At 42.9% G+C, this 57,671-nt stretch carries 49 protein-coding genes (2 of these 49 running past the window's edge); 21 read left to right on the plus strand and 28 right to left on the minus strand.

Annotation, left to right across the window (positions count from 1 at the left end):
* Positions 1-184: the end of an ion transporter gene (locus M1L62_RS19210; RefSeq protein WP_254561243.1), read on the plus strand. The gene continues 638 nt to the left of window position 1, outside the view; the window shows 184 of its 822 coding nt (coding positions 639-822); its start codon lies beyond the left edge, outside the window; it ends in the stop codon at positions 182-184.
* A gap of 51 nt (positions 185-235) precedes the next feature.
* Positions 236-2,809: a DUF5686 and carboxypeptidase regulatory-like domain-containing protein gene (locus M1L62_RS19215; RefSeq protein ID WP_254561244.1), complete on the plus strand. Its 2,574-nt coding sequence runs from the start codon at positions 236-238 to the stop codon at positions 2,807-2,809.
* A gap of 73 nt (positions 2,810-2,882) precedes the next feature.
* On the opposite strand, the gene M1L62_RS19220 is transcribed toward M1L62_RS19215, so the two are convergent.
* Positions 2,883-4,739 (minus strand): M1 family metallopeptidase, encoded by a 1,857-nt coding sequence (locus M1L62_RS19220; RefSeq protein WP_254561245.1) that lies wholly within the window; start codon positions 4,737-4,739, stop codon positions 2,883-2,885.
* A 319-nt stretch (positions 4,740-5,058) separates the two neighbouring features.
* Here M1L62_RS19220 and M1L62_RS19225 point away from each other — a divergent pair, with 319 nt between their 5' ends.
* Positions 5,059-5,223, plus strand: a complete 165-nt coding sequence (locus tag M1L62_RS19225) for a DUF1328 family protein (protein ID WP_026628251.1) — start codon at positions 5,059-5,061, stop codon at positions 5,221-5,223.
* An 82-nt stretch (positions 5,224-5,305) separates the two neighbouring features.
* Here the strand turns inward: M1L62_RS19225 and guaA are convergent, their stop codons facing one another.
* Complete coding sequence (gene guaA, locus M1L62_RS19230; RefSeq protein WP_254561246.1) at positions 5,306-6,835, minus strand: glutamine-hydrolyzing GMP synthase; 1,530 nt, start codon at positions 6,833-6,835, stop codon at positions 5,306-5,308.
* Positions 6,836-7,025: 190 nt separating this feature from the next.
* On the opposite strand from guaA, the gene M1L62_RS19235 reads away from it, so the two are divergent.
* Positions 7,026-7,217, plus strand: a complete 192-nt coding sequence (locus M1L62_RS19235; RefSeq protein ID WP_194119269.1) for a cold-shock protein — start codon at positions 7,026-7,028, stop codon at positions 7,215-7,217.
* A 75-nt stretch (positions 7,218-7,292) separates the two neighbouring features.
* Here the strand turns inward: M1L62_RS19235 and M1L62_RS19240 are convergent, their stop codons facing one another.
* Positions 7,293-8,777: a glycine--tRNA ligase gene (locus M1L62_RS19240; RefSeq protein WP_254561247.1), complete on the minus strand. Its 1,485-nt coding sequence runs from the start codon at positions 8,775-8,777 to the stop codon at positions 7,293-7,295.
* A gap of 154 nt (positions 8,778-8,931) precedes the next feature.
* Here M1L62_RS19240 and M1L62_RS19245 point away from each other — a divergent pair, with 154 nt between their 5' ends.
* Genes M1L62_RS19245 through M1L62_RS19255 form a run of 3 tightly spaced genes read left to right on the plus strand, consistent with a single transcriptional unit; the run spans position 8,932 to position 10,552 of the window.
* Positions 8,932-9,141: a type II toxin-antitoxin system VapB family antitoxin gene (locus M1L62_RS19245; protein WP_254561248.1), complete on the plus strand. Its 210-nt coding sequence runs from the start codon at positions 8,932-8,934 to the stop codon at positions 9,139-9,141.
* The gene (gene vapC / locus M1L62_RS19250) at positions 9,122-9,526 is read left to right on the plus strand and encodes a type II toxin-antitoxin system VapC family toxin (RefSeq protein ID WP_254561249.1); all 405 of its coding nucleotides are present in this window, start codon (positions 9,122-9,124) and stop codon (positions 9,524-9,526) included. Before M1L62_RS19245 ends, vapC begins: the two co-directional genes overlap by 20 nt.
* 51 nt (positions 9,527-9,577) lie before the next feature.
* Positions 9,578-10,552, plus strand: coding sequence for a ComEA family DNA-binding protein (locus tag M1L62_RS19255; RefSeq protein WP_254561250.1), 975 nt, complete (start codon positions 9,578-9,580; stop codon positions 10,550-10,552).
* A 415-nt stretch (positions 10,553-10,967) separates the two neighbouring features.
* On the opposite strand, the gene M1L62_RS19260 is transcribed toward M1L62_RS19255, so the two are convergent.
* The 5 genes from M1L62_RS19260 to M1L62_RS19280 all read right to left on the minus strand — a co-directional run bounded on the left by M1L62_RS19260 (position 10,968) and on the right by M1L62_RS19280 (position 13,826).
* A complete protein-coding gene (locus M1L62_RS19260; protein WP_254561251.1) occupies positions 10,968-11,687 on the minus strand; it encodes a sterol desaturase family protein in 720 nt (239 codons plus the stop codon).
* Positions 11,688-11,699: 12 nt separating this feature from the next.
* Positions 11,700-11,999 (minus strand): hypothetical protein, encoded by a 300-nt coding sequence (locus M1L62_RS19265; protein ID WP_254561252.1) that lies wholly within the window; start codon positions 11,997-11,999, stop codon positions 11,700-11,702.
* Positions 12,000-12,110: 111 nt separating this feature from the next.
* Positions 12,111-12,401 (minus strand): hypothetical protein, encoded by a 291-nt coding sequence (locus M1L62_RS19270; protein WP_254561253.1) that lies wholly within the window; start codon positions 12,399-12,401, stop codon positions 12,111-12,113.
* An 85-nt stretch (positions 12,402-12,486) separates the two neighbouring features.
* Positions 12,487-13,056, minus strand: a complete 570-nt coding sequence (locus M1L62_RS19275) for a Crp/Fnr family transcriptional regulator (RefSeq protein ID WP_254561254.1) — start codon at positions 13,054-13,056, stop codon at positions 12,487-12,489.
* On the minus strand, positions 13,056-13,826 hold the full coding sequence (locus M1L62_RS19280; RefSeq protein WP_254561255.1) for an LOG family protein: 771 nt from the start codon (positions 13,824-13,826) through the stop codon (positions 13,056-13,058). The genes M1L62_RS19275 and M1L62_RS19280 overlap by 1 nt, the downstream gene beginning before the upstream one ends.
* Before the next feature lie 127 nt (positions 13,827-13,953).
* On the opposite strand from M1L62_RS19280, the gene rpiB reads away from it, so the two are divergent.
* A complete protein-coding gene (rpiB, locus tag M1L62_RS19285; RefSeq protein ID WP_254561256.1) occupies positions 13,954-14,385 on the plus strand; it encodes a ribose 5-phosphate isomerase B in 432 nt (143 codons plus the stop codon).
* A gap of 102 nt (positions 14,386-14,487) precedes the next feature.
* Here the strand turns inward: rpiB and M1L62_RS19290 are convergent, their stop codons facing one another.
* The gene (locus tag M1L62_RS19290; protein WP_254561257.1) at positions 14,488-15,897 is read right to left on the minus strand and encodes a hypothetical protein; all 1,410 of its coding nucleotides are present in this window, start codon (positions 15,895-15,897) and stop codon (positions 14,488-14,490) included.
* Between the two features lie 260 nt (positions 15,898-16,157).
* Between M1L62_RS19290 and rbfA the strand changes: the two genes are divergently transcribed.
* From rbfA to M1L62_RS19305, 3 genes are all read left to right on the plus strand, one after another.
* On the plus strand, positions 16,158-16,544 hold the full coding sequence (rbfA, locus tag M1L62_RS19295) for a 30S ribosome-binding factor RbfA (protein ID WP_254561258.1): 387 nt from the start codon (positions 16,158-16,160) through the stop codon (positions 16,542-16,544).
* A gap of 18 nt (positions 16,545-16,562) precedes the next feature.
* Positions 16,563-17,792: an ABC transporter permease gene (locus M1L62_RS19300; RefSeq protein ID WP_254561259.1), complete on the plus strand. Its 1,230-nt coding sequence runs from the start codon at positions 16,563-16,565 to the stop codon at positions 17,790-17,792.
* Between the two features lie 61 nt (positions 17,793-17,853).
* The gene (locus M1L62_RS19305) at positions 17,854-20,475 is read left to right on the plus strand and encodes a M1 family metallopeptidase (RefSeq protein ID WP_254561260.1); all 2,622 of its coding nucleotides are present in this window, start codon (positions 17,854-17,856) and stop codon (positions 20,473-20,475) included.
* Positions 20,476-20,546: 71 nt separating this feature from the next.
* On the opposite strand, the gene M1L62_RS19310 is transcribed toward M1L62_RS19305, so the two are convergent.
* The 6 genes from M1L62_RS19310 to rplU all read right to left on the minus strand — a co-directional run bounded on the left by M1L62_RS19310 (position 20,547) and on the right by rplU (position 25,857).
* Positions 20,547-21,614 (minus strand): substrate-binding domain-containing protein, encoded by a 1,068-nt coding sequence (locus M1L62_RS19310; protein WP_254561261.1) that lies wholly within the window; start codon positions 21,612-21,614, stop codon positions 20,547-20,549.
* A 479-nt stretch (positions 21,615-22,093) separates the two neighbouring features.
* Positions 22,094-23,149 carry a ferredoxin--NADP reductase gene (locus M1L62_RS19315; RefSeq protein ID WP_254561262.1) on the minus strand — a complete coding sequence of 352 codons (1,056 nt, stop codon included), beginning with the start codon at positions 23,147-23,149 and terminating at the stop codon, positions 22,094-22,096.
* Positions 23,137-24,210 carry a hypothetical protein gene (locus M1L62_RS19320; RefSeq protein ID WP_254561263.1) on the minus strand — a complete coding sequence of 358 codons (1,074 nt, stop codon included), beginning with the start codon at positions 24,208-24,210 and terminating at the stop codon, positions 23,137-23,139. Before M1L62_RS19320 ends, M1L62_RS19315 begins: the two co-directional genes overlap by 13 nt.
* A gap of 210 nt (positions 24,211-24,420) precedes the next feature.
* Positions 24,421-25,017 (minus strand): NifU family protein, encoded by a 597-nt coding sequence (locus tag M1L62_RS19325; RefSeq protein ID WP_254561264.1) that lies wholly within the window; start codon positions 25,015-25,017, stop codon positions 24,421-24,423.
* 158 nt (positions 25,018-25,175) lie between these two features.
* Positions 25,176-25,460 carry a 50S ribosomal protein L27 gene (gene rpmA / locus M1L62_RS19330; protein ID WP_090335299.1) on the minus strand — a complete coding sequence of 95 codons (285 nt, stop codon included), beginning with the start codon at positions 25,458-25,460 and terminating at the stop codon, positions 25,176-25,178.
* An 85-nt stretch (positions 25,461-25,545) separates the two neighbouring features.
* Positions 25,546-25,857, minus strand: coding sequence for a 50S ribosomal protein L21 (gene rplU, locus M1L62_RS19335; RefSeq protein WP_090335300.1), 312 nt, complete (start codon positions 25,855-25,857; stop codon positions 25,546-25,548).
* Positions 25,858-26,182: 325 nt separating this feature from the next.
* Here rplU and M1L62_RS19340 point away from each other — a divergent pair, with 325 nt between their 5' ends.
* The 6 genes from M1L62_RS19340 (at position 26,183) to M1L62_RS19365 (ending at position 30,444) form a co-directional block, all read left to right on the plus strand.
* Positions 26,183-26,833 (plus strand): thioredoxin family protein, encoded by a 651-nt coding sequence (locus M1L62_RS19340; RefSeq protein ID WP_254561265.1) that lies wholly within the window; start codon positions 26,183-26,185, stop codon positions 26,831-26,833.
* A 44-nt stretch (positions 26,834-26,877) separates the two neighbouring features.
* A complete protein-coding gene (locus M1L62_RS19345; RefSeq protein WP_254561266.1) occupies positions 26,878-27,777 on the plus strand; it encodes an SMP-30/gluconolactonase/LRE family protein in 900 nt (299 codons plus the stop codon).
* 152 nt (positions 27,778-27,929) lie between these two features.
* Positions 27,930-28,616 carry a DUF1361 domain-containing protein gene (locus M1L62_RS19350; RefSeq protein WP_254561267.1) on the plus strand — a complete coding sequence of 229 codons (687 nt, stop codon included), beginning with the start codon at positions 27,930-27,932 and terminating at the stop codon, positions 28,614-28,616.
* Entirely contained in the window at positions 28,591-28,968 is a 378-nt protein-coding gene (locus M1L62_RS19355; RefSeq protein ID WP_256527733.1) for a diacylglycerol kinase family protein, read from the plus strand. Before M1L62_RS19350 ends, M1L62_RS19355 begins: the two co-directional genes overlap by 26 nt.
* Before the next feature lie 26 nt (positions 28,969-28,994).
* Positions 28,995-30,116: a hypothetical protein gene (locus M1L62_RS29610; RefSeq protein WP_310589989.1), complete on the plus strand. Its 1,122-nt coding sequence runs from the start codon at positions 28,995-28,997 to the stop codon at positions 30,114-30,116.
* A gap of 31 nt (positions 30,117-30,147) precedes the next feature.
* The gene (locus M1L62_RS19365; RefSeq protein WP_254561268.1) at positions 30,148-30,444 is read left to right on the plus strand and encodes a winged helix-turn-helix domain-containing protein; all 297 of its coding nucleotides are present in this window, start codon (positions 30,148-30,150) and stop codon (positions 30,442-30,444) included.
* Positions 30,445-30,519: 75 nt separating this feature from the next.
* Here the strand turns inward: M1L62_RS19365 and M1L62_RS19370 are convergent, their stop codons facing one another.
* Positions 30,520-31,020, minus strand: a complete 501-nt coding sequence (locus M1L62_RS19370) for a DUF2911 domain-containing protein (protein ID WP_254561269.1) — start codon at positions 31,018-31,020, stop codon at positions 30,520-30,522.
* A gap of 99 nt (positions 31,021-31,119) precedes the next feature.
* Here M1L62_RS19370 and recG point away from each other — a divergent pair, with 99 nt between their 5' ends.
* On the plus strand, positions 31,120-33,240 hold the full coding sequence (recG, locus tag M1L62_RS19375) for an ATP-dependent DNA helicase RecG (RefSeq protein WP_254561270.1): 2,121 nt from the start codon (positions 31,120-31,122) through the stop codon (positions 33,238-33,240).
* 73 nt (positions 33,241-33,313) lie between these two features.
* Here recG and M1L62_RS19380 read toward each other — a convergent pair whose 3' ends face one another.
* The 7 genes from M1L62_RS19380 to M1L62_RS19410 form a co-directional block, all read right to left on the minus strand.
* Positions 33,314-34,657, minus strand: a complete 1,344-nt coding sequence (locus tag M1L62_RS19380) for an FGGY-family carbohydrate kinase (protein WP_254561271.1) — start codon at positions 34,655-34,657, stop codon at positions 33,314-33,316.
* Positions 34,658-34,803: 146 nt separating this feature from the next.
* A complete protein-coding gene (locus tag M1L62_RS19385) occupies positions 34,804-35,499 on the minus strand; it encodes a GDSL-type esterase/lipase family protein (protein ID WP_254561272.1) in 696 nt (231 codons plus the stop codon).
* Between the two features lie 77 nt (positions 35,500-35,576).
* The gene (locus M1L62_RS19390) at positions 35,577-36,269 is read right to left on the minus strand and encodes a putative outer membrane beta-barrel protein (RefSeq protein WP_254561273.1); all 693 of its coding nucleotides are present in this window, start codon (positions 36,267-36,269) and stop codon (positions 35,577-35,579) included.
* A 3-nt stretch (positions 36,270-36,272) separates the two neighbouring features.
* A complete protein-coding gene (locus M1L62_RS19395; RefSeq protein ID WP_254561274.1) occupies positions 36,273-36,956 on the minus strand; it encodes a hypothetical protein in 684 nt (227 codons plus the stop codon).
* A 209-nt stretch (positions 36,957-37,165) separates the two neighbouring features.
* Positions 37,166-38,476 carry a TolC family protein gene (locus M1L62_RS19400; protein ID WP_254561275.1) on the minus strand — a complete coding sequence of 437 codons (1,311 nt, stop codon included), beginning with the start codon at positions 38,474-38,476 and terminating at the stop codon, positions 37,166-37,168.
* Positions 38,477-38,509: 33 nt separating this feature from the next.
* Positions 38,510-39,172 (minus strand): ABC transporter ATP-binding protein, encoded by a 663-nt coding sequence (locus tag M1L62_RS19405; RefSeq protein ID WP_254561276.1) that lies wholly within the window; start codon positions 39,170-39,172, stop codon positions 38,510-38,512.
* Positions 39,173-39,382: 210 nt separating this feature from the next.
* Positions 39,383-40,801: an alkaline phosphatase gene (locus M1L62_RS19410; protein WP_254561277.1), complete on the minus strand. Its 1,419-nt coding sequence runs from the start codon at positions 40,799-40,801 to the stop codon at positions 39,383-39,385.
* A 245-nt stretch (positions 40,802-41,046) separates the two neighbouring features.
* Here M1L62_RS19410 and M1L62_RS19415 point away from each other — a divergent pair, with 245 nt between their 5' ends.
* Complete coding sequence (locus M1L62_RS19415) at positions 41,047-43,158, plus strand: outer membrane protein assembly factor BamB family protein (protein WP_254561278.1); 2,112 nt, start codon at positions 41,047-41,049, stop codon at positions 43,156-43,158.
* Between the two features lie 879 nt (positions 43,159-44,037).
* Here the strand turns inward: M1L62_RS19415 and M1L62_RS19420 are convergent.
* Complete coding sequence (locus M1L62_RS19420) at positions 44,038-44,805, minus strand: DeoR/GlpR family DNA-binding transcription regulator (protein ID WP_256527734.1); 768 nt, start codon at positions 44,803-44,805, stop codon at positions 44,038-44,040.
* A 211-nt stretch (positions 44,806-45,016) separates the two neighbouring features.
* On the opposite strand from M1L62_RS19420, the gene M1L62_RS19425 reads away from it, so the two are divergent.
* Together M1L62_RS19425 and M1L62_RS19430 are read left to right on the plus strand one after the other, a co-directional pair.
* The gene (locus M1L62_RS19425) at positions 45,017-48,193 is read left to right on the plus strand and encodes a SusC/RagA family TonB-linked outer membrane protein (RefSeq protein WP_254561280.1); all 3,177 of its coding nucleotides are present in this window, start codon (positions 45,017-45,019) and stop codon (positions 48,191-48,193) included.
* Positions 48,194-48,219: 26 nt separating this feature from the next.
* Positions 48,220-49,497 carry a RagB/SusD family nutrient uptake outer membrane protein gene (locus tag M1L62_RS19430; RefSeq protein WP_254561281.1) on the plus strand — a complete coding sequence of 426 codons (1,278 nt, stop codon included), beginning with the start codon at positions 48,220-48,222 and terminating at the stop codon, positions 49,495-49,497.
* Positions 49,498-49,988: 491 nt separating this feature from the next.
* On the opposite strand, the gene M1L62_RS19435 is transcribed toward M1L62_RS19430, so the two are convergent.
* The 4 genes from M1L62_RS19435 to M1L62_RS19450 form a co-directional block, all read right to left on the minus strand.
* Entirely contained in the window at positions 49,989-52,364 is a 2,376-nt protein-coding gene (locus tag M1L62_RS19435; RefSeq protein WP_254561282.1) for an ABC transporter permease, read from the minus strand.
* An 84-nt stretch (positions 52,365-52,448) separates the two neighbouring features.
* Entirely contained in the window at positions 52,449-53,123 is a 675-nt protein-coding gene (locus tag M1L62_RS19440; protein ID WP_254561283.1) for a 3-keto-alpha-glucoside-1,2-lyase-like domain-containing protein, read from the minus strand.
* 8 nt (positions 53,124-53,131) lie between these two features.
* Positions 53,132-55,558, minus strand: coding sequence for an ABC transporter permease (locus tag M1L62_RS19445; RefSeq protein ID WP_254561284.1), 2,427 nt, complete (start codon positions 55,556-55,558; stop codon positions 53,132-53,134).
* 26 nt (positions 55,559-55,584) lie between these two features.
* Positions 55,585-57,671, minus strand: partial view of an ABC transporter permease gene (locus M1L62_RS19450; protein ID WP_254561285.1) — the 3' portion only. The gene runs 367 nt beyond the window's last position; 2,087 of the gene's 2,454 nt are visible here — the last part of the coding sequence; its start codon lies beyond the right edge, outside the window — the gene reads right to left on this strand; its stop codon occupies positions 55,585-55,587.

Genomic DNA, 57,671 nt, shown 5'->3' on the forward strand with positions numbered 1-57,671 from the left:
TTCACTTGTGATGATTATGGGTTATGCAATTATTGCCGTACCCACAGGGATTGTAACGGTTGAAATGTCAAGATCTCAGCCGGTTCCCAAGAAAAGTGATCTGACGGAATGTTTGTCTTGTGGAAAAAGAATGCCGTTAAACGCAAATTTTTGCAGCAATTGCGGCCATTCTCTTAAGGAATAAAGTTTCATTTGCGTACCTGATCAAAAAATCTGAACATCCCGAACTTAATTTATGCGCTTTTTCCTTTTTTCGTTTCTGTTTTGTTTCATCGTTTCGTTAGCACAGGCGGGAGGCATAAAAGGTCGTATTGCCAATAAAAAAGGTGAGGCGTTGCCTTATGCAGGAATCGTTATCAAGGGTACGAGCGAAGGGACCATCGCTAATGACGAAGGTTTGTATGAATTCAGTTTGCCGGCTGGCTCTTATGAAGTTGTTTTTCAATATCTCGGCTTCAAAACCCTGACCCAAAATGTGGTCATAGGAAATGACTTTAAGGAATTGAACATCACCCTTGAAGAACAGGCTCTTAACCTGGACGAAGTAAAAGTTGACAACAAACGGGAAGATCCTGCCTACACGATCATGCGGAAAGCCATTTCCAAAGCGCGTTTTCACCAATTACAAGTCCGGTCGTACACGGCGAAAGTCTATTCCAGAAGTACCGCGCTGCCTACAAAAATTCCCTATCTTGTAGAAAGACGGTTGAAAAAAGAAGGTGTTCAGGAAGGAAAAGCCATTATCAATGAAAGTGTTGCCGAAATTCAGTACCGTCGGCCCAATAATTTCAAACAGCATATTATTTCTACCCGCAATAGCCTGGACAATAGTATTCCTTCGCCTAATGAATACATTTTAGCCAGTTTATATAGTCCCGAAATTGCCGGAACAATCTCCCCACTCTCACCCAAAGCTTTCTCTTATTACAGGTTTGAGTACGAGGGTTATTTCGAAGATCGCGGGCAGATCATCAACAAAATCAAAGTTATTCCGAAAGCCTATGGGGAGGGGATTTTCCGCGGCAGTTTGTACATCATTGATGAACGCTGGGCCATTCACAGCTACGACCTGGAAACAACAACGAGCGGACTTGATATTTCTGCCAAGCAGATTTTCAACCCTGTGCAAAATATCTGGCTCCCGGTTAACCAGCAGTTCAGGATCAAGGGAAGTTATCTGGGGTTTGCAGGCGAATTCAAGTATCTGGTTTCACTGACTTATCAAAAGATGGATATCGATCCGGGGTTAAAGGAAGAAATCGTAGTGCATGACCCGAAAGTGGATGCGGAAGCCGCGGAAAAAGTCCGAAAGAAAAATCTGGAAAAGATGATTCGCGACCAAAAAGAATTCTCGACTAAAAACCTGAAAAAATTCACCAAAGAATATGAAAAGGAATTAAAAAAGGAGAACAAAAAGAAAGGCGAGGACACCAGGATCGTCCGCGAAGATTCCATTGTTATCGATTCAATGGCGAACAAAAGGGACACCGTTTATTGGGAAAATCTCCGTCCGATCCCGCTGACCAATTCAGAGGTACAAAGTTATGCCATGCAGGACAGCATCAAGATTATCAAAGATGCTGCGAAAGAAAATAGCCGGCCCGACTCTACCTATTTCAAAGGACATCATATTTTAGTTGGCAATACCTACAATTTCAAAAATCAGCATTCCTTGCACATTGAAAGTCCGCTTCTTGCTTTTTACTATAACACAGTGGAAGGATATGCGCTTAATCTGGCTGCGGAATATCAGAAAAAGTGGAGTAAATCAAGTTATTTTAATATCCGGCCTTATGCCCGGTACACTTTCGGGCGCGACCGTTTTAATGGAAATTTACAGGCAAACATTGGCAACAAACGATCCAATTTATTGCTGACCGGGGGTGAAATGGTAAATCAGATTAACCGGGATAACCCGATAACACCTTTTGGCAATACCATATCGACGCTGATTTTTGAACGAAACCGGGCCAAATTGTATCAGTCGAAATTTCTGAAAGCAGAATATTCCTTCCGAAATATTTTGGATGTGCTGAGCATTAATACCAGTTTGGAATACGAAAAAAGGCAGGAGTTGTTTGACATGGAAAACCTGCAATCTTATATCAACTGGTCGAACAGAACCTTTATCCCGAACCGCCCGCTTAATGATGAACTTGAAAACACCGGCTTCCCGAATCATGATGCTTTGATTTTTCAGTTCAGTGCTGACATCCGTCCATGGAGAAGGTATCTGGTCAGAAATGGTGAAAAACGCTATTTACAAAGTAAAAAACCGGCATTCAGTGTTCTTTACAAAAGTGGGTTGCCCTTTGCAGGTGATGTGGATTACAAGTTTCTTCAGGGAGGCATACGTCAATCGATTGACTTGGGGCCAAGAAACACGATACGGTATTCGATTAAAGGAGGAGGATTTTTGAGCAAAAAAGAACTCTACTTCCCCGACTTCCGGCATTTCCTTGGCAATGAATCTTTTTTCAGAATGGGAGACCCGCTCGCACAATTCCGCAGCCTGCCTTATTACGCGCACAGCACCAGATCCTGGTTTATTGAAGGTCACGCGCTATGGTCCATGCAGCGCTTTTTGGTGACGCAATTACCCGTTTTTCGTTTGTCAGGACTAAAAGAAACGGTACAGGTTCATTATCTATTCTCCCCAACTTCACGTCATTATTCAGAAATTGTGTACGGGCTGGACCATATTCTGCGCTTCTTCCGCGTGGAGACGGTTGCTCAGTTTGACGGTTCAAAATTACATAAGGTCGAGTTTCGCGTCGGTACAACTTTCAGATTATCTGATTTGCGCTGATTTCTGGCAAAAAAAATCGGATAACCCTCATGAACTGAAAGTTATCCGATTTTTTCGAGATAATACTATTTCATTACTTAGCCCGCTCGCCTTTCAGTCTTGGCAAGATTTTAGGCAGCGACGGATAGGTGTTGTTTTCTAGATTGATATCCGCCATACGCTGGCTCGGGTCAATCACAATTCTGTCGATATCCGTAGAAGGGCGGTCAATTTTGAAAGTGTATTCAGGATAAGTCCATCCCCAATCTAGCAACAATGTTGTTTTGGCATACAACTTTTCACTTTTCTCTCCGCGCATGATTTCAAGCGGGATGTAAAAATTTTCCTGAGTTCCGTCTTTGTAACTTACAACGACATCCAGCGGCATAGGTATCTGTCCAATTCGCTCCAACACGATATCCGTTTTCCCGGCATTTGGGACCACTTCTTTAATACCATAATCGATCGTTTTGGTCGTTCCTATAAAATCCTCCCAGTACCAGTCCAGTTCCAGACCAGACTCCTTTTCCATGATACGTTTCAGATCCGTCGGATTTGGGTGTTTGTATTTCCACTCATTGAAATAACGCTTCATCCCCGTTTCAAGCTTATCCTTTCCGATAATGTAACCAAGCTGGTTCAAAAACACAGAGCCTTTGGAATAACTCGCGATACTGTAAGCACGGTTGGTATTGTAATGGTCGGCATGGGTAGTCAACGGCTCTTCCAGTCCCGATTTTACCAGACTGCGATAACTGTTGGTCGTGCTCCGCTGGGGATCCAGTTTAGATTGAAACAATTCTGCCAAAACGATGTTCTGCGCATAAGTCGTAAACCCTTCATCCATCCAGGAATATTTGGACTCATTCGTTCCAAGGATCATCTGAAACCAGCTATGAATGGATTCGTGCACCGCTACGCTGATCAAACCTGACAAATTCTGACGGCCGGTAATAAGTGTCGCCATTGGATATTCCATACCACCGTCACCACCCTGAATAATCGAATATTGTTTGTAAGGATAACGGCCAAATTTCTGGTTCATGATCTTGAACGCCTCTACCGCCAAAGGTTCCATTTCTTTCCAGACATTGGCAAGCGTATCGGTCTGGTAGAAAAAATGCAGGTCAAGATTGTCATCTACCTTCACAACATCGTGTTTGTAATCACGATCTGCGGCCCACATAAAATCGTGAACTTCCGGTGCTATGAAATGCCAGGTCAGTTTCTCTCCCGCCTTATGTTTTACATCTTTACTGCTGTAACCATATCCGATCTTTTCAGGATTTTGCAGATAACCTGTGCCCGCAACCACGTAAGAAGCATCCAGCGTGATTTTCACATCGAAATCACCCCAAACACCATAAAATTCGCGGCCGATATAGGGATTCGCATGCCATCCTTCGTAATCATATTCACATAATTTTGGATACCACTGCGCCATGGAGTAATCAATTCCTTCGCTGTTATCACGACCGGTACGACGAATCTGTACCGGAATCTGCGCTTCAAATTCCATATCGAAAGTATGCTGCGTTTTAGGCAGAATTTTCTCAGCCAGCGTAACTTCCAGAATTGTCCCTACCACCTCATACTTTAACGGTTTACCATTCTGTTTTAAAGAAATAATTTTCTCATATCCTATTTCACTGGGCGAAAGCTTCGAAATACGATCCTTCACACGCGGATCCGGATCACTGATTGTTCTGGAACGAACATCCATTTGGCTACCCGGCTGAAATGCATTTAAATAGAGATGATAAAAAACTTTGGTCAGCGTGTCCGGGGAATTATTACTGTAAACAAGCTTCTGTACGCCCTTGTACTGATTTGTAGTAACATCAAAATCTACATTCATCTGATACCTGGCACGTTGCTGCCATCGGTCCGGCTGAGCAAATGCGGCTGTACAACTCAAACCAGCCAATAAAACAAAAAGCAATCTATTCATTCGTAGAAACTAAAATTTCATTTAAAACATCTTGCAAATTAAGCCAAAACAGCCAGTTGACCGAATAATCGCTAGAATTCACCCTTAAACTCCAAACCGAACTTAAAATATTTCAATAAAATAGTTTTTCATCTAATTACTTGTAACTGTTATGGTGAAATCGGATAAATTTGGGTAGCAATCTCCACAGAAAATACAGCGATTACCTCATAAATAAGCTTTTTAAGACCTAAAATAACCTGGTTTCCACGCCATGCAGTTTGGCACATAATTAGTAAAAACCTGATTATACTTTTAATCAACTAACTATTTGTCAATTATGCTTAGATGGACTGTAATATTTCTGATCGTAGCCATCATTGCCGGAGTACTTGGATTTGGTGGAATTGCAGCGGGTGCTGCCGGAATTGCTAAAATACTTTTCTTTGTCTTTTTAGTATTATTCGTTTTAAGTTTGATCAGCCGCGGAGTCGGGCGATCCTGACGGACTTATACATAGATCATCCAACAAAAGAAAAGCGGACTGAACAGCCCGCTTTCTCTTTATATCTACAAATTAAATGCTATTATTCCCACTCGATTGTTGCTGGTGGTTTTGAAGAAATGTCATAAACGACGCGGTTAACGCCTTTTACTCTGTTAATAATATCATTTGAAACTTCTGCAAGGAAATCATATGGCAAATGAGCCCAGTCGGCAGTCATACCATCAATTGACGTAACAGCTCTCAATGCTACTACACTTTCGTAAGTACGCTCATCACCCATTACACCAACGCTTTTAACGGGCAATAACATAACACCAGCCTGCCAAACTTCATGGTACAAGTTCCATTTTTTCAGTCCGCCGATAAAGATTGCATCAACTTCCTGTAAAATAGCTACTTTTTCGGCTGTGATATCACCCAAAATACGGATCGCCAAACCTGGTCCCGGGAACGGGTGACGACCTAAAATATTAGGATCAATACCCAAAGTTTTACCCACTGCACGTACTTCGTCTTTAAACAAAGTATTCAGCGGCTCAACGACTTTAAGTTTCATAAAGTCAGGCAAACCACCTACGTTGTGGTGAGATTTAATCGTTGCAGACGGGCCTTTTACGGAAACCGACTCAATCACATCAGGGTAAATTGTTCCCTGACCAAGCCATTTAACGTCTTCAATTAAATGTGATTCCTGATCAAAAACATCGATAAATGCTTTACCAATCGCTTTTCTTTTCGCTTCCGGATCGGTTAGTCCTTCCAGCGCGCCATAGAAAAGGTCTTTTGCATCAACACCTTTTATATTAAGACCCATATCACGGTACGAATGAAGTACCTGATCGTATTCGTCTTTTCTTAACAATCCGTTATCTACAAAAATACAGAACAGATTTTCTCCGATTGCCTGATGAACCAATGTCGCAGCCACGGTAGAATCTACACCACCAGAAAGCGCCATTACCACACGGTCATCACCAAGTTTGGCACGAAGGTTATGGATGGTTTGTTCAACGAATGATTCGGAAGTCCAATCCTGTTTGCAGCCGCAAATCTTAGCTACAAAGTTATACATCAACTGCTTACCTTCGGTAGAGTGCGTAACTTCCGGGTGAAACTGGATACCGTAAGTAAGCTCGTCCTCAATTTTGAAGGCGGCCACTTTTACCGATTCAGTAGAAGCAATGATACGGAAATTTTCGGGTATGCTGACAATCGTATCTCCATGTGACATCCAAACCTGCGAAGTGGTTGAAAGTCCGGCTAGCAATGAAGAATCTTCATCGTCTATTTCCAAACGAGCTCTTCCGTACTCACGGTGCTGCGATGCTTTCACGTCGCCGCCAAGCAATTGCGCCATCAGCTGAGCTCCGTAGCAAACGCCTAAAACAGGAACAACCTTCCTGAATTTTTCGAGATCAACATAAGGAGCATTTTCATCCCTTACGGAACAGGGGCTACCTGAAAGAATGACACCTTTGATATTCGGAGTAATCTCCGGGAAGTTATTGTATGGATGGATTTCACAATAAACATTGAGTTCTCGAACCCGACGCGCAATTAATTGCGTGTACTGTGAGCCAAAATCTAGAATAAGAATCTGTTCAGTCATAGAAAATGCGATATAAACCGCAAAGGTACAGTTTTACTATGAGAGAAAGAAAAATTTCAAAAAAACAAATGAAATATTCCTGAACACTATGGCTTAGCGAAGAAAATACTTCATTATTTTATTATTAAGTATTGTAATTAAGTAACCCTTATCGTTATATTTGTTTCAAAAAATTCAATTTAATATTTTTATGAATCAAGGAACAATTAAATTCTTTAATGACGCAAAAGGTTACGGGTTTGTTAAAGACGCAGAAACAGGACAAGATTATTTCGTACATATCTCAGGTCTTGTAGACGAAGTTCGCGAAAACGACGAAGTTACTTTTGATCTTCAGGAAGGTCGTAAAGGACTAAACGCCGTTAATGTTAAGCTTGCGTAATCAGGACTTAATATAAAGTAAAAGAGGGTTTCCGATGCCGGAAACCCTCTTTTACTTTATAAAACTATATGTTTATCAGATCGCTTCAAGAATTCTCTCGATAGAAACCTCATATCCGATTTTCTCTTTCAATTCACTGATCGCAACACGCTCCTGCTCCATAGAGTCACGGTGACGGATCGTAACAGTATCGTCTTCCATGGTCTGGTAATCAACTACGACACAGAAAGGAGTGCCGATTAAATCCTGACGGGTATAACGTTTTCCAATCGCAGCACCATCGTCATAAGTTGTACGGAACGCTGATTTCAATGAATTTGTAATTGCCTGCGCTTTTTCAGCCAAACCGTCTTTCTTCACCAAAGGCAAAACCGCAACCTTAAACGGAGCCAAAGCCGGGTGTAATTTCAAATAAGTACGCTCCTTTTCCGAATCTCCTTCACCTACTGTTTCTTTGGTATAGGCATTACAGAAAGTTGCCAGGAAAAGGCGATCCGCTCCAACCGAGGTTTCAACCACGTAAGGAATATAATTTCCATAAGGTTTGCCATTTTCGTCAAGGTCCGCGTCAAAATACTGAAGCTTTTTCTTTGACAATTCCTGATGGTTACGAAGGTCAAAATCAGTACGTGAGTGAATTCCTTCCATTTCACGGAAACCAAAAGGAAATTTGTATTCGATATCGACCGCAGCATTGGCATAATGCGCCAGCTTTTCGTGATCATGGAATTTAAGACTATCAGCTGGTAACCCGATGGCTTTATGGAATTTCATGCGGGATTCTTTCCATGCCGCATACCAGGTCATTTCAGTGCCGGGGCGAACGAAAAATTGCATTTCCATTTGTTCAAATTCACGCATACGGAAAGTGAACTGGCGTGCAACGATCTCGTTACGGAACGCTTTTCCAATTTGGGCAATACCAAAAGGAACCTTCATACGTCCGCTTTTCTGCACGTTCAGGAAGTTTACAAAAATCCCCTGAGCCGTTTCAGGACGCAGATAAATAAGGCTTGAATCTTCCGCAACCGAACCCACTTGTGTGCTGAACATCAGGTTAAACTGACGAACCTCTGTCCAGTTGGCAGTGCCAGAAACTGCACATTTTATATTTTCAGCAATAATTAACTCACGAACTGCTTCAAGGTTTTCCGCACTTAACAGACGCCCCATTTCAGCAAGCAAAGCCTGCGCTTTTTCAGACTGGCCTTCTGCTTCGTATTGTTCCGCTTTTGCTTCCAGAAGCTGATCAGCACGATAACGTTTTTTAGAATCCTTATTATCAATCATCGGATCACTGAATCCGTCAACGTGTCCCGAAGCTTTCCAGGTAAGCGGATGCATGAAAATAGAAGCATCAATACCAACGATATTATCGTTAAGCTGCGTCATGGCCTTCCACCATACTGCTTTCAGGTTATTTTTCAATTCCACACCATTCTGACCGTAGTCATAAACGGCTTGTAATCCATCATATATTTCAGAAGAAGGGAACACAAATCCGTATTCTTTGGCATGCCCTACAATGTCTTGTAAAGAGGTAGCAGGTGATTGGCTCATTATTGGTTCAGACAATTGATTAATAAACGTAAGGTTTTGAGACCGCAAATTTTACATGTTTTGCAATCGGTTCGCAAAATTAGGGAATTTGACGGCAAAGCATAACCATGTGTATAAATTTTGTATATTTGTGTGTATTCAAAATCCAGATATTATGAGAACGAATGTGGAAATTGATGAGAGTAAAATCGAAAAAATAAGAGATTTCAATCAAGATCTTAAAACAAAAAAAGAAATAATCGATTTTGCATTATCTGAACTAATTAATCAGATGCGTCGGCAACGACTGATTGAATCAAGAGGTAAAGGTGGATGGGACGATGATCTGGAAAAAATGAGAACTTATGAAGTACCGTCTTTTTGATACCTCTGTGTGGGTCGATTTCAGGAATGGGGTTAAAACTGCGCAAGCCGACCTTTTAACTGAATCACTCAGAGCGAATAAAGTTTGTTACTGTCCAATAATTTTGCAGGAATTTTTACAAGGAATACGTATTGATAGAGATTTTAATCAGTACGAGGAAGATTTTAAAGGGTTACACCCGCTCATACTTGATCCTTTCTACGCATCAACCTCTGCTGCCCAAATCTATCGCTCACTTCGAAAAAAAGGGATTACCATACGCAAAGCAAACGATTGCCTGATTGCCTATTACGCAATTCATTTCGACTTAGAACTTTGTCACAGTGATGTTGATTTTGAGCATATCGCAGAAAATACTTCTTTAAAAATCTGGAAACCAAATTAACTTTTTGACGTCAAAAGGCAGACTGCTATTTATGCCTTAAACTTTTGACTTATGATCCGGCGGATACTCGATCAGCTTGAAGACTATTTCGGTATTTCCAGGAAACAGGCACGTGCCGCTTTCGTCCTGATGGCGTTTTCATTCATGCTGATCTGGACACCTTTTATTTTCCGGCGTTGGATCCTACCCTATTTCCCGGCACCTTCCGAGCCTGTTAATACACAAAAATTTGACAGTATCGCGGCGCAACTAGAAAAAGACGCATCAACCGTACCAGTTGAAAGGGAAAATAATTATCCAAAAAAGGAATATAAAAATACCCCAGACCACCCCGTCCGTTTTTTTACGTTTGACCCCAACACGGCCACAGTTGACCAATTACAAGAACTGGGCATTCCTCCATTCATAGCCAAACGAATTGACAAGTACAGATCCAAAGGCGGAAAATTCCGAAAAAAGGAGGATTTACTGCACATATACGATTTCCCGACCAACGTTTATCAAAAGCTCGAATCATACATTTCATTACCGGAAGTCAGCACAAAAAAGTATACATCAGATTTCGTTCAAAAATCGGTTCCCAACAATACGCTGCCGAAAGAAATTAAGGCCTATAATAAACCTGTTGTTGTGCCTTTCGATATCAACAGTACCGATACAACCGAACTGATTAAATTGAAAGGTATCGGCAGCAAATTATCCCTGCGCATTTTAAAATTCAGAGACGCGTTGGGCGGCTTTCACTCCGCCAGTCAGTATTCTGAAATCTTCGGACTGGACTCACTGGCTTTGTCCGAATTGAATAAATATGCAAAAATTCAAAGTCCGGTCAGAAAAGTTAATATCAACACAGCCACCGCAGAAGAAATGGCCCAACATCCCTACCTCCGAAACAAAAAGATCAATGCCGTCATCGTCAATTACAGAACACAGCACGGTCCTTATCAATCTGTGGAGGATTTGAAAAAAGTACGGGTTATGGATGACAACACGATTGAGAAGATTGGGCCTTACTTAGTATTTTGAATGCTCTGCAAAGACCATAACCTGTAATATTCCCGCCCGATAAAAACACAACAAAGCACAAAAATATGACTCGGTATCATAGGCGACGACAACAGAACTTTTATACCCCTTGCAAACATGGCCTCGTACCCTAAAATAATAACCTGGGCCAGCAGAACAGCCTGGCAAAAGCCTAAGAATAGAGATTTGGCCCTATTGCTAAAAATGACGAACCACAAACAGGCCCAGATTGCCAAGAAAACGAAGCCTAACATTTGGTTTTCAAAATGAGGCTCTAACAGGCAAACCGGCAATAAAAAAAAGTTGGGGAGTGTTAGCTTAACACCGATACTTGAAACAAATGGGAAAGACAGGTTGCTGATCAGCAAACAGGTTCGTATACGATTATTCATTTTTCTGAATTAAGCGTGTGCATTTATTCTTTATGTACGTCCTTAAATTTCAACATATCCCCGAGACGCTGCTCTTTGTCATTATCGAATCCACAGGAAGTTTTAAATTCCTTCGGGTTTTCGTATGTACCAAAAAGCATATCCCACCAAACAATATCGCCATAATTATTGGTATGTTTTTCATACTCATGATGAATTCTATGCATTTCAGGCCTCTGAAAAATATATCCTATCCATTGCGGTGTCTTAACATTGGTATGGTAAAAAAACTCACCAAGCGCAGTGCAAAGTGTATAAATCCCTCCTGCTTCCATATTCAGCCCCAACAAAGTATATACCAGCAAACTTCCAATGATTGAATTTACAGTCATTTCCAGCGGATGTTTGTAAAAAGAGGTAACCACTTCCAGCCGCTGCGGACTATGGTGTATCTGATGAAAATGTGTCCATAAAAAATCAACTTTATGACGCCATCTATGCCACCAGTAGAAAATAAAAGTGGCGATAAAATAAGCGATGATTCCACCAGCGGCATTATTTACGTGATTTGACAAATGGAAAACACTTACCGACGAAAACCATTTTTCCCATGTAAAACCTGCCAGCGTTACCACACCGAGCTGTACGAAATTTATCGCCAAAACTCTGATTGTCCAGGTAGGTACTTCAGGTAGTTTCCAACCGGGGACCAGTCGTTCCAGAATAAAACATAGACCAAAAACTATAAAAATGATAGTCAGCATACAAGGAATAGTTTAAAGTTGAATGAATAATCCGGATACCGATAACAACCTGAACCACAGATAAGGTATAAGTACACTGATCGCGAGGTTTGTCAGAATTAGTCTGACTGTCAGTAACTCTCCTCTCACAAATTGAATGGTTGTTATGCTGAAAAAGACGGTGTAGGTAAATCCCCAAAAAATTCTTTTTAGCGGGATAAACTGATAATCAGGAGACAGTATATCAGACACATACATGGTTGCCAAAAAAACAGCCAAGCTCCCGATAAAAAGGCCCGCCAGGGAAAAGACTTTACGATTTAAAACGCTCATATGAAGTAATTTAAATAATTTTCATCGACACTCAAATCTCCGTTATCCCAGCTCGGAATCCTTTGATAATTATCAAAATCGATCGAAAACGAAGAAATCATTATAAACGGCTCACTTCCAAAATCGGGCGAGAAGCCAGCATAAAAATGTGTAGAGCGAAAGGACCTGAACCATAAAATAAGCCAGTGCGTACCATCCAATGGTAAAGGATTTACCATTTTCATTTCTGATAAATCCAAGAAGCTCCCAAATGGTACCCGCAACAAAAAATGCCGTTACTATGAATGCGGCGATTCGGATGCCATTATGTTTTGTAGGACGCAAGATCCTCCTCCATGAGCTTCGAATCATGTAAATGAGAAAGAGTGAATAGATCAGTAATATGATTAAAAGAGTTTCCATGTCTGTTTTTGCTTCATGACAAATTACCAACCCAGGAAAATTGATTCCTTTGATAATTATCAAAATCGATCAAAAACAATTAAAACTACTTTTTATACCCAGCCCGAATCCGGCTTAAATGTTCCTGCGAGATACCAAGATATGACGCGATCTGGCCTAATTTAACTCTTTGGAGAATGTCTGGAATTTGAAGAAGCAAACGCTCATATCTTTCCTCGGCCGTGCAGAAAGCAAATAGTTTCATACGTTCGTCAAGAAGCAGATAATTTTGCGTGATTAAAAGCCGTCCCAATCTTTCAACAATCGGATGTTTTTCAAAAACCGGCTCAATTTTATGATATTGAAGACTCCAAACGCTGGTTTCTTCCAAAATTTCTATGTTGTATAACGAAGGCTTACCGGTAAATAAACTGTCAATAGCACTTACAATCTGATTTGCACTCGCGAACCAGGCCGTGACTTCCTTTCCGTCTTTATAATAAAAAACGCGTGCAAGTCCTTTTTCCAGGAAATGAAATTCCTTACATACATCGCCGTTTTGAAGCAGCGATGTATGTTTAGGAAGTGATCGGTATATTGTGATCTCATCGATTGCCGCCGCACTTTCTTCGGTCAAGGCAACAATCTGATCAAGATAATTGATGAAATAATTCATCAGAAGTTCGGTTTCAGCAAATACTTGGAATAGAATTCATCTATCACATGTACCGCCTCATCCGGGGTGTCTACAATGCTCATGAGTTTTAAATCCTCCGGATTGATGTTCCCCTCAGTTAGCATAGTACTCTTTATCCAGTCCATCAAACCCGACCAATATTTACTCCCAACCAAGACAATCGGGAAGCGGCCTATCTTTTTTGTCTGGATTAAGGTCATCGCTTCAAACAATTCATCAAGCGTTCCAAACCCACCAGGCATAACGATAAATCCCTGGGAGTACTTGACAAACATTACTTTCCGGACAAAGAAAAAGTCAAAATTGATATTTTTATCGTGATCAATATACGGGTTGCTGTGTTGTTCGAAAGGCAGTTTGATATTCAAACCAACTGATTTTCCGCCTTGTTCATGCGCCCCTTTATTACCCGCTTCCATGATACCTGGCCCACCACCGGTGATCACACCATAACCATGACGGACCAGTTTCGCGGCGATATCTTCCGTGATTTTATAGTATGGATTTTCAGGTTTTGTTCTTGCCGAACCAAAAATCGTAACACAGGGACCGATTTTCGCCAGTTTATCGAAACCTTCGACGAACTCGGCCATTACCTTAAATATAACCCAGGAATCTGCACTTTTTATTTCACTCCAGTTGCGGTCTTCAAACGCAGCTTTTATTTGTTTTTCATCTTCCGGTACCGCCGGATTAAGTAGCGATACGTCAACTAATTTCGAATTTTCATTCTTTAATTCGTCATTCATATTTTGAAAATAATTTTAGTTCATTGATTTGCTGTTACCTTTGTTTTCCAGTCTAAATAATTCTGGAAAATTTAACAAAACCTCAGACGGAATTGTTATTCACCAAGACACAATTAACAAAAAAGTAATGAAAAAAATTGCTATCGGTTCCGACCATGCTGGTTTTCCATACAAGGAACCAATCACCACCTGGCTTACCAATAACGGTTATGAAGTAAAAGATTTTGGAACGTATAGCGCCGATTCGGCAGATTATGCCGATTTCGCGCATCCGGTAGCCAGCGGCGTTGAAAACAAAGAATTTGACAAAGGCATCCTGCTTTGTGGAAGTGGTCAGGGCGTATGTATCACCGCCAACAAACATCAGGGAATTCGTGCTGCTTTGGTGTGGGATCTGCCTTTGGCGGCCCTTGCGCGTCAGCACAACGATGCCAACGTCATTTGTATCCCTGTGCGTTTTATTACATTGGAAACAGCGATAGCAAGCGTAGAAGCATTTCTAAATACAGAATTCGAAGGTGGAAGACACCAGTTGCGCGTTGATAAAATTGCGTGCTGATTTAGTTGAGGGTTGAGAGTGGAGAGTGGAAAATTAATGAAATGACCTGGTGAGCTCGTTACTTTCAACCGCCCGCCGGACCGCTCTCAACTATCAACTAAATTAATTCTTCTTGTAAATCCCCTTCCACTGGCTCAGTTTGTATTGACTTTGCAGCGCAGGAACGCGCTCTAAAAGCTTGGGCATGATGTTGACTTTGTCGATAACATAATCCGGTGGATCCTTCCGGAAATTATCATAGACATGGATGACACTGTCAAAGTTGTCAAGATTTTTCAAGTCATAACTGGAAAGATCCCAGTTGAGATACGGCGTGGCCGTAAAATTTTCCATATACTCTCCGGCATGCTGCCCAAGTACCAAAATCCTTTTATTCTTAATTTCAGCTGGTAACGAAGCCGACTTGGAACGCAGATTTTCAAGTTTTCCCATGGAGATTCCCGGTAATATCCCCCTCGTTCCCTGATACTGAATGAACACAATCACCGCAGTCATCAGCATAAACTGAAATTCATCCCCAAAACTTTTCCGCTTGAAGCTCTGAAAATAATGTGTAGCAAAAAATGCGGCTGGCGGGATAAAAATCACAAACTGCATCGGCGCCAGATATTGCATCAACGGTATTGTAAAGACAGAAACAATAAACCACAAGGCCATCACTTGCTGGATCCTTGTCTGGTAGTTGACAAAACGTAACGTCGTAAAAATCCGTGTAAAACCTAAAATTCCAAATCCCAATGGTAACAGCAAAGACGCCAGAAGGGAAGAGAAATCGGTAAGGTTATATTGCTTGACCTGAAAAACAGAAGTCAGCAAATTTCGGTTAAGGCTTTCAATACCATCATTCATATAAAAGAACAGAAGCACCATCAGCAGCGGAAACAGCGAACCGAAAAACCCCAATAAATGGTGACGAATTGTAGCTCCGGTATAAAATAACAATGCTAAAAAGCCCCAGACCATAAACAAAGAAGCCGGCAGGTAAAACAAAGTCGCGATACCGATGTACAGCCCCATTTCAAAAACCTGGTTGGTCGCTTCACGTCGCACAAGAATTTTAACGATAAGACCAAAGGCAAAAAGCAAAAACGTATTTGCCATCAGCATCGGGGAAAGCGTGCCGAGGTCGAAAGAAATATTGAGAAAGATTGCGTACAAAGCGCCCGGAATATAAGTCCGCTCCGGAAAAACTTCTCTCGAATAAATTACATAATTAAAATAAAGGATCTGGATAATTCCGAGCGCGGCAGCAGCCAGCTGATAAGCCCATTGTGCCCTGCCGAAGAGCGAATCGATCAGCCAGTAAGTGAGTCCGGAAAAAGGACTGACGTTATCCCAGACATCCCGGTAAAGCATAAAACCATGGTTCATTTGCTCTCCGACAAGCATCCAGCTCAGTTCTGGTATCAATAAGGGGATTCCACCAAAAAAGAATGGCAGCCTCAGCAGCAGAAAAAATACCACCAGGCTGATCATTTGATAAGCCGCATTTACCCGAAAAAAACTAAGCAAGAAACTGGATGGTTAGATAGGATGACATGAATACTTTCACGAAATTACAACCTAGGGGTCTACAAAAACAAAATAAGTATGGATATTTGTGTTAAATATAGTAGCTAAGAGGAGTTAAAGCCGTGAAATTTTAGTTATTATGTAAGTTGGTCCGTCAACAAAGGAAAAGAGCTTAAATAGAAAAAAGAAGGTAAGAGGAATTGAGAAAGGAATGTGGTATAAACCCGGCATCCCGGATCAAAGTCCGCAATCAGAACAAGATGGAATCGAAGAGACAACAAAAGGTAGGGAGACAAATCCAGAAGGATTTGGGTGAAATTTTTCAACAGGATGCAAAACATTTGGTAAGCGGCTCGTTTGTGACGATCACAGCGGTGCGCGTTTCGCCTGATTTGGGTATAGCGCGTGCTTATCTGAGCTTTTTGCCAGATAAGAATAAGGGCTTTTTACTGGAAACGATTAAAGAAAACACCAAGTTTATAAGGCAAAAACTGGCTGAACGCGTTCGTCATCAGCTACGTATCGTGCCTCATCTGCAATTTTATATTGATGATACTGCCGAGTATGCCGCGAAGATGGATCTTCTGTTTGCAGATTTGGTTATTCCTCCGGCTCAACCAGACGAAGACGAAGAAGAAACGAATTGATCCTTAGCGTAACTGACAATGAATCTTTCGTACAGAATTGCCATTCGCTATTTCTTTTCCCGTAATAAACGTAGTTTCATTAGCGTAATAGCACGCATTGCTATGGCTGGCGTAGCGGTCGGAACCATGGCGATGATCGTGGTTCTTTCCGTGTTTAATGGCATGGAGGATCTCAACCGGAAAATGTTTAAAACTTTCGATGCAGATGTCACCATCACGCCGTCGGCAGGAAAACGTTTTCCGGTTTCCGACTCTGTCCTGAAAGCGATAAAATCCGTGGACGGCGTTAAGCTGATCACGCAGGTTATTGAAGACAATGCACTGGCCCGCTACGGAAACCAGCAGACCATTGTCCGGCTAAAAGGTGTTGACAGCACTTTTTCGCAACGCGGACAGCTTGACACTGCCTTGATTGAAGGATCACTGAAACTGTATGGAGGCAATGGAACGCCTTTCGCGGTGATTTCCGAGGGGGTCCGCAATGCGCTGTCCATTTCACTGGAAGATATTCTGACACCCTTGGAATTGTGGTATCCGCGAACGGGAACAAAAACGGTCAATCTTACATCTACGGAAGCCTTTAACCAGACGGTCATCCGGCCGGGTGGCGTGTTTTTTATCGAAAACCGTTATGACGATTATGTCATTGCACCTTTGCCGATCGTTGAATCACTGCTGCAATATAACGGGCAACGTTCTTCGCTGGAAGTGAAAATAGCGTCGTCCGGATTTACCGAAAAGCAGGTGGGAGAAGATATTGCCAAAAAACTTGGCAAGGATTTTACCGTGCGCGACCGGGATGCTATGAATGCAGATCTGCTCCGTGCGATAAGAGTTGAAAAATTGTTTGTTGCTGTTACATTATCCTTTATTATTTTAGTGGCTGCAATCAACATATTCTTCTCTCTCAGTATGTTAGCGATCGAAAAGAAAAAAGACGTATCCATGTTATACGCGCTTGGCGCCACGCCTTCACTGATCAGAAAAATATTTCTTGCAGAAGGCGCCATCGTGGCGCTGTCCGGCGCTATTGTAGGTACTATTTTCGGCGTGCTGATTTGCTGGCTCCAAACAACCTACGGACTGGTATCAATGGGTATGACAACCGCCCTTGTTGACGCCTATCCCGTTAAATTAATCTGGCAGGATATATTCTTTACCGGTATCATTATCGTTATCATAACCTTGGCTGTGTCTTATATCCCGGCACGCAGGGCTGCTTTATCCGGTCAGACACTAATCGTCTGACAAATAAACCGGTTAATAAATAATCCGACTTAATACCAAAACACTTGACTAAATTTAAATTATGTCCAAACCACAAGCAGAAATGACCGAAAAGAAAAATGACGTATTGATGCGTAACGGTTTCTGCAAATTTTTTGGAATAGCACTGTTATTTGTTGCTTTCAGCGTAAATGCACGAGATCATTTTGCTGAAAGAGACACCGTTTACAGAAGAAATCCGGGTGTACTTTCCAAGCAGGGACCTTACCGTCCATCCCGGACTTTAAAACATGATCTTATCCATACCCGTCTGGACGTAGAATTTGACTGGCTCCGTCAGCAAGTCCATGGCTCCGCTGTTATTCAGTTTAAACCGCACTTTTACGCACAGAATACCATTGAGCTGGACGCAAAGGGATTTGATATCAAAGGAATCTCACAGCTTGATACGCTTCATAACTTCGGAGCCGTTTCTACAAAAGAGCTGACTAAAAGAACACTTAAAAAACTGGACTATACTTACGACAAACGTAAGATCACCATCAAACTTGGCCGCGAGTACAGCGTAAAGGACACGATTTATGTAAAAATAGATTACGTTGCCAAACCGAATGAAATTCCGAGGGACCAGGCAGGCGATAATCCCAACGACAAAGGTTTGTATTTTATCAATGCGGATGGACTCGAAGAAGGAAAACCCAAGCAAATCTGGACGCAGGGAGAGACAGACGGCAGCTCATGCTGGTTCCCAACGGTTGACGCCCCGAATGTAAAGTTTACGCAGGACATCTACATCACGGTCGACAGCACTTATAAAACGTTGTCAAACGGTTTGTTAATTTCGCAGGAGCCTGATCAAAGCGGACAGCGTACGGATCACTGGAAACAGTCAATTCCTCACGCACCTTACCTGACCATGCTTGCCGTGGGTGATTTTGCCATTGCAAAAGATATGATGCCCAATGGCATGGAATTAAGCTATTACGTGGAACCGCAATATGGCGTTGATGCACACGCCATTTTCGGACGCACACCTGAAATGATGGCTTTCTTTTCCAATATTTTCGGCGTAGAATATCCGTGGGAGAAATATGCTCAGATTGCGGTAAGAGATTTCGTGGCCGGTGCGATGGAAAATACAACGGCGACGGTTCATGAAGAAGGTGTTCAAACAGACTCGCGTTCTATTCTGGATGGAAATTCAGACGCCGTTATCGCGCACGAACTGGCTCATCACTGGTTTGGGGATTATGTAACAGCGGAAGAATGGGGGCAATTACCCCTTAATGAGTCTTTTGCCAATTACTCAGAGTACTTATGGAGCGAATATTACATCGGCAAAAATGAAGCAGACTGGCAGAACTTACAGGAGCTGAAACAATATCTGACAGAAGCGGAAACCAAGCAGGTGCCGATGATCCGTTATTTCTACAAGGATGCTGAAAACATGTTTGACAGCCATTCTTACGCGAAAGGCGGACGGATTCTGCATATGCTGAGAAAATATGTTGGTGACGACGCATTTTTCAAGTCGCTGCAATATTATCTGAAAACCCATGCCTTGGGTACCGCCGAAATCAATGATTTACGGATGTCTTTTGAAAAGGTGACAGGCGAAGATCTGAACTGGTTTTTTGATCAGTGGTTTTTACGCCCCGGACACCCTCTTTTGAAAATCAAACAGGAGTATTCTACGGCAACCAACAAGATACAGCTGAAAATAACGCAGGCACAGGATACACTGGCAACGACAGTTTATAGATTACCACTTAAAGTAGATGTGTGGGCAGGTGGCAAGAAAAGCCGGTACGATGTTATTGTAGATAAGGTAAACCAAACGCTTGAATTTCCATCGGCAAAAAAACCAGATCTGGTGATTTTTGATGCAGAGTCACAGCTTTTGGCCAGTATCGAGCAGGATAAAGACCGTCCTGAACTGGTTTACCAGTACAACCATGCCGAACAGTTCCTGCCAAAATATGAAGCATTGGCGGCTTTGGAAGGAAAATTACAGGACTCGACCGTCAGGAATGTGCTCATCAAAGCCATGACTGATCCATTCTGGAAACTACGTCAGATGGCGATATCAAACTTTGCTGAATATGACGGTGAAGGTTTTGCTGAAATCGAAAAGATCATTCAAAGCCGCGCCCGCACCGACCGTCATCCGCAGGTAAGAGCAGAGGCCATCATAACCCTCGCGTCTTTTGGTGACAATAACAACGATCCGGTTTTCCGTGAAGCTTTGAGCGATAGCTCTTATCAGGTCGTTTCTGTTGCATTGGATAAATATCTGGTAGGGCAGCCAGCTGATGCCGGCGATGTTGCGTCCCAATTTGAAAACTCACCAAACGACGCCATCGTTACGTCCGTTGGTAATTATTATGCAGGATTGGCCCAGCCAGACCGTTACGATTGGTTCCTGGAAAAAATGAAGCGTATGAAACCGAATGAGAAATATAATTTCTTACAGGTTTTTGGAAAATATCTGATTAAATCGAAGCAGGATGTACAGCGTAAAAGTATTCCGGTACTGGAAGGCATTGCCCGTAACAATCCATCTTATTTTGTTCGTTTCGGAGCTTATCAGGCATTGGGGCTGCTGACGGACATACAAGGCGTTGCGGCGATCAGAAAGGATATTCGTGCCAAAGAAACAGAGCCGAAATTAAAAGAAATGTACACGCAATTTGGCGAGTTTTAGAAACCCGCCGGAATGTGATCACAAAAAACGGGAATCAGTCTGACTGATTCCCGTTTTTTGTGATGTGTGAATTACTGCTCCGGATCGAGATAGTATTCCAGATTTTCCTGGGTAATAATATCCAGCGGCAGAAACTTAATCGGCGGAATTTCTTTTTTGAAAACCAAATGATTGGCCAGCTGATAAATCCCCCAGTACCCCTGCCCTAACGGATTTTGATTGATCAGAAAATCAACAAAACCAAGATTGAGGTAATGCAGATTCTGCGGAATTAAATCGTATCCGACAAGTTTGATATGGCTCAGCTTATTTTTTTCAAGATACTGGGCAATAGCAAACGCCTTGGAGTTAGTCACGTAAATAGCCCTAAGCTGCTTTTCCCCTGCCAAAAGCTGATCAAGGTTATGATCAAATGAATCCCCTTCCGAAAAATTCAGTTCAGCTTCGAGCACCTTATATTTATCTGTCAGATTTTTTCTGATAAAATAATCCTTAAAACCCTCTTCTTTGGTAATCAAATGCGCCGAGTTCGGCAGATCTTCATCAATATGCAAAACGAGCATGGAACAAGGATCCGGCAGACCGAAACTTAAAATTTTGGCCGCCAGAAACCCGCTTTGATAAGAATCCTGGCCGATGTAACAAAGTGGATTTACGTTAGAAATCTGCGTATTGAATAATACATAAGGGATTTTTAACGCTTCCCATTCCTTGAAAAACGGTAATACTTCTTTATAAAAAAGAGGCGCTATTAACAGTCCGTCCGGATGTTCGCGGGTGGCATCCTTCGCTTTTTCGATAAAGGAATCAACATCATGCGGATCGAAAATAAATCGGGTGATTGAAATCCCGTACTGCCTGAGGTCCTTTTCTGCCTTTGCTATACCATGTTCCGGAGATTCCCAATACGGGTCCGTTTTAGGATCAGGAACCAATGCTATAAAACTGTAAGTCCTTTGCGTTTTCAAAGACTGAGCCAAAAAATTCGGCTCATAATTCATTTCTTTAATAATTTTCAATACTCTTTCACGTACATCTTCCGCCACCCTGCCACGGTTATGCAAAACCCTGTCAACAGTTCCTTTGGACGTTTCAGCACGCTCAGCAATATCTTTTATTCGAACAATCTTCTTTTTCACTGTGTCAACAATAACGAACGGGAATATACCCGGATTTCATTTGTATAAAAATAGTACAATTACTATCATCAACCCTGAAAACTTATTTTATGGCCTCCATTTTAGCCAAAACAATAAAATTTCAACACATTATTTAATATTTCTTAGAAATTAGGAAAATGTGCATTAGATTTACAAATCTAACCAGTAAATGACAAAAATATCATGTGTTCGTACACATTACAAAAAAATTGCTGCGTGCTCGAACACTTTTCTTTAAAATTACTTGCTTCGTAACAGATTACAAGTAATTTTGCATTAAATAAAAATGTGAAAAGAAAATTCGTTGAATTAAAACAATGACCGTTGTTTCAATTACGCACATTCCAATCGCATTATATTATTCCTAAACCCTTATAAGATTACCTACTAGTTCTAAACTCTTAGACCTGACGTGCAGAATCAAACTCTGCACGTTTTTTTGGCTAAATACCAACCTGTTATTTAATTTCGATCGTCACCTGATCATCCTCCGGATAAGCGGTGCAGGTTAGTATCCAACCCTGTGCCAGATCTCCGTCTGTAAGTACATCGTTAATTGTCATATATACACTTCCGGTCGTACAAATACCGGCGCAAGTAGCACAGCTTCCGCCCTTGCAGCTATAAGGTAAATGAATACCCGCGTCGAGTGCCGCCTGAAGAATTGTTTTATCTTCAGGCACATACAAGTTGTAATTTTTATTTTTAAAAATCAGGCTGATGTAATGCGGCAGCTCAACCCGGGTTATGGGCGGCGGATTACAGATGACAAAGTTTTCCCGGCGTATCTTATCTTTTCCAAAACCCATGTAATGGAGCGTGATTTCGGCAGAGCGCATCAGTTCAAAAGGCCCGCAAATGAAAAACCGTGCATTTTCAGGTCCATAGGAAAGCGACCTGCTGATCATCTGTTCCAGCCGTGTATTATTGATCCGGCCCCGTATGCCATTCCAGTGATCGGATGGTTGGCTGTGAATGTGAATTACCCGAAGCCTTTCCGGAAAAAGTTTTTCCCAGATCGCGATCTGCTCCATAAAAAGTGTGCTGCTCTCATTTCTGTTAGCATACAGCAGCGTGACTTTATCGTCAGGCTCAGACGAAAGCACGTGTTTCAAAATCGAGAACAACGGTGTTATGCCGCTCCCCGCTCCTATCAGCACAATATCCCTGGGCTCTCCCGATGATTTTTCCAGCGTAAAACGACCGGCAGGAGGCAACGCAGTGAAAATATCTCCCTCATGCACAAAGTCGATCCAGAAGCGGGATATCTCTCCGTTAGGGATACGCTTGACAGTTATGGAAGGATACGCATCAACATCCGGCGCAGAACTCATCGAATAGGAACGTCGCACTTCATGCCCGTGCATATCAATCAGAAAAGTAAGAAACTGACCCGCCTGGTAATCGAGTTTTCCGCCATCGGTTTTCTCGAAAACAAAAGTCCTGATATCGTAGCTTTCAACAATGATGTGCCGCACACGAAGCAATATGGTGGCATCTGTTATTGGTTCCATAAAGTTTCATATTCCGCCAGTAAAGTCCAGTTATGCGCCTCACAAAGCCAGTGCATATGAAAAATCGGGCTGCTGGAAATCTTGTAAAGTAATTTGTTTTCATAGGCCGTCATCAGGCCTGCTATGAAAAAGTAAAAATTTTTAAAGTCTTTTTCTGTAAAGCTTTCAACCGGAATACGCTCCGGCCGCAAACCAAACCGCATCAGAGAAGTTGACAGGATAACCCTGTCCATCGGACTTTCCGTTTTCTCTAACAACATTGTGGTATCCTCAATAAGTTTTTGTTTGACAGGCTGCAACTGCGAAGGGTCGAACGCAGCTATAAGCCGGCTTACATGATAAATAATCAGCGGTGTCCGCGGATATTGGTGCGCGCACCGGAACGGAACCGTAAGATAGCGATCAGTTTCAATCACGGATATGATATAAGCCAGACTATCTTCATCATGCTTATTTAAGGGCAAATTGTTTTTAAAGACAAAATAAAGCAGGTTACTCAGCACACAAACATCAAATTCGATATACATATTCTTCCCAAACCAGGTAGAATAAGCACTGAGCCGCTGATATTCCGGATAGGTATTTCGAATCCACTGTTTTGTTCCGTTGGCGTGTAAAGCAAGTTTCTCTTTAAGCCATAACACCTGTTCTTTTTCCGGATTTGTCGTGAGATATGCGAAAGCAGTATCATCCACATCATCCGGAATACGAAAATGCTCAAAATGCCGAAAAATATGCCCGTTTGGAAAATGTTTTGAAGGTTTCGTTTTCCAGAAATTATAGGTTTTTAAACCATCCTTATTCTGAAAATCCGGATAATTTTGGACAACGCGGGACACAATTCCCTTGATTTTCTGCTGAGAAACTGTATCAGTCTGCTCAAAAATAGATTGTAAAGTAAAGCTGATAATAGCTGAAAAGAACATTGTTGTATCCGGCCGGTTATAACCGATCAGGCCATTATCCCGATAAGCCGGGAAAATTCCTTCCGGAAAATACCGGTCTCCTCTTGACTGAAGATTTTCAATTTTAGCAATAAAATGCTGTAAAGTGTCTTTCATGAACCGGAAAGCTAGCAAATTGTCGTAAAAAAAGAAAACCCCGCCTGTTGAGGCAAGGGTTTCTTTGGGGCTTTCGGCCGTCAGCCAAAAACTATATCATTGGTATTCATGGCTGAAGCCGACTGCTGACCATCGACAATTAAAGATCATCGATATCTCCCGCCGAAAGGCGACTACCGAAAGCCGACTGCTGACAGCCGAAAGCCAAAATTAAACTCCTTCGGCAACTACTTCTTTTACGTCAGGGACCATCCGGGTCAATAAGTTTTCGATCCCGGCTTTCAATGTCAGCGTAGATGACGGGCATCCGCTGCATGAGCCCTGAAGCAATACCTTAACCGTTCCTGTATCTTCATTAAACGAGTGGAAATTAATAGCTCCACCATCCGATTCAACTGCCGGACGCACGTACTGATCAAGTGCTGCTTTTATTTTTTGAACCGTATCCGAATCTCTCGAATCAACGATCAGCGTATTTTTCTCAATTGTTTTTTCAAAAAATACGGGTTGACTTTCCTCAAAATAGATTTTAATGAACTGCTTGGTATCTCGCAAAACTTCTTCCCAGGCAATATCATCATCTTTTGAAATGGTTATGAAATTGCTGGCTATAAAAACTCTTTTCACATGAGGAAACTGAAAGAGATCTCCCGCCAGAGGAGAGCCGCTTCCTTCTTCCAAAGCCGATTCCAGAGAAGGATAATCAAATGAAAGTCCTTCCGGAACCAATTCGAAATTCAAGACGAATTTCATCGAATTCGGATTTGGACTTAATTCTGTATATACAAATACGGGACGTTTTAACATGGTATTCAATAATATCTGGTATAGGACAATTCTTACGATCCTTGCTTAGAACACTCGTTTTTCTATTTTGGTTTAAACCAATCCAAATAAAAACGAAAACCCGCTGAATAAATCCAGCGGGTTTCTAAAATCTTACGGATTAACCGAAAATCTTTGGACTATGCCTCAGCAGCAACTTCAACTGCAGCAGCGATAGGTTCGATGTGAACGAAAGATTTGTTAAGACGTGTTTTACGGAAAACAACGTGTCCTTCAACCAAAGCAAACAAAGTATGGTCACGACCAATACCTACGTTATTGCCTGGGTTGTGTTTCGTTCCGCGCTGACGAACAAGAATATTTCCTGCTTTCGCGTGCTGACCGCCGAACAATTTAACACCAAGACGCTTGCTTTCTGATTCACGTCCGTTCCTAGAGCTACCTACACCTTTCTTATGTGCCATGATATCTTACTTTTTTGTTTTTTCGATGATTGTGAATAAGCCGAAGTTCATTAAAACCACAGCCGCAGCGGAATACCGCCTTTAATTAAGCTACGATTTCGTCAATGCTGATCTTCGTCAAATACTGACGGTGACCATTCTTAACTTTGTAACCCTTACGTCTCTTCTTTTTGAAGACGATCACTTTTTCACCTTTAAGGTGTTCAAGCACCGTAACTTTTACAGAAGCGCCTGCTACTGTAGGAACACCTACTTGTACTGTGCCTTCGTTATCAACGAGTAGGACTTTGTCAAACACAAGAGCAGCGTTCACGTCACCTTCAAGCCTATGCGTGAAGATTTCGCGACCCTTTTCAACTTTAAATTGCTGACCTGCGATTTCTACGATTGCGTACATGATAATAATTTATGATAAACTGATATTCAAAAACGAGGTGCAAAGATAAACAGATATCAACAGAATCACAACGGTTTATATTAAAAAATACCGAGGACCCGTTAAAAATAATTTACCGCTGCCACGCATTTCGGATATCTGCGTATTGTAAACCCGAATAAATAGCTAATTTCGTACGTTTTAGATATGCCAGAATCCAAAACGAAAACGGGTAAGTATATGATCCGGTATACTTTTACCGTCATTAACAAAGCTTAACATTTCATTCGGTTACTTTTATATAAACTAACGTCATGAGCATTGAATGAATACTAAATTAAACAAGATGAAACTCTTTCTGTGGATTTCACTTATTGCCCTCTCTGGCGTTGCGTCCGCGGCTGCAAACGACGATAATGATATCAATAAAAATACAACGGAAATATTGCAGTCGGCTGGCTACCAGGTGGGCGATGCGGTTGCCAATTTTAAACTGAAAAATGTTGACGGAAGAATCATTTCGCTTGCCGATTTTTCTTCTTCCAAAGGCGTTATTGTGATATTTACGAGCAACCACTGCCCTTTCGCGAAAGCTTATGAGGACCGGGTTATCGCCCTGAACAACAAATATGCTTCTCAGGGATTTCCGGTGATCGCCATCAACCCGAGCGATCCGGGAACACATGTTGACGATTCTTTTGAAAAAATGAAGGAACGGGCATCTTCAAAAGGTTATAACTACCCATATCTTGTTGATGAAATGCAAACAACTGCCAAGGCTTTCGGCGCTGCCCGCACACCGCAGGTATATGTTATTTCGAGAAGCAATGGCCGCTTTATTGTCCAGTATATCGGTATGATCGACGATAATCCGCAGGACCCTGCCGGAGCCACTAAATTTTATGTGGAAGAAGCTGTCAGCAACCTGATTGGCGGTAAGCCGGTAGTAACCATGTCGACCAAGCCGATTGGATGCGCCATTAAGTGGAGAAATTAATTCCATAACGTTTTAGTATAGTACCCTCTTATTTTATTTAGCTCATGAGAACTTCAGCGTTTGCCCTGCTTGTTGCATTATTGATTTCAAATAATTTCAGTTTCGGTCAGTCAAAAAAATTCTCGGCAGAAGGTGAGTTTACCGCCAACTGCGAAGGCCCGGCCGTGGATTCGGAAGGAAATATCTATGCCGTCAATTTTGCCAGAGACGGCACCATCGCCCAGATGAACCGTCGTGGAAAATCAGGCTTTTTTGTTACTCTTCCCAAAGGGAGTACCGGAAATGGTATCCGTTTCGGAGATAAAAACACATTTTATGTAGCGGACTTTACAGGACATAATGTGCTGAAAGTAGATATGATCACCAAAAATGTGACTGTGTTTGCAAACGAACCTAAAATGAACCAGCCTAACGACCTGGCGATCACTAAAAGCGGCCATATTTTTTGCTCAGACCCTAACTGGAAAGAAGGAACAGGCCAGATATGGCATGTTTCTCCTCAGGGAAAAACCCGGCTGGTGGCTGAGAAAATGGGTACGACCAATGGTATTGATATCAGTCCCGACGAAAAAACCTTGTATGTCAACGAAAGCGTGCAGCGCAACGTATGGGCATTTGATCTCGCATCGGACGGAACATTATCGAACAAGCGCCTGATCCACACGTTCGCCGACGGCGGCATGGATGGTATGCGCTGCGATATCCAAGGCAACCTGTACATCGCCCGTCACGGTAAAGGTGAAGTAGCCGTACTTTCGCCAGCCGGAAAAGTGATCCAAACCATACCAACGATCGGAAAAAAAGTTTCCAACATCTGTTTTGGCGGAAAAAATGGCAAGACCTGTTACATCACGCTTCAGGACCGTGGCTGCCTTGAAACCTTCAAAGCAAAAACTGCCGGCCGGGAATGGCAGATGATGGAGGAGTTTACCGCTAAAAAATGAGCGCGGGAACTTAACTGATCATACCCCATTTCGCCAATCTGTTTAGAAAAGCATAAAAACGCACATTCATTCACAAAAATAATCCGGCAGAGATTGTCTAAATAAAGTTTTATGTATTTACTTTGTAAAACAAAGTACTTTAAATAAAAATCATGACACTAAATACACTGCTCCGCTATTTAAAGGGAAATCACAAAGTGGCGTTGTTGGCCCTGGTTTCTGCTTCTTCTTTATCACTTTTATTTTTTAGAATTCTTATCACGCAAAATCTCGGCTTTATATTTCTTCCCTGGAATTTATTTCTTGCCTGGGTACCGCTTTTTTATATTAAATGGGTTTGGCAAAAAGAGCTTTCAGCGACAATCCCGGTCTGGCTGCTGCTAATCCATTTATGCGTATGGCTCCTATTTTTTCCAAATGCGCCTTACATCATCACCGATCTGCTTCATCTCAGAGCCACCTCGGAGGATATGATCTGGTTTGATGCTCTGATGATATTCACTTTCGCAGTCGCCGGATTTCTGACCGGACTATATTCGATAAGAATTGTCCACCGGTTACTGACACATCGCTGGAATGAGCAAATTGCCTGGCTGGCCATCTCCGGTTCCATGTTTCTCAGCGGATTTGGTGTATTTCTAGGGAGATACGGACGCTGGAACAGTTGGGATATTATCGCACAGCCTATGTCACTGGCGCGTGGCATTTTACACAGCATGCGTGACCCTTTTGCCATAAAACACACCTTCACGTTTTCGTTCGTGCTGATGTTGTTGTACTTTGCGTTCCATATTTTCGCAGAACTTAAAAGAAATGAGTCAACCCATAAATATTCGTAAAGCGCTTAAAAGTTTCCGTTATGCCGGTGTTGGCATATACGATTTGTTCCGGCACGAAAACAATGCGAAGATCCATTTGCTCGCTGCCATCCTGATTGTTGCAGCCGGAATCGGTTTTAAAATTTCGGTGACAGAATGGTGCATTATCACGATCCAGATAGCTTTGGTATGGTCTGCGGAAGCCTTTAACACTGCGATCGAAAAACTGGCTGATACGGTCACTACGGATTATCACCCATCCATTAAAATCGTAAAAGATGTAGCGGCAGCCGGTGTGTTAATCCTTGCAATTTCGGCCGTCATTGTTGCCGGATTTATCTTTTTGCCTAAACTATGGGAATGCCTGAACTAAACTCTTATCTACGAATCTGATTTTATATGTCCTCAAACCAAGACTCACTACACACCTTAAATGAGATCCGCGACCTGATGGAACGGTCGAACAAATTTCTTTCACTAAGCGGATTAAGCGGTGTTTTTGCAGGAATTTTTGCACTGATCGGTGCAGCCGTGGCGTATGTCCGTTTAAAAACAGATTGGTTCACCGAAAGTTTTTCTTCCTATGACACGTCCGGCGCCATTACTCAGAAGGAAGCTGTGAACTTTTTGCTTCTGGACGGCGTACTGGTTCTCTTCTTTTCTCTTGCCATTGGTATCCTGCTCACGGTGAGAAAAGCGCAGAAAAAAGGATTTCAGGTTTGGAATAAAAACTCCCGCCGACTGGTCCTGAGCATGTTCATTCCGCTTGCATCCGGTGGAATATTTTGCCTCGCAATGCTTTCTTATGGTTATATCTGGCTGGTATTGCCCGCAACTTTGATTTTTTACGGCTTAGCCTTGTTCAACGCAAGCCGTTATACCTGGCCAGAAGTCTCTTACATGGGCATTCTGGAAATTATCATCGGCTCTCTTGCGCTGTTTTTTACGGGGCTTTCGCTTTTTTTCTGGGCTCTCGGATTCGGGGTATTACACATTGTGTACGGCTTTGCGATGTATAACAAATATGATCGTGAAGAAAGTAGTTCTGCTAACACACCAAATAAAGGTGGATTTGCTGCATTACTATTTATCCTGATTTCTGCGGGTTTTTGTCAGGCTCAGATACCGTCCGCACTGCCCACAGACACTACTGCCAGAAAATGGTACGATAAGGAAACAATTTACCTTCAGGGAGCAAATAGTTTTATAAAAAACAATGTCGTTTATACCGGTCAAAAAGCGATCAGGAAAGAATTTATGATTTCCGAAGGTGGTATGCAGCTGTATCTCGGATCGAGACGAAAGCGGAATCTTGCCCTGGTGATCTCCATTGCCGGCTCTGCCGGCTCTATTGTTTCACTGATAACGGGAAACCGGGATGCGTTGAAAAAATTCTTTTGGGTTTCGTTGGGCACTGGTTTCGCATCGACCTTAATTACGGCGCAAGCCAACAATCAGCGTGATCAGGCGGTGTGGCTCCGCAACCGGGACGCACTACTTTTTATGGAAGTCAATAAATAGTTCTCAAATGACTTCATAACTTGCGGGCAGAATGGAATGGTTAGAAAAATTTAATAAAGTATTTGAAAGTAAAATCCGCCTTGGACTGATGTCAGTTCTGGTGGTGAATGATGCCGTAAGTTTTAACGAGCTGAAAGAGCTTCTGCAACTTACAGACGGTAATCTCGCATCACACCTGAAAGCGCTGGAAGAAACGGAATATATTCTGGTTCAGAAGCAGTTTGTAGGCAGAAAACCCAATACGACTTACAAAGTCACCGAAGCCGGCCAGAAAGCCTTCACGGACCACCTCCAGGTCCTGGAAAATATGATCCGGCAGAATATGTAAACCAGAAACTGCCAAAAGAAAAGCGCTGAGCACGAAATTTCATGCTCAGCGCTTTTCTTTTAAAAATGGCAATAATTAGAATTTTAAAGGAACAGAGAAACCTGCTTTGTCCCACTGGAATTGTAACTCAGTATCTTTAACTGTGAAAGTCAGTTTTTCCTCAGAAGCTGAATAAGTTTTCGCAGGAACCGTAATTTTCAACACGTCCTTCGCCTTATTCTTTTCATAGTCATAAGCACCTGACTGGCCCAAAACGCTGTTCAGGATAACGCTCCATTCTTTTTCTCCCGGGATTGTAAACAAGCTATAAGTACCTGCCTTAACAGCCTTACCACCAAACTGGCCATCTTTTTTGAATGTGATTTCAGTAGAAGCGTTGGCACCGGTACGCCAAACTTTTCCATATTTTTCAAGGCTTTCGCTTCCTTCTTTACCAAAAAGCAAACGTCCTTTTTTCGATGGCTGACCATAGGCCACACTTACATTTTTGCCGTCAGCAGTAACTCTCGGGCTTTGTGCACATGACCAGGTAAATGCAACAAATGTCAATAATAAAGAGAAAAGCGTTTTTTTCATAAATTTGTTTAGTGATGGTTGTTATTGAAACAGTAACGAAATACGCAATTCAAAAGTTGTTAGTCAAGTCATTTACTTCAAATTTCGTACTTTTGAAAAATGACTTCCGGAGAGCAAACACAAGTACGCAACAATTTTTTCGATACTAAAATCGAATTCCTTAAAGGTGTCGGCCCACAACGGGCTGCTCTGCTTAATCAGGAATTGGGCATCTTCAATTATAGTGACCTGTTACAGCATTATCCGTTCAGGCACGAAGACCGAACTATCTTTCACAGGATAAGCCAATTAACCGAGTTACTTCCGGCGGCACAAATCAAGGGTAGGTTAAGAGAATGGACTATTGTCGGCGAAGGAGGCAAAAAACGCCTTGTCGGACAGTTTACAGATGGTACCGGAACAATTGATCTGGTATGGTTTCAAAGCATAAATTATTTCGAAAAATACCTGCGCCCGAATGGCGAATATATTGTTTACGGGAAGCCCGTGGCTTTCGGTTCTAAATGGAGTATCACGCATCCGGAAATTGAATTGTTAACGCAGGAAAATGAAAAAGGTGGTTATTGGCAGCCTGTTTACCCGCTGACTGAAAAACTCCGCAGGAAATTTATCGACAGCAAGGCGATCGGTAAAATGATCCGCGGACTCCTCGAAATAGCCCGACCGCACATCCGCGAAACCTTACCTGAAAATCTGGTTCAAAAATACCGGATGGTGACCAAGACGGATGCGCTCTGGAATCTGCACAATCCGCAAAGTCAGGCCTGGCTTCACCAGTCCCAACGACGGTTAAAATTTGAGGAGCTTTTTTACAACCAGTTCAGGTTGATCAAAAACAAGCTTTTACATAAAACTGAATTTCCCGGTCTCGTCTTCAATAAAACGGCACTGCTTCGTGAATTTTACGAAAACCATCTTCCTTTTGAACTGACCGGCGCCCAGGTTCGCGTGCTTCATGAAATCCGCGAAGACCTGAAAACGGGAAAACAAATGAACAGGCTTTTGCAGGGTGATGTAGGTTCCGGCAAGACGATCGTTGCGTTTATTACCATGCTTTTGGCACTGGACAACGACGCGCAGGCTTGTCTGATGGCTCCAACGGAAATTCTGACGGACCAGCATTATCAGGGATTGAAAAAGTTTGCTGATTTACTGGGCGTCAATATTGGTAAACTGACAGGTTCAACAAAGAAAAAAGAGCGGGAACTGATCCACGAGCAATTGTTGGACGGCTCGATGCAAATCATTGTCGGGACGCATGCGCTGATTGAGGATATCGTTCAGTTTAAGAATCTTGGGCTGTGTGTAATTGATGAACAACACCGCTTTGGCGTTGCGCAACGTAGTAAGTTATGGGCCAAAAACCAGTTTACGAACCCGCATATGCTGGTTATGACCGCAACACCCATTCCCCGAACGCTGGCCATGACCCTTTACGGAGATCTGGATATATCAGCAATCAACGAACTACCGGCGGGAAGAAAACCGATTAAAACCGTACACCGATACGACGCACACCGACTTTCCGTTTTTGGCTTCCTGCGAGATGAAATCGCCAAGGGAAGACAGATTTATATGGTTTATCCCTTGATTGAAGAATCAGAAAAACTGGATTTAAAGGACCTGATGGATGGCTATGAGAGCATAGCCAGAGCATTTCCGGACGTTCCGCTCAGTATCCTTCACGGGAAAATGAAACCCAAAGACAAGGATTTTGAAATGGCCCGTTTTGTGAGAGCCGAAACCAAAATCATGGTTGCCACCACTGTCATTGAAGTTGGAGTTAATGTTCCGAACGCGTCTGTAATGGTTGTCGAAAATGCCGAACGATTTGGATTATCACAGCTTCACCAGTTGCGCGGACGGGTTGGACGCGGAGCCGAACAATCTTATTGTATCCTGATCACCGATTATAAAATCAGCAAGGAAACCAAGCTAAGGCTGGAAACCATGTGCAGAACAAATGACGGCTTTGAAATTGCCGAGGTAGATTTGCAATTACGTGGCCCCGGTGATATTTCCGGTACACAGCAGAGCGGACTTATGGACCTGTTGATCGCCAATCTGGCGCAAGACGGGGAAATTTTGAAAGCGGCGAGAATTTCAGCAGAAGCCATTTTAAATACTGACCCTGATTTAATCCAGCCGGAAAACGCCCCGATCCGGAATCATATTAACAACATGCGGAAGGAGGAGACAAACTGGAGTCGGATCAGTTAAAGCTAAAAGAGTTACGAATTTCCCCTTTCTGGTTAGTTCGCAACTCTTAATTGTATAATAAGTCGTTCCTATTTTAAGCAACAACTTCCCTTATCTCACTTTTAAATTCAAAAGATTGAGGTCTGGTTACGTGCAGGGCTGCACCCAGCGATGTTGCGTATGGCAAATCTGTCGCATACACTTTATGGTCAGGGAAATAACCTGCGATCAGCCGTGTAAATATTTCATTTTTTGCAAATCCACCGTCAATGTAGATCGCATGAACATCATTGACACCGATCAAATGAAGTGAAACTTTGAGCATTTCCGTCAGCCCTTTGATCAAATGGTGATAAGCTGCCTCTGGTGATGCAAAAGCGCTGATCTGCCATTCCTTCGTGTTTACTTCCGGGAACGGCCCGTTTCCGGCCATGCAAGCTGCATAAAACGGAGGAGTATCCGCTTTTAAAATCGTTTCATTATAGGCCACTTTTTTATAGAAATCAGCCTCAACTTTGAAATATTCAGCAATTCGTTTTACCTGGAAATCATGCTCACGACCCATAAACAGACGCGATGTGGTGACTCCGCTGCCTTCCGGCGTCAGGTAGTTCATGCAATCGCGATCCAGCTGATGCGAGGTAAGCGGTTTTGAATAAAACGGATTGAAGTTGATACACCAGGTACCGGTCGACAACAACACAAAAGGCTTCTTAACCGCCATTCGATAAGGTACCAGTGCCGATGAACTATCGTGAAGGCCGAATCCTGACTGGATCGTTTTTTCAGCATCACGGTAAATAAAGGACGAAGACGCCAGGACAGGCGGAAGCTTTTTCTGAATCCCCTCCTGTTTTACCCATTCATGATAATCCCACATTTCAAAACTCCATAGCCCGGTGTGACACCCGATGGAGGTATAATCACTCGCTTTCCGTCCTGTCAGCAAAAACAAAATATACTGCGGCAAGTGAAGCGAGGAAACAATTTTCTTATAAATATCAGGTTTGGTATGTTTAAGCCAGTACAGCTGCATACCCGAGTTTAACATACCCATTGCAGGCGAACCTGTCTGAAGGGCAAGCCTCGTCGGATCACCGTGGGTACTGTAAAACTGGTTTAAAAGTGCTTCCGGAAGCGGTTTTAAATAAGAATATAACGGTGTCACCGGCTTGTTGCTTGCATCCAGATGAACCAGACTCGCGCCATAAGCCGCAGCGTTCACTGCCTGAATATGATATTTTGGATTATTCTTTAAATCAGCCCAGCGTTCTTCAACCCACTGCGTCAACAATTCAATATTTTCCGTTGGAAATCCATCCTCATCCGTTGTCTCAGGAAGCGATTCGGTAACTTCTTCTATAATCTGATACTTTTCATCAAAAAGTACATACTTTTTATTGGTTCTGCCAATATCAAAAACCGCCGTTACTTTCATTATTTTGTATGCGCTATCACTTTTAATATACGGAAATCTATTTTTCGGTTAATATAGTGACTTTACTTTAAAAGCTATACCCTTAGTCCGACTTTTTAAAATCTTACTTATTCACCGAATAGCATTAAAGTAAGCTTGCCAATTTTCTACTCAGATTTTTCTAAAATTGGTTTCAAAACTGTCACCCAGCGTCTATAACCTTCCTCGTTCATATGCAGGCTGTCTTTGAGGAATATGCTTCCATCGGGCCGGCCATTTTTCATCATCACCGGCCATATGTCGATGTACTGATGCTTGCGGTCACGTTTGATAAAATCACTGATCAGTTTGTTCGCCTTTTCCACATCCGTCTTTTTGGCCCAGCGCGAGGGCGAAGGTTTCAGCGACACACCATAAATCCGGGCATCAGGTTCTTTTTCATGAATTAACTTCGTTAGCGTAACATAAGCATCCCTCACCTGCTCAGGTGTTTTTCGCTTTTCTCCAAACATGTCATTTTCACAGTAGATAACAACGGTCCTGGGATGGTATTTAAATATCGTGCGGTCTGCATAATGGATCACTTCCGGCAAAGTTGAGCCGCCGAAACCACGGTTAATAATCGGCAAAGGTGCCAGATCCTTATCAGCATTTGTCCATTTGGTAAACGTCGAACTCCCGGCCAGCACAATACCGCCAGCCGCCGGCATTTTTTCAGCATCCTTTTTTTCAAAAGCAACTATGGAACTTTCCGACCGGTTAACCGCATAATCTGGCTCCCAGGGCCGGTCAATAGTATTATAATTCGGTTTCTGACATGAAACAATCGCCAAAAAGCCGAGTGCGACTAAATATTTTTTCATCTTAAATAAACAGTGGATATACCAAAGAAGGCATATCCACCGGATTTTTAATGTGTATTGGTTGATTATATTCTTATCTATCTCCTGGCAAAAAAATAACGGAAACCTAAGCCGATACTACCGGTTTGAAAAGAAGGTGAAAACTGGTAATCAAATAACGTTTTTTTCGTTTTCAAGTTTTCACCGCCAGCGCTTACCCGGGTATAACTTTCTATCTCACCAAATCCCGTTGAGATATTTATTGGATTAGCAAAGGCAAAACTTCCGTACAGTGCCCATTTGGGCGTAACTCTCCAGACAATACCTGCCCCAAGACTTGCCCCAACAGTTACTTTGTTAAGCCTGGTTTCGTCGGTCAATTTATCATTGATCAGACTATATTCATTTGTTAAATTATATGTTAAACTTAAGCTTGGTCTGACATATACCGAAAACTTTGAGCTCAGCGGCTTGTAAAATTCCCAAAAACGTTCTCCGCCAATTCCAAAATTTCGCAAACGTCTCGGATCAACATTAAATTCTTTCAGTTTTTGTAAACTCAAAGTATGGTTGATCCCCCAGCCAACTGCCTTATTGTCTTTCACAAATGTCCCCCAGGCAACGTTGATGTTATGACCATAGGTGGTTGCAGAGGAATTTAAATTCTGAGATTTAAAGTTGCTAAATGTGTTATAAAAGCCGCCTCCTATAAAGGTGTCGCCTGTTTCAAATTGTGCTTTTGCCGTCGTACAAAACAGAAAAGCAAAAATCATTATAAAGATCTTTTTCATAGCTTATTTGTTTGGTGACGTTAGATACTTGGCAACACGAATTGAAAAATACGTGGGAAAGTCGGTTGATATGCCAGAAGAAAACATAAAGTTTTTCGCTTCACCCAGCCCTTCCTTACTAACAAGATAACTGGCATTTAAAGATAGTACATCGGCGTACCCTTCAATTACCCAACCTTTTTTGGGAAAAAGGTAACTGAGCCCAGGTTTTATACTAACCGTATGCCTCCAATAGTCAATTTTACTTTCATAGGCATAATCGCCGGTAACTTTGGTTTTACTCCAATTATAAGATGGGCCAATTTCTGCATGAAAGAATACTGCCCAGTGATCACCCAGAGTTTTGTATTTTCTGATGAAAGGTAAAAGTTGAACAGAGTGTGAATTTCCTCTATTTTTCTGACCCGGTAAATCATATTGAGAACGGCTCCATTGAAAACTGTATCGCGCCCCAAGACCTATCATTGTCGAACTATTTAAAAAATAGCCCCATTGCATTTCAGGTGAAATGGTATGCCCGCTACCACTTCGCGTATCAGATTTTGTGTCCTTTTCATCATAATTATAGGTTTGCCCATTTAAACCGATCGTACCACCAAGGTACTTCGTTCCTTTTTCCAGCTGAGCTTTGACGGGTGTGATGAACCAAAGCAAGCTTAAAAAGCCGATAAGAAGAGTTTTTTTCATGACATGAGTAGTTGGTTTAAAGGCAAGATAACCAAGTTTATGTAACCGATATAACTATTTTGTTTTTTTAACAAAAAATATAAAAAAAGAGGCAACTGCGGGTCGCCTCTAAATATTACCTGTACCAAAATTCACCTAACTATCTTGCTAAGTCATTAGCGGTCAATCGGCTTTGACTTTCTTTTAATTTCATGGCTTTTCTTCTGTAATTAATAAATACCAGTCCAGTTACCCTGGCGATAATATTGAAGTAATCTTTGCTTCATCATGTATTCGTACTTCGCCTGGATCGCATTGGCTTGTGCTTTTCCAAGATTGGCCTTTGCCAGCGCATATTCAAAAATATTGGCAGTTCCTGCGTTCAGCTTACTTTCAACAACGGCAAAACTGGCTGTCAGTGACTCGGACTGGCCTTGCGCCGCCGCATACCGGTCGGCAGTACTGGCAACTTCCAAAACCGCGGTTTCCACCGATTGGCGCAATAATTGCTTGGCGACATCAAACTGGTTCTGTGCCTGACGCTCCTGAACTTTTGCAACCTCCACACGTGGCCGGGTTATCCATCGGCCCATGATCGGGATATTTAAACCCAGACTTAAAGAACCATTTCTGGTCGCATTCAGCTGATTAAAATAATCGAGATTCCGGTTGGTTGAAGCATAAAACGCATCGATATTTGCCCGCAGCGTCAGTGACGGAAAGTTGTTGGCCTTAATCGATTTCACCAGATAAGTATAACTTTTCCGGCTCAGCTCCGCGCTTTTGATTTCGGGAAACTGTTTCAGTGCATCTTCATAAACTGCGGCGGCATCCTTGGAATCTGCCGGAAGGACAAATTCCGAAAGCGGTTCAAACTCAACGGCATCATCCGGCTCAATATTCATTCTTTGAAAGAGTGCCAGACGCGCCGTTCTATAACTATTCAAAGCCGTCACCATATCAAACTTATCGTTAGCCAGCTGTGCTTTGATCTCGTATAAAGTGCTTTGCGCCGCAACACCTGCGTTCAGCTGTTTCTCAACACGATCCACCTGCTGCTTGGAAGATTCCACCTGCTGAACATAAGATTCGTACAAAGACTTTGTTGCCAGAACATTTACATACCCCTGCATAAGCAGAATTGTCTGGGTATTCAAAACGGCTACCCGGTTTTCCATCGCAGACTCCTTCAAAAGCTGGTTCTGGCGAATCTGGTTCTGGATTTTGAAGCCCTGAAAAATGGGCATCTGAAACCCTGCGCCGATGGAATTGTAATTGTAAAGCTGATCAATATACGCGTTGGTGTACTGATCAATACTCCGTCCCAGATTTACACTGTGATTGGCTCCAATAGAAATCTGCGGAAGTATCTGAGATTTTGTCTGCCGGAGTTGCGCCTGCGCTGCCTCAGCCTGGAGATTTCCAGCCTGATAAGTCAGGTTATTTTTGCCAAGCAGTTCCACACAGTCTGCGAAGTCCAATTTCTTTTGCGCCTGGGTTACATATGGAAGCAGACAAAGGAGTAATAATATTCGTTTCATGACTAATAGACAAATGATAGAGAATATGCAATTTTAAGCCAGCCAGCCATCTTTCAACCTTACTACACGATTTCCGTATGTAGCATTGGCCTCCGAATGGGTTACCTGTACTATGGTTACCTTATCCTCCTGATTAAGTTTTTGAAATAACTCCATAATTTCGACCGCCTGTTCAGAGTGCAGATTTCCGGTAGGTTCATCTGCAAAAATCACCTTGGGACTATGAACGATCGCGCGTGCCACACCAACCAGCTGCTGCTGCCCGCCCGAGAGCTGATGCGGGAAAAGGTCTTTTTTGGCAACCATATTAAACCGGTCAAGCAATTCGGCAACGCGGCTTTTCCGCTCTGAACCCGAAACGCCTTTATACAAAAGCGGTGTTTCAATGTTTTCATACACCGTAAGTTCGTCGATCAGGTGATAAGCCTGGAACACAAATCCAATATGATGACGGTGTAATTCCGTACGTTTTTTCTCAGTTAATTTCTGAACCGGGTCATCCAGAAACAAATATTCTCCCTCAGACGGCTCTTCCAACAATCCCAGAATATGCAGCAAAGTGGACTTCCCGGATCCTGACGGACCCATGATGGAGACAAACTCTCCTTCTTTAATATTCAAATCAATGTGGCGGAGTACATAAGTCTTGCCAAAACCAGCCGGATAGTGCTTAGATATTTTTTCTAATTTGATCATTATTAATTAGGATTTGAGATTTGATCCACAAGAAAAGATATTTGCCCGTGTTTCTAAATTCTCTTTTGTTTATTTAGTTTTGAAAAAGGCTTGCCAGAAATTTTTATTATTGTAAATCAACAACTTAGACCATACCAATAAAATAAAACCGTCCGAAACCGTACACTTTTGTACGATTTCGGACGGTGACAAATTTCCTATATCTTTCTTTTAGCTTCGGCTGCGCACGTCAGTCACATCCAGCATAAAATTGTGCAGATCTGTATTTCTCACAAAAGGTTTCAGCATTTCGCTGCCCGGACCAAACATTGCCAGCTCCACATAGTCGCCGGAATGGTCCATCCCCGCCCAGCCAATGGAAGTATAGGCCGTTTGAATTTGCCCCAGTTCTTTGAACGGAAGTTTTTTTGGATTGTACAGTCCTTCTTCATTCAAAGTGGTGTAATGTTTTAAGATACTTTCCGCCTCCGCTTTCTTGATTGCATATCCCTGCGCTTCTTCGAGGCGCTCGATGACCTGCGAAACGGTCGAATTTCTGTTGATACCATTCAAAACCCAGTCGTTACTGTGTTTGAAGTTATGCATGTACTCAAAATTCTTTTCTGTCATCGAGCCTGAAAACAGCCCTGGATTGGCATTACCATGATCGGTTGTAATAATTACCAGTGTTTCCTTATCCTGTTCGGCAAAATCGATGGCCACTTTTATGGCATCATCAAAAGCAATCTGGTCATACAGCAGCCCGGCAGAATCGTTGGAATGTGCAGCCCAGTCGACTTTTCCACCTTCAACCTGCATCACAAAACCTTTTTTGTTTTTCTTTAATTTATCAATGGCAGCCTTCGTCATTTCAGCCAGGGTTGGCACCTGCTCGCGCAACGTCGCATCGCTCTGGTGGTCCACGGTGAATGGCAAAGCATTATCAGCAAATACGCCCAGCAAAGGTTTTGTTTCCGAGGCAGGAAGATTGAAAAGTTCTTTTTTCGTTTTAACCGTCACATAACCGGCTTCGTCAAACTTTTTATACACATCACCCTTATCTTTCCTTTTGGCAGGATCAAAATAATCCTGGCCTCCACCCATCATCACATCAAATTTCAAAGGCAAATATTGAAGTGCGATATCGTTCTGGTCGCCTCTCGACTTATTATTGATACAAAAACCTGCGGGTGTTGCATGTGTAATAGGCACGGACGTAACGCAACCCACCGACTTACCGGCTTCCTTAAATTTCTGCAAAATGGGTTTGTTATAACTTCCGTCCGGATTGGCATTCAAAGAGCCATTATTAACCCTGACTCCCCCGCCCCATGCCGAACTTGAAGCAGCAGAATCGGTCACAAAAGAATTGGCAGAAGCCGTATCCATCAAAGCACGTTTAGCCTTGTTATCAAGATAAAGCTGCATCCAGTGACTTTGGCGCCCTTCCCTACGCTGCAACAACAAACTTGCCATGTTGAGCGTGCCGGTGCTCATTCCGTCACTTACCAGAAAAATAATATTTTTGGCTGTGGTTCCGCCTTTCAAAACCTGTGGTTCCGTATTGCCTGCGAATACTCCGAAAGGTGATATTAATGAACCTGCTACAACCGTTAGGGAGGAATTTCTAAAAAAATCTCTTCTTTTCATTTCAATGATCTGTCTGTTACAAACCGGATTTTTCGGTTTTCTCTAACTGACAAAATACAGTTTCAGATATTAACAGATGATTATTCTGATGAGGTCTTTTTGTTAAATTTTCGATCAGCCGGTCAGTTATTTTGCCAAACCGACTATTGCCGGCAAGCACTTCTCACCCAATTATTTATTCGAATTTTACTATAATTCAGACAAATCGCTTAACTTCACTTTCAATAAATCACCTGAACCCATTGATGAAAAAAATACTGATTCCGGGCTTACTTTTACTAACAGTCTCACTGATCTCCGCGAAACTCACATTAAGTGACAAGAAAAAATCTTCCGATGTTGAATGGCCTGAATACCTCGGCGGCTCCGACCGGAACCACTATTCTACCTTAACGCAGATAAACACGACGAACGTTGCCAGTTTAACCAAAGCCTGGGAATACCATTCACTGGATTCCGGGCAGGTGCAATGCAATCCGATCATTGTCAACGGAACGTTATATGGCGTGACGGCTACCAATCAGGTTTTTGCCCTGGACGCCGCAACCGGAAAAGAAAAATGGAAATTCAGGGCCGGCAAAGGCGGCGGATTTAATACCAATCGTGGCGTAACCTATTGGAGCAGTGGCAATGAATCAAGAATTATGTATGCTTTTGATTCCTGGCTTTATGCACTGGACGCGGTTTCCGGACAACCCATCAAATCTTTCGGGGAGGATGGACGCGTGAGCCTCAAGAAAGGCCTCGGAGCGACAGCACAGGACAAATTTGTAATATCCAATACTCCTGGTACGCTGTACGGCGACCTGATTTATATGCCATTAAGGCTCTCCGAAGGTCCTGACGCGGCACCCGGAAATATTCAGGCTTTCAACGTACGTACGGGAGAACTGGCCTGGGCATTCCATACCATCCCACATCCGGGAGAATTCGGGTACAATACATGGCCAAAAGATGTATATAAAAATACGGAAGTAGGTGCGGCCAATAACTGGGCAGGCATGGCCGTCGATAAAAAACGCGGCATTCTTTATGTGCCAACGGGTTCAGCCGGATTTGACTTTTATGGCGGTAACCGGGCTGGGCAAAATCTTTTTGCCAACAGCCTCGTTGCACTTAATGCAAAAACCGGCAAGCGAATCTGGCACTTCCAATTCGTTCACCACGACCTTTGGGACCGTGACATTCCGGCACCACCGAACCTTGTCACCATTAAAAAAGATAACAAACTGATAGACGTGGTCGCGCAGGTGACCAAACTGGGTTATGTTTACGTTTTTGACCGCGTGACCGGTACGCCTATTTTCCCGATCAAAGAAGTCCCGGTCCGGAAAAGTGATGTGGCCGGAGAAAAATCCTGGCCTACACAACCGGTCCCGACTTTGCCTCTGCCATACGCAAGACAAACAGTCACGGAAGCCGATATCAACCCCCATGCGGAAAATCGCGATTCGCTGCTGGCCATTTACCGGAAAGTAAAAAAAGGTCTTTACCAGCCCTTCGGAGAAATCCCGACCCTTTTGCTTCCAGGTTTCGATGGTGGGGCAGAATGGGGCGGCGCAGCGGTGGATCCCGAGGGAATCATGTATGTTAATGCCAATGAAATGCCCTGGATCGCCAGCCTGAGCCCGACACCAAAGGAAGATGAACTTTCTCATTTAAGTCCCGGCCAGCGTGTTTATACTTTGAACTGCATCGTTTGCCACGGACCGGAACGAAAAGGAAATCCGAAAAGCGGGTATCCCTCGCTTCTGGATATTGGCCAGCGAAGGGACCGGGAGTTTGTTTCCAAACTTATTACGAGTGGAAAAGGGATGATGCCGGGCTTCACAAGTATTAGCGCGGAAGAAAAACAGGCGCTTGTCAGTTTTCTTTTTGGCGATGAAAAAGTGGAAATAGCGACGACTAGTAAAGGAAAAAAAGCACCGGTAATGCCTTACAAGTTCAACGGCTATAATAAATTCCTTGACAACAAAGGCTATCCGGCAATCAGCCCGCCGTGGGGAACCCTGACAGCTATCGACCTGAATACAGGCAAACATCTCTGGCAAAATACGTTGGGCGAGTTTAAAGAACTCACAGCCAAAGGAATCGCTCCAACGGGTACAGAAAATTACGGCGGCCCTGTTATTACGGCGGGAGGTATCCTATTTATCGCAGCCACCAAGGATGGGATGTTCCGTGCTTTTGATAAGAAAACCGGTAAACTCCTATGGCAAACAGAATTGCCGGCTGCCGGGTTTGCAACGCCGAGCACGTACGAAGTTAACGGAAAACAATATGTGGTGGTGGCGTGCGGCGGAACAAAATTAGGAACGAAAAAGGGCGATAGTTATGTGGCGTTTGCATTGCCGTAATCATTTAGCTCCGTTGTAATTTGGGTTAATCAGGTAGATAGGCAACCCTTTCAGGGTTAATGCCCGGCTACCCGGACAAGTTTTCTACAATAATGCCATCCCTTCGGGATTTTGAGCAATTCAATTTCCCAAATTCGAGAAATTGAATTGCGGATATCGGAATTCAAAAATATAACCGAATCTTCAAAATTTCGACTAGGCAAAATCCCGAAGAGATGAAAGTATTATAGAAAAATAGAGGCCATGTACCGGAGCAGAACCCCGCCGGGGTGGCAGATTGGAAGTGGATGTCGCGAAATGTTTTTTTCCCTAAAATAAATATGTCACCCTTTCAGGGTCGGTATCTGGGTTTTTATAAATCCTTTCTACAATAATGCCATCCCTTCGGGATTGTTATTGGCTTGTTGAAATTTCAGAATTAAAAGAATCTTTTCGAGGTTGTCATATGGCAGAACAACGCAATAATTTATAGCCGCAAAATCCCGAAGGGATGAAAGTATTATAGAAAAATAGATGCCATTTGCCAGAGCAGAACCCCGTCGGGGTGGCAGATTTACAGCGCTAGTCGGCGAAATGCAATTGAATTCCTGAAATGATTATGTCACCCTTTCAGGGTTGGGATACTAATCTTGACATGCCCTTTCTACAATAATGCCATCCCTTTGGGATTTTGAGCAAATCAAATTCCCGAATTTGTGGAATTGAATTTCGGAAATTTGGATTCGGAAATATACCCGAATCCTTAAAATCTCAACCAAGCAAAATCCCGAAGGGATGAAATTATTGTAGAAAAACAAATGTCACTTGTCGAGCCGAAACCCCGTAGGGGTGGCCGATTGACATCTTTTCGAATGACCGGAAAATCTCCGCTCAAACGAATTACATGATTGTCAACCTATCCCGCTTATACGCCTTCAATTCGCCACTATCGGGTTCCAGCTCCGTTACCAGATAATTTATTTCATCCAGATCGCAAACCCTCACGCGTTGCACCGAATCCAGCTTCTCAGAAATCGTCAGAATGGCGGTTTGTTTTGATGCTTTCATCATCGCACGTTTCACCTGAACCGTCTCCATATCCGATTCGGTAATGCCCTCGTTAAAACTTATTCCATTGGCTCCTAAAATGCATAAATCCGCATGAATATCGGCAAGCCGGCTAATTACCTCACCTCCGGCGCTGATCTGAGATGTTTTTGCAATCGTTCCACCCACAAAAATAACAGTCGCATGCGAATGATCACAAAGCTGCAAGGCGGTCAACAAACTGACCGTAAAGAACGTAGCGGAAATATCCATGGGAATGTGCCGTATCAGTTCGCTTACCGTAGTCCCGCCGCCAATCACAACAAACATGTCCTTTTTGATGAGAGAAGCCGCTTTTTGCGCGATTACCTGCTTGGCCGACGACGCATACGCATTCACCGTTGAATAGCTAAACTGATACGATTTCGACAAAGCTCCGCCATGAACTTTTACAAGCTTTCCGGCTTCTGCCAGCTCGTTCAAGTCTCTGCGAATGGTGTCTTCAGAGACATTCAGCAGCATACTCAAATCGGAAGACAATGCACGATTATGCAGATTTATCTGCTTCATAATGAGCATTTGCCGCTCTTTCTTCATAATCGATGTCGAAGATTGAATCATATCAGTATTCAGAATAAATTCTACAATATTTAGGAATAGCAATTTTATATTTCAGACAAAAGTAATTTTTAAAAATTATATACGGCATTTTCTTAAAATATTATTATTAAAATATTCACCACCCTATTGATATTTGAAATCCATATGCGGATATTTGTCGAAGTCATTGCGTTTTTGTGAGCTTTTAAAGTCATCCTCTAAAAAATCATTTATGAGAAAAAAAGTTTATTTATCAATACACTTCCTGCGGCCTGTTGCCGCACTGTTAGTGGTAATGCTTCTGACAGTTGAAGCTATGGCACAATCCTATTCCATCAAGGGAAAAGTGTCCGACGGAAGCGGGCAAGGTGTACCAGGCGTTTCTGTACTGGTTAAAGGAACCATGGTTGGGACTGTAACCGATATGGAGGGTTCTTACTCGCTTAATTCTGAATTGAAACCGGGCAACTACACGCTGGATTTTTCTTCCATCGGCTATGCGTCTGCCAGTCAGGATATAACGCTTGGCAACCAGACTGCCATCGTGGTGAACATCAGCATTAAAGAATCTATTGCCCAGCTCGACGAAGTGGTTGTGACCGGTTCAACGATTAAGACTACGCGCCGGCAGCTTGGCAACGCCATTAACTCGATCAGCTCGAAAGAACTGGCCAACTCAGGATCAGCGAATTTATTTTCTGCGCTTCAGGGAAAAGTGCCCGGAGCACAGATCACGCAGAACTCAGGAGATCCGTCCGGTGGTATGACGATTCGTCTTCGTGGTATCAAATCCCTGCAAGGCAATTCCGATCCTTTGTATGTTATTGACGGGGTTATCCTCAGTAATGCCTCAATAAACGTTTCTCAATATGCCTTGTCTGATCAGGTTGGTTCGGCTGTGGTGGGAAGCAACCGTATGTCCGACATCAACCCTGCCGATATTGAGTCGATGAACATCATTAACGGTGCGGCAGCAGCGGCGCAGTACGGATCAAGGGCATCCAACGGAGTAGTTTTGATCACGACCAAACGCGGTAAAAGCGGAGCTCCGCAGATCAATTTTACTACAAGCGTTAACGTCAATGAACTTCGTAAAAAATTAAAAATCAGCACGTATGGTAAACAGTTTGGTTTTGCTTCATTACGTCTTGGTACCATTACGGGCCTGACGACTGCTCAAATTGCAGCGAACCCTAATGTAACAACTACACCCGTTACACGCGACGGTGCTACCGCCAACTTAGCTACCAATCTGGTTGATGTAAACCGTTACGATTATCAGGATGAAATTTTCAGGACCGGTTATGGTACCGACAATGCTTTGTCTATCAGTGGCGGAAATGAAAAGACACAATACTACGCCTCTCTTTCCTACATGAAAAACCAGGGAATTGTTGAAGGAACCGATTTTCAACGTTATGGCCTTCGTGTTCGTCTGGAACAAAGACTGGCGAGCTGGGCAAAACTTTCTGCGGGAATCACTTACATCAACAGTTTTTCCAATGAAAAGCCAAACGGAAACGTTTTTTACAGCCCGATCAACTCGATTAACATCACCAACAACATTTACGATATCACCAAACGTGATCCCGCCGGGAATCTATTAGGAGTAGAGCCAACGCGTATAAATCCTTTGACCGTGATAGAAAAAATAAAATTCTCCCAAGCTGTCAACAGAACGGTGAATGATGTCCAACTAAATTTGACTCCTTTGAAAGGTTTAAACATTGACTGGATTTTTGGTATCGACGCTTTTTCTCAATTTGGTAAAAACCTCATTCCTCCATATCCTTATGCAACTTCCTCTGGGTTACCGGCTGAGCGCTATCCAAAAGGCTTCGCTGCAAATGTAAGCAGTTCTACATTTCAGTATAATAGTGATATCAATATCTCTTACGAACGTGATTTAACTCCCGATTTTAAATTAAATGTCATAGCGGGAACAAGTTATCAAAATAGTAAAACTGAAACAACCGTTGTTAACGGGCAAAATTTGGCTCCTTTTATTGAAACTGTAAGCGGCGCTGCAAGTACAACTATTACCGGCAGATTCTCCCCCGATCAGTTTAACTTATTTGGGGTTTTCGGACAAGCTACATTTGGTTACAAAAATCTTGCATTTATTACCGCGGCAGTACGTAGCGACCATTCTTCTAAATTTTCAGCGACGCAGTCTTACCAAACCTACCCGAAATTTAGCGCTAGTTTCATTCCTTCTGATTTAAACTTCTGGGGGAAAGGACAGTTAGGAAAAATAGTTAATACAGCTAAATTAAGATACTCTTGGGGGAAATCAGGCAATATGACTGGTATAGGAAGTTACGATCGTTTCTGGCAATTTAACTCAGTACCATACTTGGGTCAAAATACAATTGTACCAAATAGCCAATTAGCTAATCAACGGGTTAAACCCGAATTTATGACAGAAAATGAGGGTGGTATAGACCTAACTTTTTTAAATAATAAATTAACATTAGGCATTACAGCCTACAAACAAGAGATTACCGATTTGGTGGTAAATCGTGTTGTTGCGGTTACAGAGGGTGGAACTACCAAAGTTGATAATGTCGGAGAAATGCAAAACAAAGGTTATGAAGTTAGCCTTGGTTTCGTCCCCATACAGACAAAAGACTTCTCGTGGGATGTGAATTTCATTTACAGCCATAACCGTAATAAGATTACTAAACTAGGAAGCCCTTTAATTCAACAGACTACTGTATCAGGTGCCCCTTCTTATCTTATAGAAGGACAGCCCGCAAGTGTATTCTACGGGACATTCTTAGCACGTAACGAAGATGGAAGCCTCTTTGAAACAACTCAGAAACTCCCTCAGTCTCAAAAAGGGATACAATCGACGACAAATCCTCTGGAATACACAGAAGCACCAAAAGGTACTGACGGGCAATTTGCACCTACGGCAACAACAGTTAGAAAAATCATTGGCAATCCTAATCCAAAATGGACCGGTTCTTTCGTGAGTAATCTTACCTACAAACGTTTCGGTTTCCATTTCCTGCTTGACGCCGTTCAGGGCATGGATGTGTTTAATGCCGATCGTCGTACCCGTCAGGGTGTTGGTATCGGTGATTATTCGGAAAGAGAATTGAAAGGTGAATTGCAGCGTGGTTATGTTTACTCCATTTACAACACGGAAGAATGGCGGATTGATGATGCCTCATTTGTGAAACTTCGTGAAATCAGCTTATCTTACCAGCTGCCTAACGTGATTAAAAATGTGAGAAACATCAATATCGCACTTTCAGGACGTAACCTCTTCTCGTGGGATAATTATGATGGCTTCGACCCTGAAACAAATGCAGGTGGTAACAGCGATTTGCTGCGTGGCGTGGATTTTGGTAACGTCCCTATTCCCCGTACTTATCAGGTAAAAATATCGGCCAGTTTCTAATCGACCACTCTATTAATTTAATTGACATGAAAAAAATATTCATATATACGTCTCTCTTAGCTGGATTTTTATTTTTTACTTCATGTAATAATGAATATCTAAATCCAAGTTCAGCCACAGAAGGGCAGGTTGTCACCGATGTAAACGGACTAACTGCGATGGCCAACGGATTGCAATATCGCTATTCTGTGGGTGGTGCCGGCGTGGTTTATTCTATGATTTCAGCAAGCGGTCTCACGACAAAAGAGCTGTTGGTTCTAAATGCCGGAAATACAGACCTTGATCTGTTGGGAAAAGGATCCGGGAATGTACAGGGAAACAATGCCATTATTACAAACCTATGGGCACAAAGCCATCTTAGCAAATCGACCGCTGACATCATTCTTAAAAATGTTGACATAGCTACTGACCCTGCCGTTAAAAGTGGGTTGATTGCATATGCCTCCATTTTCAAGGCGCTTTCGTTAGGCGCGCTTGGCCAGTTCTGGCAGCAGGCTCCGATCGGCACGGCGACGAATATCGCCTTCAATACACGTGAGGAAGTTTTGAAAGAAGCTGTGAAAACACTGGAAACCGCAGCGGCAGCCGTTGCCGCTACGGCGCCATCTACCGATTTCACTACACGTGTCGTGAACAGTGTCGATATGCCGAATACGATCCAGGCGTTGATTGCGCGTTACAGCCTGATGCTTGGCGACTACGACAAAGCGCTGGCGGCCGCTAACAAAGTGGATTTAACGAAAAAATCAGCATTTAACTTTGATGATGTAAGCCAGAACCCGGTTTTCTTCAGCTCTTTCGGGAACCGTAACGTGACAGAACCCATCAGCACAGCATTGGGGTTACCCGACGCTTTAAAACCGGAAACGGGAGATAAACGCGTAAATTTCTACACCCAAACTGCCGTACCAGCCAAAAATCTCGGAACAGGTTTTTTCACCTCCAATACCGCGCAGATACCGGTTTATCTGCCAGGGGAAATTACGCTGATCAAAGCAGAAATTTTGGCAAGAAAAGGTACGCTTGACACCGCGATCGCTGAACTTGATAAGGTACGGACAAAAACTACGGACGTCTGGGGCATAGGAGCAGGCTTACCTGCTTATTCCGGCGCAACCGATGCAACAAGTGTATTGACAGAAATCTATCGCAACCGTTGTATCGAACTCTTTATGTCGGGATTGAAACTGGACGATAGCCGTCGTTTCTCTCGTCCGGCAGCGGAACGTAACCGGGACTGGTATCCATACCCTACCAACGAGCGCCAGAATAACACCAGCACCCCTGCTGACCCGGCGAACTAATTTCTTTGTTTGAATCAAACAAAAAGGCAGAAGCAGGAATTTCACTTCCACTTCTGCCTTTTTTACTTTCAGCCTACGCTGGTTTGATTTAAGACGGTTTACAAATTTCTTTTTAACCGTTGTTATTAAGGTATTTTATTTTCATGGCTAATAGATAACAGGTTACCGTTTGTGGTTTGTAATAGTGGTCCCGATAATTATCCGGACCACTATTGAATTACCTAGCAACCTATCCAGTATGATTCATAAATGAAATCTAATGGACTTCTGAATCTAAAAAACCAGTGCCAGAATTCAACTAATTGATTTACAGATTTTTAAAATAAATAATTATTAAAAATTGTGCGATACTGAACATTTAGTGTTCGATTTCGGGCCGGAGAAAAAAAACATCGGCTATCGGCTTTTGGCAGTCAAATTTGCATAACCTAGCCTTATCGCGGCGTAAATTCCGAAAACTGACAGCCGATAGCTGATAACCGACGGCCCCTCTAAGAAACTAATGACTTAACCGGATTCATCAGTGCTGCCTTTATCGCCTGAAAACTCACCGTTGCTACGGCAATAACAACGGCTATAAAACCAGCTGCGATAAAGGCCCACCATGGCATATCAATCCGGTAAGCAAAATCTCTTAACCACCGATCCATCCCAAACCACGCCACAGGAATGGCGATGAGTGTGGAAACGAAAACCAGTTTTATAAAATCAACGGAAAGCAATTTTACAATACCCCCCACGGAAGCCCCCATCACTTTGCGCACTCCCACCTCCCGGGTGCGTTGTGTGATACTGAAAGCGGATAACCCTAATAATCCCAGACAGGAAATCAGGATAGCCAAGGTGGCAAAACAGATAAAAAGTTTGCCAAAACGCTGCTCGTCGCGATACTGATTGTTATAGGCCTCGTCGGCAAAAAAATAAACCAACGGCAGATCGGGTACAAATTCTTTCCATTTGCTTTCGATCATCTTAATACTTTCAGGCATATTTTGAGACGACACGTTCAACGTAAGGAAAGTGAAAAAACTAGGTGCTACACGCAGCGTCAATGGTTGCACGGCTTCCTGAAAAGAGCGAAAATGGAAGTCTTTCACCACACCAATCACCAGGCCGTTTGCACTGAGTTGAGAAAAACGCTTTCCGATAACCTGAGACGGGTCGGAGAAACCAAGACTTTTGACCGCCGTTTCGTTAATCAAAATCGCTTCCCGCAAGTCAGTTGCAAATTCTTTCGAAAAAGCCCTTCCGGCTGTAACAGAGATTTGAAATTGTTTCAGAAAATCGTAATCAACAAAATACGTATCGGACTGAAATTCCTGCATTTCGTTACCAATGTTTTCAATTTTGGTAGGAAACAAATGATTCGACCGACCGGGAATACTTGAAGAAATACTGGCTGCCGTAACGCCGGGAAGACCGGTCAGCTTATCTTTCAACGATTCGTAATGGTCGACAACCTGCCCGTCATACTGGAAATCGATAACCAGGTTATGCTCCTTTTTAAATCCCAGTTCCTGATTTTGCATAAAATGCAACTGCTGGTACACCACAATCGTCGCGACGATCAGAATGATCGAAATTGAAAACTGGGCTACCACAAGCACTTTTCTAAAAGCAATTCCCTGTGTCGCAGAAACAAACCCGCCTTTAAGCGTGCTCACTGGCTGAAACCGGGAAAGAAAAAAGGCAGGATAAATCCCGGAAAATACCCCAATTAAAACCGCCGCAGCAAGTAAGGCGAATAAGTAATGGACATTTTGAAAAATCCCCGAGCTGATTGTCTTGCCCGCCAGGTCATTAAAAAACGGCACCAGTGTACTGCACAAAAGTACAGCCACAACAAAAGAAGCCAGCGTAATCAATACGGCTTCAACCAAAAACTGGAAAACCAGCAACTTTCTGGTTGTGCCCAAAACCTTCCTCACCCCTATTTCCTTTGCCCGCTGAATGGAAAGCGCCGTGGTCAGATTGACAAAATTGAAACAGGCAATAAAAAGAACAAAGGCCGCAACAAACGAAAAGATATAAACATGGCTCCGGTTTCCGGCGACCGAACTTCCCGATTTGGAGCCGCGCGGTTTCCCGTCGAGATATACACTTTTCAACGGTTCGAGCGCCAGAGAGTATTTCCCCGCTTTCTGATCTATATGGGTTTTAACAAAATCAGGTAACTTAGCCGTTAATTTTGCAGGGTCATATCCCTCCGGTAAGAGCAGATAGGTATAAAAGAAAAACCGCTTGGAATTATGCATCCACTCTTCTCCCAGCGTTGACATGGAAACCAGCATATCCACCCTGAAATGCGAGTTTTGAGGTATATCCTTCATCACCCCGGTAACCTGCGCCGGTTCTTTTCCATTGATCCGCAGGGTTTTCCCCAGAGGGTTTTTATTGCCAAAATAGCGCTGCGCAGCCGTCTCCGAAAGAACGATTGAATAAGGAGCTTTCAAAACGGTATGGGGGTTTCCGCTGAGCAACGGAAAGGTGAATACTGAGAATATCGACGAATCGGCATAGGCAATTTTTTCCTCGCCATAGTGCTCCTGATCCTTCTGAATGATCAGATAATCCAGGAAAATCCTCGCTGCCGACTGCACCTCCGGGAACGCCTCCTGAATGGCCGGCGCCATAGTTGCCGTAGTGCTCAGATAATCCTTGCCGTTAGGCGTTTCTACATCCGTAACGAGGCGATAAATACGGTCCGATTTTTCGTGATAACTGTCATAACTGAGCTCAAATGCAACAAACGACAAGGCAAAATAACAGACACATAAGCCGATCGACAGGCCAATGAGATTGATGATTGAAAATCCTTTTTGTTTCCACAAGTATCTGAACGCTGTCACAAAATAGTTTCTGATCATAATCGGCTCTTCCCGGCTTTAAAAAATAATTAATTAGCTAACTACACAACCATTACTGGCTTACACAATATTTTTCTCACGAAATCAGTTCGTACTGATCCTCAGGTTTTTGAAATCTCCATCCGATCCGGCTCCTACCCAAAAACCGAGCTGCCCTTTTTGTTGTTTGCTTAGCTGCTTCACAACCAGACTTGGCTCCTCATTATTATTTACAAAAACCTTCACTTCCTGACCCTGAACTGTAATTTTTGCATGAATCCATCCCTCCGGTTCAGGAGCCGGATTTATAGGTTTTTCATATTCGTCGTGATGATCCTTGCGCAGCTTGGGCCAATCATTTTCGGGTAAGGAAATGTACTGAACCGAATGATTTTTTCTTTCAATTTCCGAAGATCTGAAATTGAACGGGCGAAAATAGACCGCGTCATAAGTGCCGTTGCTGACACCATGAAAAGCAATGCCGACAAAACTTCTCTGCGGCACGTTTCTTCCCTTCACATCAAATTCAATGGTACCTTCTGAAAATTGAAGATCCGAAAGCCAGGCAATGCCCGAGTCATCCTTTTCATTCAGGTGAATGACAGCCTTTCCGTCAGCGGTAGCCACCAGACTGGCAGTCCGGTTATACGTTTTTATTTTCTCCGATTTAAAAAGTTCTGATAAATCCGGCTCGATCGTTTTCTGAGCATAGGAAACCAGGCCGGCATGCATAAAAACAGCCAGAACCAATATTTTTTTCGCAAACAAGGATTTTTCCATAATCGGTTTTACTCTGATTTTAGAGATTTAACGGGATTTACAAGCGCCGCTTTGACGCCCTGAAACATAATTGTGCATAACGCTATCATGATTGCAATGCCACCGGCAACCGCGAAAATCCACCAGGAAATATCAATCCGGTAAGCAAAATCGCTGAGCCAGATTTGCATAAAGTAATATGTAATCGGGCTCGCAATCAGGATCGCGATACAAACCAGCAAAAGAAAGTCCTTCGATAACAACCCAATGATACTGACCACCGAAGCGCCCAGCACTTTTCTGATACCAATTTCCTTATTTCTGTTTTCGACCGTGAAAGTCGCCAGTCCGAAAAGGCCCAGGCAGGCTATAACAATCGCCCAGATTGAAGCCGTGGTAAAGATCTGGCCGTACTGTTTTTCTGACACATATTGCTTGTTGAAATTTTCATCTACAAAGAAATATTCAAACGGATTATCGGTAAAATAGTTTTTATAAATCCCTTCCAGTTTGGCGATTTTCTCCTGCATGTTATCCGCAGTAAGGTTTATGGTGATGTACTGGCTGCTGTTTTGCGGGTAAAAAATGATAGGATCAATCGCCCTTTGGAGTCCGGTATGATGGTAATCTTTCACCACACCAATAACTTCCAGATATCTTTCGTCCCATTTGATCTTTGTCCTGACCGCCTCATCAGCCGACTCGAATCCAAGCTGACTTACAGCTGTTTCATTCAATAAAACCTTGCTGTTATCATTCCATTCAACATTGGTTTCTTTGGGAGTAAAATTCCGGCCGGCTTTCAGTTTCAGGTCATAGACATTCAGATACCGGTCGCCGATAATGGCAAAAGAATAAGATTTCAAATCATCACCAGGTTTCGATTTGGGCTGGGTAAAACCGGACGTAGAGAAATTATACCAATTCCCCGGAACACTTCCCGAAAGGCAATAATCCTTAATATAACTTTGGCTGCTGATATCATTCCAAAAAGCTGCTTTACGAACTTTATACGTGCTGTCCTTGCCTACTTCCGGCCCGCGTACCACCAGGAGCTGACTGGTTTTTACACCAAGATTTTCGTTTTGCATAAACCGCAGCTGGCTAAAAATGACGATTGTCACAAGCATTAATGCGATTGAAATGCTGAATTGGGAAACCACAAGTGATTTTCTCAGAAAAGCGCCCTGTGAAGTTTTTGCCAGCTTACCCTTAAGAATTTTTACGGGATTGAAATTGGATAACGCGTAAGCCGTATAAATACCTGAAATCACGGAACCTAAAATAAAAATACCCAGCCCAATCGCCCAAATCGACGACGAGCCAAGGGTTTCCAGAGAAAGTTCTTTACCAATGAGATTGTTAAAAAGTGGCTGAAGAATATAAACCAGGAGAATAGCCAGCGAAAAACTTAACAAATTCACCAAACCTGATTCCCCTAAAAATTGTAAGATCAGGTTACCCGGCGTAGCCCCGATTACCTTTCTCACTCCCACTTCACTGGCACGTTTGAGCGAATTCGCAGTCGATAAATTCACATAATTGAACCAGGCAATAAGCAGGATCAAAAACGCAATGGCAGCCAGGGTATACACATATTTCACATTTCCCGTTGTCTGATAAGGATCATTAAACTGATCCGACAAGTGCATATTGGCAAATGCCTGCAACCTGAACTTCACACCGTCTTTGTCCTGTTTCTGAGTATCACGGAATTTCGACAATTTATTTTCAAGAAGCTTAGGATCAACGCCCTTATTCAAAAGGAAAAATGTGGTGATGTATTGTGTTTCAAGATTCTCTGCACTCGCCCAGTTATTACCGTTCAGATTGGCAGGATTTTCCAGCGTTTTTAAGGAAAATACCATATCAAAATTGATATCGGAGTTTTCCCGCGATTCAAAAACACCTTCAACGGCATAAGACGTTGTACCAAACTGGTTGGAAAGTGTCAGCGTTTTACCAATAGGGTCGTCTTTCCCAAAATATTTTTCAGCCGTTTTCTCGGTTATAAAAACCACTCCGGGCTGATTTAACGCAGGCTTATTTCCTTTTTTTAAATTAAAACTGAAAAAATCGAAGAAATTCCCCTCGGCATAAGCCACATTATTTTCCCGAAATATCTCACTACCAACCCCTCCCTTTTTCACGATCCCGTTTCCAATCGATTCTGCAAAACGGCAATAACTTTTGATTTCGCTGAAATTCTGCGTCGCCCGGGTCGCCCAGCCTGGTTCAACCTGCGCCCAGGTATTTCCTTTCGGATCCAGGTTGATAAGCCGGAACATTTGCGGCAAATCCTTATGAAACTGGTTGATGCTTTTTTCAAAACTTACATATTCCAGAATCAAAAGAAAAGCGGCGATGCCCATGGCAAGCCCGGCGATATTGATAAAGCTGTAAACTTTATTTCGGAACAAGTTCCGGAAAGCGATTTTCAAATAGTTCCTGATCATGATTAGTATAGGTTAGTATTAACATCTCACTCCGATTTCAACGATTTTACGGGATTGCTCAATGCCGCTTTGATAGCCTGAGAACTAACCGTTATTAAAGCAATAACCACTGCCAGCACGCCGGCCAGCACAAACATCCACCATTCAATAGAAATGCTGTAAGCAAAATCCTGCAACCATTTTGACATCACATACCAGGTCAGCGGTGTGGCAATAATTAATGAAACCAGCACCAGTTTCATAAAATCGCCCGAAAGCAGCGTGACGATACTGGCAACCGAGGCACCCAAAACTTTTCTCACCCCAATTTCCTTAATGCGTTGCTGCGCCGCAAAGGCAGCCAGACCGAACAAACCCAGACAGGAAATAAGAATTGAAATAACGGTAAATGCATTGACGATGCGGGCAGTCCGCGCATCAGCAGAATAACTGGTTTGAAAATCCTCGTTCAGGAAGGTATAGGAAAATGGTTCGTCAGGCACCAGTGTTTTCCATTTAGCCTCGATGAATGGTAAAACCTTGCTCACATCCTTTGTATCTACGTGGGCAATGATGTAATTGAAGTTATCATTATTAAGAAAAAAAGCATAAGGTTCGATGACTTTATGCAGGCTTTCGAAATGGAAATCTTTGGCCACCCCGACGATTTCCAGCGATCCGATACCGTTTTCTCCCATATTGAAATTGAGTTTCTGACCGACCGCTTTGTCAAGAGGAATCGCAAATTTGCGCAGCGTTGCTTCGTTAACCACGATTTTGTAATTCGTATCCGCGGGGAATTCTGCTGAAAACATGCGTCCCGCCGCCATTTTAAAATCCATCGTTTTCATAAAATCTGCCGATACGCCATTGGTTTTGACCAATCCGTCGTCATTTACGCTCTGGCCGGGAAGAAAAACGGACATATCACTCGGATTGAGAATGCCGGGATAATATGAAGTACCTGCGGCAGCGGTAATCTGGTTATTCTGAAGTATCTCGTTTCTCAACGCCGTGTAAGCTCTTCTGGATTCCTGGCTGCGGAAAGGGATCACAATCTGCTGATCTTTGGTAAAACCAAGCGGCTGGTCGCGCATGAACTTAATTTGCTCCTGAATAACCATCGTTGCGACAACGAGGCCGATGGAAATCACAAACTGAAAAACAACCAGTCCTCTGCGTAAAGTCGTGGCCGAAACGGAGTTTGTAAATTTTCCCTTAATGACATCAAGCGGATTAAAGACCGACAGATAAAACGCCGGATAACTTCCAGCCAGCAGGCCCGTCAGCAGTGCCAGTATGATAAACGCCAGCGCTATTTCAGGCCTGAACAACTCAGAAATACTTAAAGTCTTGTCCGATAACTGATTGAAGAGTGGTAAAAATATAATAACCGAGGCAATCGCCAGAACCAGTGCCAGAAAGGTAAGAACCATGGATTCACCAAGGAACTGACCAACCAGACCACTTTTACCAGCGCCCATTACCTTACGAATGCCGACCTCCGCAGCGCGTTTGGCTGAACGGGCCGTGGCCAGATTCATAAAATTAATACAGGCGATCAGCAGCGTGAACAACGCAATGGATGCAAGTACATAAAGGTAGGTGGTACTTGTCGTGGGTGTTACAATCTTGTCAATCACGCTGAAAAGATGTATGTCCTGAACAGGCAGCAGATGCAGTTTTTTATCAAAACCGGCAATTCTCAAATCCTTCCTGGCATACTTTTCAATAAATGAAGGCAATTTGGCACCAAACTTTTCAGCGCTTGTTCCCGGTTTCAGGCGCAGATATGTGTAGAACATGTTATTGTTCGTAAAATTCAGATTTGGCTGGCGCAAATAATCTCCGACCCAGCCTGCATGTATTGAAACAAAATAACGCGCGTCGATATGAGACCGAGCACTTTCACTTTTGAATACGCCGGTCACCTTAAAATCTTCATTGTTACCGGATCTGCCTCCGATCCGGATGGTCTGGTTTAAGGCTGATTCATTCCCGAACAACTTTTGAGCAACCTCTTCCGACAAAACCACCGAATGAGGATCGTTCATTGAAGTTTTTGCATCACCTTCCACAAACTGATACGTGAATACATCAAAAAAAGTAGAATCTACGTGCACCCCTTTTGTTT

The organism is Dyadobacter diqingensis (assembly GCF_024220585.1).
Classification (GTDB): Bacteria; Bacteroidota; Bacteroidia; order Cytophagales; family Spirosomataceae; genus Dyadobacter; species Dyadobacter diqingensis.

Coding starts and splice junctions, on each gene's coding strand:
- M1L62_RS19215 (WP_254561244.1), top strand. CDS start 236: ATGCGCTTTTTCCTTTTTTCGTTTCTGTTTTGTTTCATCGTTTCGTTA.
- M1L62_RS19220 (WP_254561245.1), bottom strand. CDS start 4,739: ATGAATAGATTGCTTTTTGTTTTATTGGCTGGTTTGAGTTGTACAGCC.
- M1L62_RS19225 (WP_026628251.1), top strand. CDS start 5,059: ATGCTTAGATGGACTGTAATATTTCTGATCGTAGCCATCATTGCCGGA.
- guaA (WP_254561246.1), bottom strand. CDS start 6,835: ATGACTGAACAGATTCTTATTCTAGATTTTGGCTCACAGTACACGCAA.
- M1L62_RS19235 (WP_194119269.1), top strand. CDS start 7,026: ATGAATCAAGGAACAATTAAATTCTTTAATGACGCAAAAGGTTACGGG.
- M1L62_RS19240 (WP_254561247.1), bottom strand. CDS start 8,777: ATGAGCCAATCACCTGCTACCTCTTTACAAGACATTGTAGGGCATGCC.
- M1L62_RS19245 (WP_254561248.1), top strand. CDS start 8,932: ATGAGAACGAATGTGGAAATTGATGAGAGTAAAATCGAAAAAATAAGA.
- vapC (WP_254561249.1), top strand. CDS start 9,122: ATGAAGTACCGTCTTTTTGATACCTCTGTGTGGGTCGATTTCAGGAAT.
- M1L62_RS19255 (WP_254561250.1), top strand. CDS start 9,578: ATGATCCGGCGGATACTCGATCAGCTTGAAGACTATTTCGGTATTTCC.
- M1L62_RS19260 (WP_254561251.1), bottom strand. CDS start 11,687: ATGCTGACTATCATTTTTATAGTTTTTGGTCTATGTTTTATTCTGGAA.
- M1L62_RS19265 (WP_254561252.1), bottom strand. CDS start 11,999: ATGAGCGTTTTAAATCGTAAAGTCTTTTCCCTGGCGGGCCTTTTTATC.
- M1L62_RS19270 (WP_254561253.1), bottom strand. CDS start 12,401: ATGGAAACTCTTTTAATCATATTACTGATCTATTCACTCTTTCTCATT.
- M1L62_RS19275 (WP_254561254.1), bottom strand. CDS start 13,056: ATGAATTATTTCATCAATTATCTTGATCAGATTGTTGCCTTGACCGAA.
- M1L62_RS19280 (WP_254561255.1), bottom strand. CDS start 13,826: ATGAATGACGAATTAAAGAATGAAAATTCGAAATTAGTTGACGTATCG.
- rpiB (WP_254561256.1), top strand. CDS start 13,954: ATGAAAAAAATTGCTATCGGTTCCGACCATGCTGGTTTTCCATACAAG.
- rbfA (WP_254561258.1), top strand. CDS start 16,158: ATGGAATCGAAGAGACAACAAAAGGTAGGGAGACAAATCCAGAAGGAT.
- M1L62_RS19300 (WP_254561259.1), top strand. CDS start 16,563: ATGAATCTTTCGTACAGAATTGCCATTCGCTATTTCTTTTCCCGTAAT.
- M1L62_RS19305 (WP_254561260.1), top strand. CDS start 17,854: ATGTCCAAACCACAAGCAGAAATGACCGAAAAGAAAAATGACGTATTG.
- M1L62_RS19315 (WP_254561262.1), bottom strand. CDS start 23,149: ATGGAACCAATAACAGATGCCACCATATTGCTTCGTGTGCGGCACATC.
- M1L62_RS19320 (WP_254561263.1), bottom strand. CDS start 24,210: ATGAAAGACACTTTACAGCATTTTATTGCTAAAATTGAAAATCTTCAG.
- M1L62_RS19325 (WP_254561264.1), bottom strand. CDS start 25,017: ATGTTAAAACGTCCCGTATTTGTATATACAGAATTAAGTCCAAATCCG.
- rpmA (WP_090335299.1), bottom strand. CDS start 25,460: ATGGCACATAAGAAAGGTGTAGGTAGCTCTAGGAACGGACGTGAATCA.
- rplU (WP_090335300.1), bottom strand. CDS start 25,857: ATGTACGCAATCGTAGAAATCGCAGGTCAGCAATTTAAAGTTGAAAAG.
- M1L62_RS19340 (WP_254561265.1), top strand. CDS start 26,183: ATGAAACTCTTTCTGTGGATTTCACTTATTGCCCTCTCTGGCGTTGCG.
- M1L62_RS19345 (WP_254561266.1), top strand. CDS start 26,878: ATGAGAACTTCAGCGTTTGCCCTGCTTGTTGCATTATTGATTTCAAAT.
- M1L62_RS19350 (WP_254561267.1), top strand. CDS start 27,930: ATGACACTAAATACACTGCTCCGCTATTTAAAGGGAAATCACAAAGTG.
- M1L62_RS19355 (WP_256527733.1), top strand. CDS start 28,591: ATGAGTCAACCCATAAATATTCGTAAAGCGCTTAAAAGTTTCCGTTAT.
- M1L62_RS29610 (WP_310589989.1), top strand. CDS start 28,995: ATGTCCTCAAACCAAGACTCACTACACACCTTAAATGAGATCCGCGAC.
- M1L62_RS19365 (WP_254561268.1), top strand. CDS start 30,148: ATGGAATGGTTAGAAAAATTTAATAAAGTATTTGAAAGTAAAATCCGC.
- M1L62_RS19370 (WP_254561269.1), bottom strand. CDS start 31,020: ATGAAAAAAACGCTTTTCTCTTTATTATTGACATTTGTTGCATTTACC.
- recG (WP_254561270.1), top strand. CDS start 31,120: ATGACTTCCGGAGAGCAAACACAAGTACGCAACAATTTTTTCGATACT.
- M1L62_RS19380 (WP_254561271.1), bottom strand. CDS start 34,657: ATGAAAGTAACGGCGGTTTTTGATATTGGCAGAACCAATAAAAAGTAT.
- M1L62_RS19385 (WP_254561272.1), bottom strand. CDS start 35,499: ATGAAAAAATATTTAGTCGCACTCGGCTTTTTGGCGATTGTTTCATGT.
- M1L62_RS19390 (WP_254561273.1), bottom strand. CDS start 36,269: ATGAAAAAGATCTTTATAATGATTTTTGCTTTTCTGTTTTGTACGACG.
- M1L62_RS19395 (WP_254561274.1), bottom strand. CDS start 36,956: ATGAAAAAAACTCTTCTTATCGGCTTTTTAAGCTTGCTTTGGTTCATC.
- M1L62_RS19400 (WP_254561275.1), bottom strand. CDS start 38,476: ATGAAACGAATATTATTACTCCTTTGTCTGCTTCCATATGTAACCCAG.
- M1L62_RS19405 (WP_254561276.1), bottom strand. CDS start 39,172: ATGATCAAATTAGAAAAAATATCTAAGCACTATCCGGCTGGTTTTGGC.
- M1L62_RS19410 (WP_254561277.1), bottom strand. CDS start 40,801: ATGAAAAGAAGAGATTTTTTTAGAAATTCCTCCCTAACGGTTGTAGCA.
- M1L62_RS19415 (WP_254561278.1), top strand. CDS start 41,047: ATGAAAAAAATACTGATTCCGGGCTTACTTTTACTAACAGTCTCACTG.
- M1L62_RS19420 (WP_256527734.1), bottom strand. CDS start 44,805: ATGATTCAATCTTCGACATCGATTATGAAGAAAGAGCGGCAAATGCTC.
- M1L62_RS19425 (WP_254561280.1), top strand. CDS start 45,017: ATGAGAAAAAAAGTTTATTTATCAATACACTTCCTGCGGCCTGTTGCC.
- M1L62_RS19430 (WP_254561281.1), top strand. CDS start 48,220: ATGAAAAAAATATTCATATATACGTCTCTCTTAGCTGGATTTTTATTT.
- M1L62_RS19435 (WP_254561282.1), bottom strand. CDS start 52,364: ATGATCAGAAACTATTTTGTGACAGCGTTCAGATACTTGTGGAAACAA.
- M1L62_RS19440 (WP_254561283.1), bottom strand. CDS start 53,123: ATGGAAAAATCCTTGTTTGCGAAAAAAATATTGGTTCTGGCTGTTTTT.
- M1L62_RS19445 (WP_254561284.1), bottom strand. CDS start 55,558: ATGATCAGGAACTATTTGAAAATCGCTTTCCGGAACTTGTTCCGAAAT.